The sequence below is a fragment of the Pseudomonas sp. CH235 genome (genome assembly GCF_004368175.1).
GTDB classification, from domain to species: domain Bacteria; phylum Pseudomonadota; class Gammaproteobacteria; order Pseudomonadales; family Pseudomonadaceae; genus Aquipseudomonas; species Aquipseudomonas paraglycinae.
Genome location: NZ_RRZJ01000011.1, coordinates 1 through 57,332 on the forward strand (window position 1 = coordinate 1; position 57,332 = coordinate 57,332).

The 57,332-nt window shown below is 60.4% G+C and carries 53 protein-coding genes (1 of these 53 running past the window's edge); 28 read left to right on the plus strand and 25 right to left on the minus strand.

All coding sequences use genetic code 11. The features are described 5' to 3' along the window. Window positions 1-248 (plus strand): hypothetical protein (locus tag EIY71_RS28680; RefSeq protein WP_134022019.1); only part of this gene is annotated, 248 nt, incomplete at its 5' end. 122 nt (window positions 249-370) lie between these two features. Here EIY71_RS28680 and tyrS read toward each other — a convergent pair. Then, the gene (tyrS, locus tag EIY71_RS13785) at window positions 371-1,570 is read right to left on the minus strand and encodes a tyrosine--tRNA ligase (RefSeq protein ID WP_011336180.1); all 1,200 of its coding nucleotides are present in this window, start codon (window positions 1,568-1,570) and stop codon (window positions 371-373) included. A gap of 210 nt (window positions 1,571-1,780) precedes the next feature. Between tyrS and EIY71_RS13795 the strand changes: the two genes are divergently transcribed. Together EIY71_RS13795 and EIY71_RS13800 are read left to right on the plus strand one after the other, a co-directional pair. Then, entirely contained in the window at window positions 1,781-3,205 is a 1,425-nt protein-coding gene (locus tag EIY71_RS13795; protein WP_085688419.1) for a peptidoglycan DD-metalloendopeptidase family protein, read from the plus strand. Window positions 3,206-3,208: 3 nt separating this feature from the next. Further along, complete coding sequence (locus tag EIY71_RS13800; protein ID WP_134022021.1) at window positions 3,209-4,300, plus strand: anhydro-N-acetylmuramic acid kinase; 1,092 nt, start codon at window positions 3,209-3,211, stop codon at window positions 4,298-4,300. A gap of 72 nt (window positions 4,301-4,372) precedes the next feature. Here the strand turns inward: EIY71_RS13800 and erpA are convergent, their stop codons facing one another. Together erpA and argC are read right to left on the minus strand one after the other, a co-directional pair. Beyond that, a complete protein-coding gene (gene erpA / locus EIY71_RS13805; protein ID WP_003228776.1) occupies window positions 4,373-4,723 on the minus strand; it encodes an iron-sulfur cluster insertion protein ErpA in 351 nt (116 codons plus the stop codon). A 168-nt stretch (window positions 4,724-4,891) separates the two neighbouring features. After that, a complete protein-coding gene (argC, locus tag EIY71_RS13810) occupies window positions 4,892-5,926 on the minus strand; it encodes an N-acetyl-gamma-glutamyl-phosphate reductase (protein WP_085609104.1) in 1,035 nt (344 codons plus the stop codon). Between the two features lie 135 nt (window positions 5,927-6,061). On the opposite strand from argC, the gene hemJ reads away from it, so the two are divergent. The 6 genes from hemJ to coq7 all read left to right on the plus strand — a co-directional run bounded on the left by hemJ (window position 6,062) and on the right by coq7 (window position 10,537). Continuing rightward, the gene (hemJ, locus tag EIY71_RS13815) at window positions 6,062-6,490 is read left to right on the plus strand and encodes a protoporphyrinogen oxidase HemJ (RefSeq protein ID WP_007956328.1); all 429 of its coding nucleotides are present in this window, start codon (window positions 6,062-6,064) and stop codon (window positions 6,488-6,490) included. Window positions 6,491-6,523: 33 nt separating this feature from the next. Then, a complete protein-coding gene (locus EIY71_RS13820; protein ID WP_085646872.1) occupies window positions 6,524-7,492 on the plus strand; it encodes a nitronate monooxygenase family protein in 969 nt (322 codons plus the stop codon). Window positions 7,493-7,562: 70 nt separating this feature from the next. Continuing rightward, window positions 7,563-8,513 (plus strand): DUF805 domain-containing protein, encoded by a 951-nt coding sequence (locus EIY71_RS13825; protein WP_085746575.1) that lies wholly within the window; start codon window positions 7,563-7,565, stop codon window positions 8,511-8,513. Window positions 8,514-8,574: 61 nt separating this feature from the next. Further along, the gene (locus EIY71_RS13830; RefSeq protein ID WP_007956321.1) at window positions 8,575-9,363 is read left to right on the plus strand and encodes an SDR family oxidoreductase; all 789 of its coding nucleotides are present in this window, start codon (window positions 8,575-8,577) and stop codon (window positions 9,361-9,363) included. 80 nt (window positions 9,364-9,443) lie between these two features. Further along, entirely contained in the window at window positions 9,444-9,782 is a 339-nt protein-coding gene (locus tag EIY71_RS13835; RefSeq protein WP_007956318.1) for a histidine triad nucleotide-binding protein, read from the plus strand. Between the two features lie 107 nt (window positions 9,783-9,889). Then, a complete protein-coding gene (coq7, locus tag EIY71_RS13840) occupies window positions 9,890-10,537 on the plus strand; it encodes a 2-polyprenyl-3-methyl-6-methoxy-1,4-benzoquinone monooxygenase (RefSeq protein WP_007956317.1) in 648 nt (215 codons plus the stop codon). Between the two features lie 62 nt (window positions 10,538-10,599). Here coq7 and speD read toward each other — a convergent pair whose 3' ends face one another. Beyond that, window positions 10,600-11,394, minus strand: a complete 795-nt coding sequence (gene speD, locus EIY71_RS13845; RefSeq protein WP_007956315.1) for an adenosylmethionine decarboxylase — start codon at window positions 11,392-11,394, stop codon at window positions 10,600-10,602. A gap of 237 nt (window positions 11,395-11,631) precedes the next feature. Next, a complete protein-coding gene (locus EIY71_RS13850; protein ID WP_003228794.1) occupies window positions 11,632-12,054 on the minus strand; it encodes an OsmC family protein in 423 nt (140 codons plus the stop codon). Between the two features lie 236 nt (window positions 12,055-12,290). On the opposite strand from EIY71_RS13850, the gene crp reads away from it, so the two are divergent. Further along, window positions 12,291-12,935 (plus strand): cAMP-activated global transcriptional regulator CRP, encoded by a 645-nt coding sequence (crp, locus tag EIY71_RS13855; RefSeq protein WP_007956313.1) that lies wholly within the window; start codon window positions 12,291-12,293, stop codon window positions 12,933-12,935. A 10-nt stretch (window positions 12,936-12,945) separates the two neighbouring features. Here the strand turns inward: crp and EIY71_RS13860 are convergent, their stop codons facing one another. The 4 genes from EIY71_RS13860 to EIY71_RS13875 all read right to left on the minus strand — a co-directional run bounded on the left by EIY71_RS13860 (window position 12,946) and on the right by EIY71_RS13875 (window position 16,226). After that, window positions 12,946-13,644 (minus strand): lipoate--protein ligase family protein, encoded by a 699-nt coding sequence (locus EIY71_RS13860; RefSeq protein ID WP_085746576.1) that lies wholly within the window; start codon window positions 13,642-13,644, stop codon window positions 12,946-12,948. A 96-nt stretch (window positions 13,645-13,740) separates the two neighbouring features. Then, window positions 13,741-14,577 carry an indole-3-glycerol phosphate synthase TrpC gene (gene trpC, locus EIY71_RS13865; protein ID WP_007956311.1) on the minus strand — a complete coding sequence of 279 codons (837 nt, stop codon included), beginning with the start codon at window positions 14,575-14,577 and terminating at the stop codon, window positions 13,741-13,743. Continuing rightward, window positions 14,574-15,623: an anthranilate phosphoribosyltransferase gene (gene trpD / locus EIY71_RS13870; RefSeq protein WP_039768098.1), complete on the minus strand. Its 1,050-nt coding sequence runs from the start codon at window positions 15,621-15,623 to the stop codon at window positions 14,574-14,576. The genes trpC and trpD overlap by 4 nt, the downstream gene beginning before the upstream one ends. 9 nt (window positions 15,624-15,632) lie before the next feature. Next, complete coding sequence (locus EIY71_RS13875) at window positions 15,633-16,226, minus strand: aminodeoxychorismate/anthranilate synthase component II (protein WP_007956309.1); 594 nt, start codon at window positions 16,224-16,226, stop codon at window positions 15,633-15,635. 403 nt (window positions 16,227-16,629) lie between these two features. Between EIY71_RS13875 and estP the strand changes: the two genes are divergently transcribed. After that, window positions 16,630-18,540, plus strand: a complete 1,911-nt coding sequence (gene estP, locus EIY71_RS13880; protein ID WP_129972170.1) for an esterase EstP — start codon at window positions 16,630-16,632, stop codon at window positions 18,538-18,540. Window positions 18,541-18,610: 70 nt separating this feature from the next. On the opposite strand, the gene trpE is transcribed toward estP, so the two are convergent. From trpE to EIY71_RS13930, 10 genes are all read right to left on the minus strand, one after another. Beyond that, a complete protein-coding gene (trpE, locus tag EIY71_RS13885) occupies window positions 18,611-20,089 on the minus strand; it encodes an anthranilate synthase component I (protein ID WP_039768096.1) in 1,479 nt (492 codons plus the stop codon). A 71-nt stretch (window positions 20,090-20,160) separates the two neighbouring features. Beyond that, the gene (locus EIY71_RS13890; RefSeq protein WP_129972171.1) at window positions 20,161-20,979 is read right to left on the minus strand and encodes a phosphoglycolate phosphatase; all 819 of its coding nucleotides are present in this window, start codon (window positions 20,977-20,979) and stop codon (window positions 20,161-20,163) included. Beyond that, entirely contained in the window at window positions 20,976-21,650 is a 675-nt protein-coding gene (gene rpe / locus EIY71_RS13895) for a ribulose-phosphate 3-epimerase (protein ID WP_007918813.1), read from the minus strand. Before rpe ends, EIY71_RS13890 begins: the two co-directional genes overlap by 4 nt. Window positions 21,651-21,764: 114 nt before the next feature. Next, a complete protein-coding gene (locus tag EIY71_RS13900; RefSeq protein ID WP_085746580.1) occupies window positions 21,765-22,913 on the minus strand; it encodes an iron-containing alcohol dehydrogenase in 1,149 nt (382 codons plus the stop codon). A gap of 281 nt (window positions 22,914-23,194) precedes the next feature. After that, window positions 23,195-24,019 (minus strand): ABC transporter permease, encoded by an 825-nt coding sequence (locus EIY71_RS13905; protein ID WP_085746581.1) that lies wholly within the window; start codon window positions 24,017-24,019, stop codon window positions 23,195-23,197. A 12-nt stretch (window positions 24,020-24,031) separates the two neighbouring features. Next, window positions 24,032-25,279, minus strand: coding sequence for an ABC transporter permease (locus tag EIY71_RS13910; protein WP_007959935.1), 1,248 nt, complete (start codon window positions 25,277-25,279; stop codon window positions 24,032-24,034). 141 nt (window positions 25,280-25,420) lie between these two features. Next, the gene (locus tag EIY71_RS13915) at window positions 25,421-26,464 is read right to left on the minus strand and encodes an ABC transporter substrate-binding protein (protein WP_007959933.1); all 1,044 of its coding nucleotides are present in this window, start codon (window positions 26,462-26,464) and stop codon (window positions 25,421-25,423) included. Window positions 26,465-26,512: 48 nt separating this feature from the next. Beyond that, the gene (locus tag EIY71_RS13920) at window positions 26,513-27,637 is read right to left on the minus strand and encodes an ABC transporter ATP-binding protein (protein WP_007959931.1); all 1,125 of its coding nucleotides are present in this window, start codon (window positions 27,635-27,637) and stop codon (window positions 26,513-26,515) included. A gap of 350 nt (window positions 27,638-27,987) precedes the next feature. Beyond that, window positions 27,988-28,617: a response regulator transcription factor gene (locus tag EIY71_RS13925; RefSeq protein WP_007959929.1), complete on the minus strand. Its 630-nt coding sequence runs from the start codon at window positions 28,615-28,617 to the stop codon at window positions 27,988-27,990. Then, on the minus strand, window positions 28,618-31,017 hold the full coding sequence (locus EIY71_RS13930; protein WP_134022023.1) for a PAS domain S-box protein: 2,400 nt from the start codon (window positions 31,015-31,017) through the stop codon (window positions 28,618-28,620). It lies immediately after the preceding gene. Window positions 31,018-31,090: 73 nt separating this feature from the next. Here EIY71_RS13930 and EIY71_RS13935 point away from each other — a divergent pair, with 73 nt between their 5' ends. Next, a complete protein-coding gene (locus tag EIY71_RS13935) occupies window positions 31,091-32,080 on the plus strand; it encodes an alpha/beta hydrolase family protein (RefSeq protein WP_085746583.1) in 990 nt (329 codons plus the stop codon). Window positions 32,081-32,142: 62 nt separating this feature from the next. Here EIY71_RS13935 and EIY71_RS13940 read toward each other — a convergent pair whose 3' ends face one another. From EIY71_RS13940 to EIY71_RS13950, 3 genes are read right to left on the minus strand one after another with little or no spacing between them, the layout of a single operon-like run. Beyond that, on the minus strand, window positions 32,143-32,910 hold the full coding sequence (locus EIY71_RS13940) for a TerB family tellurite resistance protein (RefSeq protein WP_134022025.1): 768 nt from the start codon (window positions 32,908-32,910) through the stop codon (window positions 32,143-32,145). 1 nt (window position 32,911) lies between these two features. After that, the gene (murU, locus tag EIY71_RS13945) at window positions 32,912-33,583 is read right to left on the minus strand and encodes an N-acetylmuramate alpha-1-phosphate uridylyltransferase MurU (protein WP_085746585.1); all 672 of its coding nucleotides are present in this window, start codon (window positions 33,581-33,583) and stop codon (window positions 32,912-32,914) included. Next, window positions 33,580-34,599, minus strand: coding sequence for an aminoglycoside phosphotransferase family protein (locus EIY71_RS13950; RefSeq protein WP_085746586.1), 1,020 nt, complete (start codon window positions 34,597-34,599; stop codon window positions 33,580-33,582). Before EIY71_RS13950 ends, murU begins: the two co-directional genes overlap by 4 nt. A 130-nt stretch (window positions 34,600-34,729) precedes the next feature. Here EIY71_RS13950 and EIY71_RS13955 point away from each other — a divergent pair, with 130 nt between their 5' ends. From EIY71_RS13955 to EIY71_RS14005, 11 genes are all read left to right on the plus strand, one after another. Beyond that, the gene (locus EIY71_RS13955) at window positions 34,730-37,528 is read left to right on the plus strand and encodes an LPS-assembly protein LptD (protein WP_085746587.1); all 2,799 of its coding nucleotides are present in this window, start codon (window positions 34,730-34,732) and stop codon (window positions 37,526-37,528) included. Further along, the gene (gene surA, locus EIY71_RS13960; RefSeq protein WP_139832903.1) at window positions 37,509-38,825 is read left to right on the plus strand and encodes a peptidylprolyl isomerase SurA; all 1,317 of its coding nucleotides are present in this window, start codon (window positions 37,509-37,511) and stop codon (window positions 38,823-38,825) included. The genes EIY71_RS13955 and surA overlap by 20 nt, the downstream gene beginning before the upstream one ends. Then, complete coding sequence (gene pdxA, locus EIY71_RS13965) at window positions 38,822-39,811, plus strand: 4-hydroxythreonine-4-phosphate dehydrogenase PdxA (RefSeq protein ID WP_102718000.1); 990 nt, start codon at window positions 38,822-38,824, stop codon at window positions 39,809-39,811. Before surA ends, pdxA begins: the two co-directional genes overlap by 4 nt. Beyond that, window positions 39,808-40,626: a 16S rRNA (adenine(1518)-N(6)/adenine(1519)-N(6))-dimethyltransferase RsmA gene (rsmA, locus tag EIY71_RS13970; protein ID WP_085746589.1), complete on the plus strand. Its 819-nt coding sequence runs from the start codon at window positions 39,808-39,810 to the stop codon at window positions 40,624-40,626. The genes pdxA and rsmA overlap by 4 nt, the downstream gene beginning before the upstream one ends. Window positions 40,627-40,742: 116 nt before the next feature. Continuing rightward, window positions 40,743-41,123, plus strand: coding sequence for a Co2+/Mg2+ efflux protein ApaG (apaG, locus tag EIY71_RS13975; protein WP_064380341.1), 381 nt, complete (start codon window positions 40,743-40,745; stop codon window positions 41,121-41,123). Then, window positions 41,123-42,004: a symmetrical bis(5'-nucleosyl)-tetraphosphatase gene (locus tag EIY71_RS13980; protein WP_102718001.1), complete on the plus strand. Its 882-nt coding sequence runs from the start codon at window positions 41,123-41,125 to the stop codon at window positions 42,002-42,004. The genes apaG and EIY71_RS13980 overlap by 1 nt, the downstream gene beginning before the upstream one ends. A gap of 33 nt (window positions 42,005-42,037) precedes the next feature. Next, the gene (gene glpE / locus EIY71_RS13985; RefSeq protein WP_085746591.1) at window positions 42,038-42,367 is read left to right on the plus strand and encodes a thiosulfate sulfurtransferase GlpE; all 330 of its coding nucleotides are present in this window, start codon (window positions 42,038-42,040) and stop codon (window positions 42,365-42,367) included. Between the two features lie 297 nt (window positions 42,368-42,664). Further along, window positions 42,665-44,587, plus strand: coding sequence for a PrkA family serine protein kinase (locus tag EIY71_RS13990; protein ID WP_007959909.1), 1,923 nt, complete (start codon window positions 42,665-42,667; stop codon window positions 44,585-44,587). A gap of 205 nt (window positions 44,588-44,792) precedes the next feature. Next, window positions 44,793-46,064 (plus strand): YeaH/YhbH family protein, encoded by a 1,272-nt coding sequence (locus EIY71_RS13995; RefSeq protein ID WP_007959907.1) that lies wholly within the window; start codon window positions 44,793-44,795, stop codon window positions 46,062-46,064. After that, window positions 46,061-47,632 carry a SpoVR family protein gene (locus EIY71_RS14000; RefSeq protein ID WP_011336213.1) on the plus strand — a complete coding sequence of 524 codons (1,572 nt, stop codon included), beginning with the start codon at window positions 46,061-46,063 and terminating at the stop codon, window positions 47,630-47,632. The genes EIY71_RS13995 and EIY71_RS14000 overlap by 4 nt, the downstream gene beginning before the upstream one ends. Before the next feature lie 63 nt (window positions 47,633-47,695). Beyond that, window positions 47,696-48,925 carry a multifunctional CCA addition/repair protein gene (locus EIY71_RS14005; protein WP_085746592.1) on the plus strand — a complete coding sequence of 410 codons (1,230 nt, stop codon included), beginning with the start codon at window positions 47,696-47,698 and terminating at the stop codon, window positions 48,923-48,925. 39 nt (window positions 48,926-48,964) lie between these two features. Here EIY71_RS14005 and folK read toward each other — a convergent pair whose 3' ends face one another. Both folK and folB read right to left on the minus strand, forming a co-directional pair. After that, window positions 48,965-49,483, minus strand: a complete 519-nt coding sequence (folK, locus tag EIY71_RS14010) for a 2-amino-4-hydroxy-6-hydroxymethyldihydropteridine diphosphokinase (RefSeq protein ID WP_134022027.1) — start codon at window positions 49,481-49,483, stop codon at window positions 48,965-48,967. Beyond that, entirely contained in the window at window positions 49,474-49,830 is a 357-nt protein-coding gene (folB, locus tag EIY71_RS14015; protein ID WP_085697719.1) for a dihydroneopterin aldolase, read from the minus strand. Before folB ends, folK begins: the two co-directional genes overlap by 10 nt. Before the next feature lie 74 nt (window positions 49,831-49,904). Here folB and plsY point away from each other — a divergent pair, with 74 nt between their 5' ends. Continuing rightward, the gene (plsY, locus tag EIY71_RS14020) at window positions 49,905-50,474 is read left to right on the plus strand and encodes a glycerol-3-phosphate 1-O-acyltransferase PlsY (RefSeq protein WP_007959895.1); all 570 of its coding nucleotides are present in this window, start codon (window positions 49,905-49,907) and stop codon (window positions 50,472-50,474) included. Between the two features lie 23 nt (window positions 50,475-50,497). Here the strand turns inward: plsY and tsaD are convergent, their stop codons facing one another. Further along, complete coding sequence (gene tsaD, locus EIY71_RS14025; protein ID WP_085746594.1) at window positions 50,498-51,523, minus strand: tRNA (adenosine(37)-N6)-threonylcarbamoyltransferase complex transferase subunit TsaD; 1,026 nt, start codon at window positions 51,521-51,523, stop codon at window positions 50,498-50,500. Window positions 51,524-51,722: 199 nt separating this feature from the next. Here tsaD and rpsU point away from each other — a divergent pair, with 199 nt between their 5' ends. The 4 genes from rpsU to EIY71_RS14045 all read left to right on the plus strand — a co-directional run. Continuing rightward, window positions 51,723-51,938: a 30S ribosomal protein S21 gene (gene rpsU / locus EIY71_RS14030; RefSeq protein WP_002551877.1), complete on the plus strand. Its 216-nt coding sequence runs from the start codon at window positions 51,723-51,725 to the stop codon at window positions 51,936-51,938. 480 nt (window positions 51,939-52,418) lie between these two features. Beyond that, window positions 52,419-54,386, plus strand: a complete 1,968-nt coding sequence (gene dnaG / locus EIY71_RS14035) for a DNA primase (protein WP_085746595.1) — start codon at window positions 52,419-52,421, stop codon at window positions 54,384-54,386. A 67-nt stretch (window positions 54,387-54,453) separates the two neighbouring features. Further along, window positions 54,454-56,301, plus strand: a complete 1,848-nt coding sequence (gene rpoD, locus EIY71_RS14040; RefSeq protein WP_102685691.1) for an RNA polymerase sigma factor RpoD — start codon at window positions 54,454-54,456, stop codon at window positions 56,299-56,301. Between the two features lie 126 nt (window positions 56,302-56,427). Further along, a protein-coding gene (locus EIY71_RS14045; RefSeq protein ID WP_129972180.1) for a bifunctional diguanylate cyclase/phosphodiesterase crosses the window boundary here: on the plus strand, window positions 56,428-57,332 show its 5' end (the start). The gene runs 2,842 nt beyond the window's last position; only the first 905 of its 3,747 coding nucleotides appear in the window; the start codon lies at window positions 56,428-56,430; its stop codon lies beyond the right edge, outside the window.

The window sequence follows — 57,332 nt, forward strand, 5'->3', positions numbered from 1 at the left end:
CAACCGAGGCGCGCATTCTACAGCAGCCTCATTTGCTGTCAAGTGATTATTTTCAGAAGCTTTCGAAGATTTCTTCAACAACTTCAACCACTTGCGCTTCCGATCTCTCGTTAGCGGGAGGCGAATTCTACAGCGTTACACGCTGCTGTCAACACCTCTTTTTCTCCGCTTTCGACCGAGAAGATCGAACCGTTGAAAGCGCCGAACAAGTCGACATTTCCAACTGCTTCCAGGCTTCGATGAACTGAAGCGACCCGCTTTCGAAACCTACTTAACTCATTGAATCTAAAGGAGTTTTCCGTTTCGACTGCGCCGGAAGTGGGGCGAATTATAGACCTCTGGAATTCGCCGTCAACCCCTTATTTCAACTTTACTCAGATTTCAGCGTAATCCGTGCAAAAGCCTTCTTGCCGGCCTGGCAAACGTGAGTCGCGCCCAGTACGTATATAAAGGAGCGATCAACCACCTCACCATCTACGCGTACACCACCGGAAGCCAGCAGATCACGAGCAGCTGCCGAGTTCTTCACCAGACCTGCCTTATTAAGGACAGCAGCAATCGGCATATCCTCGGCAGCAGTCAGCTCGACCTCTGGCAGATCATCCGGCAACTCACCGTCCTTCATACGGTTACCCGCGCCACGGTGAGCATTGGCCGCAGCCTCTTCACCATGGAAGCGCGCGACAATCTCTTCGGCCAGCTTGATCTTGATATCGCGAGGATTAGCGCCCGCCTCTACATCAGCACGGAACGCATTGATCTCATCCATCGAACGGAAGCTGAGCAACTCGAAGTAGCGCCACATCAACGCATCGGGAATCGAAACCAGTTTGCTATACATGACACCTGGCGCTTCCTGAATACCGACGTAGTTGCCCAACGACTTGGACATTTTCTTCACGCCATCCAGACCTTCAAGCAGCGGCATCGTCAGGATGCACTGCGCCTCCTGACCATAACCACGCTGCAGCTCACGCCCCATCAGCAGGTTGAACTTCTGATCGGTACCACCCAGCTCCACATCAGCGCGCAAAGCAACCGAGTCATAACCCTGCACCAGCGGATAGAGGAACTCGTGAATGGCGATCGGCTGATTGGTGGTGTAGCGCTTGTCGAAGTCGTCACGCTCGAGCATACGGGCAACGGTGTATTGCGAAGTCAGACGAATAAAGTCCGCAGGCCCCATCTGATCCATCCAGGTGGAGTTGAACGCGACTTCGGTTTTCGCCGGATCAAGAATCTTGAACACCTGAGTCTTGTAGGTCTCTGCGTTTTCCAGAACCTGCTCACGGGTCAACGGAGGACGTGTGGCGCTCTTGCCGCTCGGATCACCGATCATTCCGGTGAAATCACCAATAAGGAAGATCACCTGATGCCCCAGTTCCTGGAACTGGCGCAGCTTATTAATAAGCACAGTGTGACCAAGGTGCAGATCCGGCGCAGTTGGATCGAAGCCGGCCTTGATTCGCAGCGGCTGGCCACGTTTGAGCTTTTCGATCAGCTCGGACTCGACCAACAGTTCTTCCGCACCACGTTTAATCAGCGCTAGCTGCTCTTCAACCGACTTCATAACAGACCCGCAAGGCTCAGATTCAAAGGGAACCAACCATACAAGATCGCGCACCAAATACAAGTTTTGCCCGGCGCACGGACGCCAATCCACAGACAGGGCGTCCGCAGACTTGCTTCAGGGATGATTTGGTTATATTTTATACAGTTATTTCATCTTCATCATGTCATTCATCTTTTCCAATTCATCTTTTTCAAAGCCAAATTACTTATGACCACTGAACCGTCTAAAGCGCCACCGCTTTACCCGAAGACCCACCTGCTCGCCGCAAGTGGGATCGCCGCCCTTCTCAGCCTGGCGCTCCTGGTGTTTCCATCCAGTGATGTTGAAGCCAAAAAGACAACGCTGAGCCTTGAACTGGAAAGTCCTGCTGAACAACTGACACAAGATCAAGACGCTGCCGACGCAGCTCAAGCCACAAATGAGTCCGTAGCTTCCCCTTTCGCACAGATCGAAAATAGCGCCGAAGAAACGCAGGAAACCGCTCAGGCCGCACCAGCGCCGACACCGGTAGCTGAAGAAAAGAAGGCCCCAAATCACAGGGAAGTGATCGTCTCCAAGGGCGATACGCTTTCTACACTGTTCGAGAAAGTCGGTCTCCCGGCCGCGGCCGTGCATGAAGTGCTGGCCAGCGACAAACAAGCCAAGCAGTTCAGCCAGCTCAAACATGGCCAGAAACTCGAATTCGAATTGAACCCACAAGGCCAGCTGACCAACCTGCACAGCAAGGTCAGCGACGTTGAAACCATCACCCTGACCAAGAACGACAAGGGTTATGTGTTCAACCGCGTTACCGCCAAACCGACTGTTCGCACCGCCTACGTGCACGGTGTGATCAACAGCTCGCTGTCGCAGTCCGCCGCCCGCGCAGGCCTGTCCCACAGCCTGACCATGGATATGGCCAGCGTGTTTGGCTACGACGTCGACTTCGCTCAGGATATCCGTCAGGGCGACGAGTTCGATGTCATCTATGAGCAGAAAGTGGTCAATGGCAAAGCCGTTGGCAACGGTCCGATCCTGTCCGCCCGCTTCACCAACCGCGGCAAGACTTACACCGCCGTGCGTTACACCAACAAGCAGGGCAACAGCAGCTACTACACCGCCGATGGCAACAGCATGCGCAAGGCATTCATCCGTACACCGGTGGACTTCGCCCGCATCAGCTCGAAATTCTCCATGGGCCGCAAACACCCGATCCTCAACAAGATCCGCGCCCACAAAGGCGTCGACTACGCCGCCCCACGCGGTACGCCGATCAAGGCTGCCGGCGACGGCAAAGTGCTGCTGGCCGGCCGTCGCGGCGGTTACGGCAACACCGTGATCATCCAGCACGGCAACACTTACCGTACGCTGTATGGCCACATGCAGGGCTTCGCCAAGGGCGTGAAGACCGGCGGCACCGTCAAACAGGGCCAAGTGATCGGTTACATCGGCACCACCGGCCTGTCCACCGGCCCGCACCTGCACTATGAGTTCCAGGTCAACGGTGTCCACGTCGATCCACTGGGCCAGAAGCTGCCGATGGCCGACCCGATCGCCAAATCCGAACGCGCCCGCTTCCTGGCACAGAGCCAGCCGTTGATGGCTCGCATGGACCAGGAAAAAGCCACCATGCTGGCTTCGAGCAAGCGTTAAGCCATGGCTCTTTATATCGGAGTGATGTCCGGCACCAGTCTCGACGGGCTGGACATCGCCCTGATCGAGCAATCCTCGGCGATCAACCTGATCGCCACGCACTACATCCCCATGCCTGAAACCCTGCGCGCCGAGCTGCTTGGCTTGTGCGCCAGCGGCCCTGACGAGATCGCCCGTTCGGCGATTGCCCAGCAGAACTGGGTGAAGCTCGCCGCGCAAGGGATCCATACCCTCCTCGAACGGCAACAGCTCAAGCCTGAAGCCATTCGCGCGATCGGCAGCCACGGCCAGACTATTCGCCACGAGCCGGCGCGTGGTTTCACCGTACAGATCGGCAACCCCGCCCTGCTCACTGAACTGACCGGTATCACCGTCGTCAGCGATTTCCGCAGTCGCGATGTGGCCGCTGGCGGCCAGGGCGCCCCTTTGGTTCCGGCCTTCCATGAAGCGTTATTCGAAGAGCGTACCGGCAACCGCGCGGTCTTGAATGTCGGCGGTTTCAGCAATCTCAGTCTGATTGAGCCGAACAAGCCTGTAGCCGGTTTCGACTGCGGGCCGGGGAATGTGCTGATGGACGCCTGGATTCATCAGCAACGGGGCGAGAACTTCGACCGAAACGGGCAGTGGGCAGCCAGCGGGAAGGTTGAGCCTACCCTGCTGAAAGCCCTGCTCAGCGATCCGTTTTTCGTGACCCAAGGCCCGAAGAGCACCGGCCGCGAAGTCTTCAACCTGCCCTGGCTGGAGCAGCAACTGTCGCGTCTGCCAGGTTTCGCACCCGAAAACGTACAGGCGACACTGCTCGAACTGACGGCGCTGACCATCGTCGAATCGCTGCAAGGCGCTCAATCGAATACCGAAGAGCTTCTGGTCTGCGGGGGCGGCGCCCACAACGCCACACTAATGAAACGCCTGGCCGGGCTGCTGCCGAATGCCAAAGTCGCCAGTACCGCGACCCACGGCGTCGATCCGGACTGGGTCGAGGCCATGGCCTTCGCCTGGCTGGCCCACTGCTGTCTGGAAGGCATCGCCGCCAATCGCCCGAGCGTCACCGGCGCCAAAGGCTTGCGCGTACTCGGCGCCATCTACCCCAACTGACAAATCGCAGATAACAAAACGCCGCAGAACCGTGAGGTTCTGCGGCGTTTTATTGTGTTCGGTGAAGCGCGTTCAGATCGAAAACGAGGAGCCGCAACCACAAGTGGTGGTGGCATTCGGGTTCTTGATCACGAAACGCGAACCTTCCAGACCTTCCTGATAATCCACCTCGGCACCTGCCAGGTACTGGAAGCTCATCGGATCGACCACCAGACTGACGCCTTCGCGCTCGACGATGGTGTCGTCCTCGGCCACATCTTCATCGAAGGTGAAGCCGTACTGAAACCCTGAACAACCGCCGCCCGTAACGAATACGCGCAGCTTCAAGCGATCATTCCCCTCTTCATCGACCAGGCTCTTCACCTTGTGCGCGGCACCTTGAGTGAATTGCAAAGCCGTGGGGGTGAAGGATTCGACGCTCATGCTGACTTTCTCCCGGCGTTACGCCGCCATAATGCGTGATGACGCGCATTATCCGCTTGTCCTAGAAAATCGGTCAACTATTGTTACGGTATATCAATAAAGCTGATCAGCCGACCAGAATGCAAAAAGGCCCGTCAAACGGGCCTTTTTGCCAAGCAAGATCAGTCGTTACGGCAGCATGCCCGCGTGGGACAGACCAAAACGCTCATCCAGACCGAACAGGATGTTCATGTTCTGCACCGCCTGACCCGACGCGCCCTTGACCAGGTTGTCGATCACCGAGAGCACTACCACCAGATCACCATCCTGCGGGCGGTGAACCGCGATGCGGCAGACGTTGGCGCCACGCACACTGCGGGTTTCTGGATGGCTACCAGCCGGCATCACGTCGACGAACGGCTCATTGGCATAACGCTTCTCGAACAACGCCTGCAGATCCACCGAGCGATCCACCACGGTCGCGTAGAGCGTGGAGTGAATGCCACGGATCATCGGCGTCAGGTGCGGCACAAAAGTCAGACCGACATCCTTGCCTGCGGCACGACGCAGTCCCTGGCGAATTTCCGGCAGATGACGGTGACCTTTCACCGCATAAGCCTTCATGCTTTCCGACGTCTCGGAGTACAGCGAGCCTACGGCAGCGCCACGACCGGCACCGCTGACACCGGACTTGCAGTCGGCGATCAGGTGCGAAGCGTCGGCAATACCCGCTTCAAGCAACGGCAGGAAACCCAGCTGCGTCGCGGTCGGGTAGCAACCCGGCACCGCGATCAGACGTGCTTTCCTGATCTGCTCACGATTGACTTCCGGCAGACCGTAAACCGCCTCGTCCAGCAACTCCGGCGCGCCGTGCGGCTGGCCGTACCACTTGGCCCACTCATCGGCGTCCTGCAGACGGAAGTCTGCCGACAGGTCGATGACCTTGGTGCCGGCCGCCAGCAATTCGCCTGCCAGTGCGTGGGCAACGCCGTGCGGAGTGGCGAAGAACACCACGTCGCAAGCGCCCAGCGTCTTGATGTCCGGCACGCTGAATGCCAGACCGTCGTAGTGACCGCGCAGGTTCGGGTACATATCAGCCACGGCCAGACCGGCCTCGGATCGGGAAGTGATCACTACCACTTCTGCCTGCGGATGCTGTGCCAACAGACGCAGCAGTTCGACACCGGTGTAACCCGTGCCGCCGACGATACCGACCTTGACCATAAACCTGCCCTCAACGAACCCACTGGAAAGCCGTCGATAATAGGGGCCGCGCGCGCCTGCGACAACCGCCAAGGTGACGTGCGGACGCTCAAGCCTCTACTATCGGGCCTACCGTGAATCAGGGAATAACCCAAAATGCTCTATCTGTGGATCAAAGCGCTGCATATCGTCAGCATCGTGTGCTGGTTTGCCGGCCTCTTCTATCTTCCGCGACTGTTCGTTTATCACGCGCAAAGTGAAGACACGATCAGCAAGGAACGCTTCAGCATCATGGAGCGCAAGCTCTATCGCGGCATCATGGGCCCGGCGATGATCGCCGCGCTGATCTTCGGCGGCTGGCTGATCTACCTGAACCCGAGCATCTTCAGCAGCGGTGGCTGGATCCACGCCAAATTGACCCTGGTCGTGCTGTTGATCGGTTACCACCACATGTGCGGCGCGCAGGTAAAACGTTTCGCCCGTGGCGAGAACACCCGCAGCCATGTCTTTTATCGCTGGTTCAATGAAGTGCCGGTTCTGATATTGCTGGCTATCGTAATTCTGGTCGTGGTCAAGCCGTTCTAACTTCAACAAATACAACTTTCCGGGGTACTTCCGATGTCGCTGCCCGCTCTGCTCGAACAACGTCTGCGCCTGCCCGTAGTGGCGGCGCCGATGTTCCTTATCTCCAATCCTGAACTGGTGCTGGCGTGCTGTCGCAACGGCGTGGTTGGCAGCTTCCCGGCGCTGAACCAACGCGAAAGCAGCGGGTTCAAGGCCTGGCTGGAGCAGATCGAAGCGGGGCTGGCGACATTGGAGAACCCGGCGCCGTACGCGGTGAACCTGATCGTCCACCACAGCAACCCGCGCCTGCAGGCTGACCTGGACATCTGCGTCGAGCACAAAGTCCCCATCGTCATCACCAGTCTCGGTGCCGTGAAGGAACTGGTAGACGCCGTGCACAGTTACGGCGGCCTGGTCTTCCATGACGTAACGACCCGTCGCCATGCCGAGAAAGCCGCCGAGGCTGGTGTCGATGGCTTGATCGCCGTCGCAGCCGGTGCCGGTGGACACGCCGGCACCTGGAGTCCGTTTTCGCTGATCGCCGAAATCCGCGAGTTCTTCGACAAGACCCTGTTGCTTGCAGGATGTTTGAACCATGGGCATGAGATTCTCGCCGCACAACTGCTCGGCGCGGATCTGGCCTACTTCGGCACGCGATTTATCGGCACCACTGAAAGTCATGCGCCTGACGCTTACAAGGAGATGCTGCTGACTGCCAAAGCCGCCGACATCATTCATACTCCTGCCGTGTCCGGTGTACCGGCCAGTTTCATGCGCCAAAGCCTGGAGGCCGCCGGTTTCGACATGGCCGCCCTGCAAGGCAAGGGCGAAGTGAATTTCGGCGACAAGCTCAAGCCGATCAACGACGAAGCCAAGGCCTGGAAAACCGTGTGGTCGGCGGGTCAGGGCGTAGGCCAGATCGACGATCTGCCAAGCGTGGATCAACTGGTGGCGCGTCTCGATGCCGAATACCGCCAGGCCCTGGAGCACGCAGCACAATTGCCGAAACGCTGGCCACGTTGAATGAAACCCGTCCAGTCGCTGTCTGACTGGCCTTAGACTCAATTTATCTCGCGACAAGGATGCCTCGGCCATGAGCGAACCCCGTTACAAGATCGTTTTCGACGGCGCGCTCCAGCCCGGCGTCGATATCACCACGGCCAAGCTCAACCTGGCCGACCTGTTCAAAAGCGATGTCGCCGCCATCGAGCGCCTGTTCAATGGCCGCACCGTCGCGCTCAAGCGTGATCTGTCCCACAGCGATGCGCAGACCTACCTGCAAGCGCTGGGCAAGACCGGGATCGATGCCCGGATCGAAACGGAAACACCCATCGAACTGAACCTGTCGGATGTCCACGAACAAAGCGCCGCCGTTGCGGAGCCTGACTCGCCTTATGCGCCGCCTCGCGCCGTCGTCGGTGAAAACCTGCCGGCATTCGCACCTCTCAAACCGTTCAGCGTTGAAGGCCGGATCGGCCGCTTGCGTTACTTGGCATGGTCGATGGTGTTGAGCCTGGTAGCCCTGCCAATCGTCAGCGTGTTCGCGCTGATCGGTCTGGGCCTGGTGAGCGCCGACTCGACGACCGGCCTGATCATCGGCGGTCTCCTCGCCTTCTTCCTGTTTCTGGCCTTCGCGATCGTCGGGATCCTGTTCAGCATTCAGCGCCTGCACGATATCGGCTGGTCGGGTTGGCTCTGGCTGCTGACGCTGGTGCCGTTCGTGGGGAGCTTCTTCCCGCTGGTGATCATGGTCGTGCCGGGCAATACCGGCGCCAATCGCTATGGCCCACCGCCTCCGCCGAACAGCACGGCAGTCAAAGTGCTGTGCTCTTTGTGGATCGTGTTTATCGGGCTGTTTTTCATGGGCGGCATGCTGGGCGGGATTACCGCCATCCAGCAGGAATACGAAAGCAGTCTTGAAAGCAGCTACGAGAGCGGCTCGGTGACCACCGATGAAATCGATGTGGAAGTCGAGCCCACCGCGAATTCGGCAGACGATGCAGCCGAAGCCACCCTCGCCCCTGTAGACTCTGCGAAAGAATGAACAACGCTCCCCGCCGTGACACCTGCGTCCACGGCGCGGCGCTGTTGCGATGGAGATTTGCATGACCCGTTACGCTCTGATCACCGGCGCCTCCAGCGGCATTGGCCTGGCCATGGCCGAAGCCCTGGCGCGCCGTGGCCGCAGCCTGATTCTGGTGGCTCGCCAGCGTGATCAGCTGGAAAGCATTGCGATTGAACTGACCCAGCGCTTCGGCGTGGAAGTGCTGTTCCGCGCCTGTGATCTTGGCGAGCCGCTGCGCCTGTCCGGTTTTCTGCTGGAGCTTGAAGAAGGCGATCGCCAAATCGATCTGCTGGTCAATTGCGCCGGCATCGGTACTTGCGGCCCGTTCCTGGCCCAGGACTGGATGACCGAACAGGACCTGATCGAAGTGAACATCCTCGCCCTTACCCGCCTTTGCCATGCCATCGGCAACAGCATGGCGTTGCAGGGCGGCGGGCAGATTCTCAACGTCGCGTCGGTGGCAGCCTTCAACCCCGGGCCGTGGATGAGCACCTACTACGCCAGCAAGGCGTATGTACTGCATTTCTCGGAAGCACTGCGGGTGGAACTGAAGAAGTGTGCGGTCAAGGTGTCGGTGCTCTGCCCCGGCCCGACCCGCACCGCGTTCTTCAGAACCGCACAACTGAACAACGACAAACTCAACGCCAGCAAACTGCTGATGAGTCCCGAGGAGGTCGCGCTGTATACCGTGCGCGCCCTGGAGAAAAACCGCGCGATCATCATTCCCGGACGCCGAAACCGCTGGTTCGCCTTTCTGCCTCGGCTCGGTTCGCGCTGGCTCAACCGCACCATCGTCGGCATGGTCAACAAAGCTTACTGCCCTCGCTGAAGGGCCGACAGGCAAATGGCTGGGCGTGGTGATCCTCCGTGGGTACACTCAGCCCAGCTCACACAACGGAGAAAACAGCTGTGGATACTCTGTTCACCAAGATCATCAACCGGGAAATTCCGGCGAAGATCATCTACGAGGACGACCAGGTTCTGGCGTTCCACGACATCGCCCCACAGGCACCGGTGCATTTTCTGGTGATCCCGAAGAAACCGGTGCGTACCCTCAACGACCTGACCGAAGACGACAAGGCACTGGCCGGGCATATCCTGTTCACCGCCCAGCGTCTGGCGCTGGAACTGGGTTGCGAGGAAGGCTTCCGGGTGGTGATGAACTGCAATGAAATGGGCGGGCAGACGGTCTACCACATTCACATGCACGTACTCGGTCAACGCCAGATGAACTGGCCGCCGGGCTGATTGAACCCGCAGATCGGTGGGAGCGCCCTGCTCCCACATGACCCAGCGCAAACCTTCCCCGGCCGATTCGGTTAAACTGGCCGCCGAGATTCTTCCCGGAGGTCAGCATGACTACCCAACGTCACTACTCGCCCATTGATCGTCTTCTGCTGCAAGCCGATGCCGCGATGCGTACCTTGCTGCCCTTCAGCGGCCAGCCGTACCGTCCGTCGCCGGCAATCGTGCAGCCCGATGTGCAGATGAGCGATGAAGACACCCGCCATGTCGCCGGCCTGATGCGCATCAACCACACCGGTGAAGTCTGCGCGCAGGCGCTGTATCAGGGCCAGGCGCTGACCGCCAAGCTGCCGCAGGTGCGCGAGGCCATGGAGCATGCGGCCGAAGAAGAGATCGATCATCTGGTCTGGTGCGAACAGCGCATTCACCAGCTGGGCAGCCACACCAGCGTGCTCAACCCACTGTTCTACGGTATGTCGTTCGGCATCGGCGCAGTCGCCGGGCTGATCAGCGACAAGGTCAGCCTCGGATTTGTTGCCGCCACCGAGCATCAGGTGTGCAAGCATCTGAACGAGCATCTGGAGCAACTGCCGGCCGAGGACGAAAAATCCCGGGCGATTCTGGAGCAGATGCGTATCGATGAAGAACATCACGCGGAAAGCGCACTGGAGGCCGGCGGCTTCCGCTTCCCGGCGCCGGTGAAGTTCGGCATGAGCCTGTTGGCCAAAGTGATGACCAAGAGCACTTACCGGATCTGAAAAACGCCCACAAAAAAGGCGACTGCCGCAAAGCAGTCGCCTTTTTTTTGTGCCCGGATTTCTTAGCTCGGCATATTGCGCGCGTAGAAGATTTCCAGCATTTCGTGTTTCACACGCTCGGTCACCTGAGCACGTTGCTCGGAAGACAGATTGCTGGTGGCATCGCCGAACAGGTAGTTGTCCAGTTCGAAGTTCTTCAGCAGCATTTTGGTGTGGAACAGGTTTTCCTGATACACGTTCACGTCGGTCATCTGGTACGCGTCGCGGGTGTCTTCGGAGAGGTAGTTCTGGATCGAGTTGATCTCGTGATCGATGAAATGCTTGTTGCCTTCAACGTCACGGGTGAAGCCGCGCACACGGTAATCCACGGTCACGATGTCCGAATCGAACTGGTGAATGAGGAAGTTGAGCGCTTTGAGCGGTGAAATGACACCACAGGTCGACACATCGATGTCCACACGGAAAGTCGCAATACCGGCGTCCGGATGGATTTCCGGGTAGGTGTGCACCGTGATGTGGCTCTTGTCGAGGTGGGCCAGGATGATTTCGGGCAACGGGCCCGGGGATTCTTCGATCTGGCTTTCGGTCGGGGTCACCGGCTCTTCCGAGATCAGAATCGTGACGCTGGCACCCTGAGGCTCATAGTTCTGACTCGCAATGTTCAGAATGTTGGCACCAATGATTTCGACAACTTCCGTGAGGATCTGCGTCAGGCGTTCGGCGTTGTACTCTTGATTGATGTACTCGACGTAAGCCTGCTGGTCTTGCGGGGTTTCCGCGTAGCAGATGTCATAGATGTTGAAGCTCAAGGTCTTTGTCAGGTTATTGAACCCGTGGAGCTTGAGTTTGCTTTTCACCGTTAAAAACTCTCTATGTATGCGGCACGGCCGCGTGATCAAGCATGCCCGTCAAGTGCGAACAACGCACCTGCGTAGGACGGTTAACACCTCTTCGCGATGGCGATTTTGGTTATCTGTTCAGGCGGATGACCCGTCGGTTGACTGATCACGGCCCTGAAAAAAGTGGCGCATTATGCAGACGTCAGCGGGGGATCGCCAGAGTCTGCACTGCTTTTATGATAGTTGAATGTCGGCTCAGCCGAGTTCAACGATTTCGTAGTCGTGGGTGATCGCTACGCCAGCTGCGCCGAGCATGATCGAGGCCGAGCAATACTTCTCGGCAGACAGTTCGATGGCGCGTTTGACCTGGGCTTCTTTCAGACCACGACCCTTGACCACGAAGTGCATGTGGATCTTGGTGAACACTTTCGGATCTTCGGTCGCGCGCTCGGCTTCCAGAAAGGCTTCGCAGCTTTCAACGGCCTGACGGGACTTCTTCAAAATGCTGACCACGTCGAAGTTGCTGCAACCACCAACACCCAGCAGGAGCATTTCCATCGGGCGGACACCCAGGTTACGACCACCGGCGTCCGGCGGACCGTCCATGACCACGACATGACCGCTGCCGGATTCGCCGAGGAACATGGCTTCGCCAGCCCATTGGATGCGTGCCTTCATCGTCAAGACTCCACTGTAGAAAAAAGGGTCGCCAGCTTAGCACAGGGCCCTGCCCGGACAGCGAGCACGTTCCTGGGACGAATGCACCTTTGACGTAGGCGATTTCTCGAAATTTCGACGAAGTGTCTGGTAAGCTGGCGCCAATTCACTGGCGCCTTCGCCAGACTGTGTAGCGACCGCCTCAGCGCCTCATATAAAAACCAAATATAACCGTGCAGTCTTTTCGGGATACAACCATGGTTGGTATTACCCCCACACCCAAAATCAAGAACCTCGACAAGCTGCTGATGCATTGCCAGCGCCGCCGTCACGCGGCCAAGAGCAACATCATCTGCGCCGGGGATCGCTCCGACACGCTGTACTTCATCATCCGCGGCTCGGTCACGATCCTGATCGAGGACGACGACGGCCGCGAGATGATCATCGCCTACCTGAATGCCGGGGACTTCTTCGGCGAGTTGGGTCTTTTCGAAGAAGCCGGCCAGGAGCAACAGCGCAGCGCCTGGGTGCGGGCCAAGGTTGAATGCGAAGTCGCGGAAATCAGCTACACCAAGTTCCGCGAACTGTCGCAGCAGGATCCAGACATTCTTTACGTCCTCAGCGGACAAATCGCACAACGTCTGCGCAACACCACACGCAAGGTCGGCGACCTGGCGTTCTTCGACGTCACCGGCCGTGTCGCTCGCTGTTTGCTGGAGCTGTGCAAACAACCGGACGCGATGACTCACCCGGACGGCATGCAGATCAAGGTGACCCGTCAGGAAATCGGCCGGATTGTCGGTTGTTCACGAGAGATGGTCGGTCGCGTGCTCAAGGATCTTGAGGAACGCAACCTGGTGGATGTGAAAGGCAAGACCATGGTGGTCTTCGGCACCCGCTGAGTTCCAAAGCTCAACCGGCGTAGATCTGCGCCAGCATCAAACGAAAGAGTTCATCGAGACGCGCCAGTGCATGGGGCGCCGGGAATTTCTCATGCAGAGCGATGTGGCTGGCGGCACGTACCCGTTGCTCCAGGCCACACGCTTCATTAAATCGATTGACCGCCGCAACCATCGACTCACGTTCGTCTTCCACCAGCATCGCACCGTGCACCAACCCCACCGGTCGCTGACCACCCTGACTCTGGCGCCAGCGTTGGGCGGTGCCGACCATCTTGCGACCGTCGAGATTGACGTTGAAGCGACCGTCGCAGAACGCACCGTCGATTTCACCCAGCGACGAAGTGCCACCCAACTCATCCAGCAACTCACAGATCGGATCGCACAGCCGCCGGTAACCGGTTTCGATGCGGTTCAGATCGCCTTCGCTGCGAGGCGGTGCGTAGACAAGCGCAATATTGATGGTCGACGCCGATTGCGGAACAGGTTCGCCGCCGGTCTCACGCAGCAACACCGGCCAGCCGGCAGCAGCGGAGGTTTCGCAGGCGTGATCGAATCCGGGCAAGCGGTTCAAACGACGTGGCATGACCAAAGCGCGGTCGCTGGGCTGCCAGAACAGCAAGCCAAATTCGGCATCACCAGCGCAGACCGAGGCCAGCAGATGCTGTTCGGCTTGCAGGCCGGCTTCGATGGTCAGGGATGTGGGGATCATAAGGTTTCCATAGGACGTTGAGTCTGAGGTGAATCTTATGCCGCCTTCGCGGGCAAGCCCGCTCCCACAGGGGAACGGGCGCCTGCGAAGACTCGATCAGTCGAGGGTCGAACCGCTCACCGGAACGCCGCGCTCCGGGAAAAACAGACGCTGCAGTTCGATGCCCGGGCTTTCGGCGCGCATGAATGCTTCGCCGACCAGGAACGCGTAAACGTCGCTGATTTCCATCAGTTCGACATCGGCACGGTTGAGGATCCCGCTCTCGGTGATCACCAGACGATCGCGCGGAATGCGCGGCAGCAGGTCGAGGGTGGTTTCCAGGCTGACGTCAAAAGTGTGCAGATTGCGGTTGTTGACCCCGACCAGCGGCGTGTCGAGGGTTTTCAGCGCGCGCTCCAGCTCATCGCCGTCGTGCACTTCCACCAGCACATCGAGGCCGACGTCTTTGGCGACCGACGCCAGTTCGGCCATTTTCACGTCATCCAGTGCGGAGACGATCAACAACACACAATCGGCGCCCAGCGCACGGGCTTCGACGATCTGGTACGGATCGATCATGAAGTCCTTGCGGATCACCGGCAGCGAGCAGGCCGCGCGGGCCTGTTGCAGGTAGGCATCGGCGCCCTGGAAGTAGTCGATGTCGGTCAGCACCGACAGGCAGGTCGCCCCGCCCTTCTCGTAGCTTTTGGCGATGTCGGCAGGAACGAAGTTCTCGCGGATCACGCCCTTGCTCGGCGACGCTTTCTTGATTTCGGCGATCACTGCCGGTTGTTTCTTCTTGGCCTGCGCCAGCAATGCCTGGGCAAAACCACGGGGTGCATCGGCCGCCTTGGCCAGACTTTCCAGCTCGCTCAGGCTCACACGAGCGCTACGCTCGGCGACTTCCTGAACCTTGCGGGCCAGAATGTTTTCCAGAACCGTCGGTACACTCATCCCTCATTCTCCACTTTGAATACCGCGGTAAAGGCACCCAACTCCTCGAGTTTCTCCCGAGCAAGACCGGTGTGCAGAGCGTCGTGGGCCAGTGCCACGCCCTCTTTCAAACTTGTCGCTAGGTCGGCGGCGTACAGCGCCGCACCGGCATTGAGCACGATCATTTCGGCAGCCTTCTGACCGTTCTCGGTCTTGCGCTTGCCCAGTGCATCGCGGATCAGCGCCAGCGACGCTTCCGGGCCTTCGACCGACAGGCCGTGCAGGCTCTGGCTCTTCATGCCCAGATCTTCCGGCTCGACCCAATATTCGGTGATCTGATCGTCCTTCAGCTCGGCGACAAACGTCGGCGCCGCCAGACTGAATTCGTCCAGACCGTCCTTCGAATGCACCACCAGCACGTGCTTGCTGCCCAGACGCTGCAAGACTTCAGCCAACGGCCGGCACAGCGCCGGGGTGAACACGCCCACCACCTGATGTTTCACACCGGCCGGATTCGTAAGCGGGCCGAGCATGTTGAACAAGGTACGCAGGCCGAGATCGCGACGCGGGCCGGCGGCGTATTTCATGGCTTTGTGGTGAGTCTGGGCGAACATGAAGCCGATGCCGACGTTGTCGATGCAGCGCGCCACCTGAACCGGAGTCAGGTTGAGGTAGATGCCGGCGGCTTCCAGCAAATCGGCGCTGCCGCTCTTACCCGACACCGCGCGGTTACCGTGCTTGGCCACGGTGCAGCCAGCCGCGGCGACCACGAAGGAAGACGCGGTCGACACGTTGAAAATATTCGCCCCGTCACCGCCGGTGCCGACCACATCGACCACGCCGTCGAGGGTCTTGAGTTCGACCTTGTCCGCCAGCTCGCGCATCACCGACACGGCGCCGACGATCTCGTCGATGCTCTCGCTCTTCATGCGCATGGCCATCATGAACGCGCCAATCTGCGCGTCAGTGCATTGGCCGGTCATGATTTCGCGCATCACGTCGCGCATTTCATCGGTGCTGAGGTCGAGGTGATCGACGATACGGCTCAGGGCTGTCTTGATATTCATGGAAAGTCCTTAGCGCGTGCCGCCGGTTTGTTTGAGGAAGTTGGCAAACAGTTCATGGCCCTGTTCGGTGAGGATCGATTCCGGGTGGAACTGTACGCCCTCGATGTTCAGGGTCTTGTGACGCAGGCCCATGATTTCGTCGACCGAACCGTCATCGTGCTGGGTCCACGCCGTCAGCTCCAGGCAATCGGGCAACGTTTCGTGCTTGACGATCAGGGAATGATAGCGGGTGACGGTCAGCGGACGGTTCAGACCGGCAAACACGCCCTTGTCCTCGTGGAATACCGGGCTAGTCTTACCGTGCATCACTTGCCGGGCGCGGACGACATCGCCGCCAAAAGCCTGGCCGATGGACTGGTGACCGAGGCAGACCCCGAGAATCGGCAGTTTGCCGGCGAAGTGCTTGATGGCTTCGATGGAGATGCCGGCTTCGGTCGGTGTGCACGGGCCAGGGGATACGACGATCCGCTCAGGGTTGAGCGCTTCGATTTCGGCAATGGTCAGTTCGTCGTTGCGCACCACCTTGACCTCGGCACCCAGCTCGCCGAGGTATTGCACAACGTTGTAAGTAAAGGAGTCGTAGTTGTCGATCATCAGCAACATGGCGTTTCGAACCTCTTGAATTCTGACTTGAAGACAGCCTTCGGATGACTTGCCAGGGCGCTGCACACGGTCGGACGCGCAGGTCGCATCGGCACAGCGGCATTTCATACGGGCAAGGAAGGCAAAGCGATACAGATCCGGCGGGGCCGGCAGAAAAGATTCAGGCGCGCCAACGCCAGCGGGCGTGTGCCTTGATGACTTGATCCAGAAGTTTGCTGGTGATCAACACGGGGAAGGTCTCGTTCATACGTTTCGGCACAGTAACTTAGCTGGGCGGAGCGTGCAATATGGCCGGGGCCGTGGGGGATAAAACAATGGGAGGGTTGACGACCGATGGCAAAACGCCGGAAGTTTTTGGTACTGTCGTTTCGTTCACTACAACAATAAATAAACGGACTTGCTCATGATCAAACAGACGTTGTTTGTACCGCTCGCCGGATGCCTGCTCGCGATGGCCTGCGCCCAGGCGAACGCCGCACCCAATCCTTATTCGAATTTCGTGGTTTTCGGCGACAGCCTGAGCGATGCCGGGACTTTCACTGACAGCGGCGGCCCGGCCGGCGCCACGCAGCGCTACACCAACCGCACCGGCCCGGTGTATCTGGACGGCAGCGGTGAACTCCGCTCGCTGAACTCGACGCAACTGCTCGGTGGCCGACTCGGTTTCACACCGGATCAAACCGCCTCCTCGTCCTCGGCAGTTCGTGCCGGCCAAGGCCAGCCGGACGGTAACAACTGGGCTGTCGGCGGCTACCGCACCGACCAGATTCTCGACTCGATCACCAGCCAGTCCGCCACCGGCGAACGCACCCGCGCCGGTTACCTGCCATCGAACGGCTTCCGCGCGGACCCGAATGCCCTGTATTACCTGACCGGGGGCGGTAACGATTTCCTACAGGGCCGCGTCACCAGTCTTCCGCAGGCTAATGCCGCCGCCGATCGACTGGTCGACAGCGTCCGCACGCTGCAAGGCGCCGGCGCCCGCTACATTATGGTCTGGCTGTTGCCGGACATCGGCCTGACTCCGGCCATCAACGGCTCGCCGCTACAAGCCTTCACCTCGCAACTCAGCGCCCAGTTCAACACCGAACTGGTCAGCCAGTTGCAGAGCGTCAATGCCAACGTCATCCCACTGAACGTCCCGGTTCTGCTCAAAGAGGCATTCGCCAATCCGGCGCAGTTCGGCCTGGCGACCGACCAGAATCTGGTCGGCACCTGCTTCAGCGGCAACAGCTGCACGGAAAACGCCCGGTATGGCATCAACAGCGCCACCCCGGATCCGACCAAGCTGATCTACAACGACGCCGTCCACCCGACCGAAGCCGGGCAGCGCCTGATTGCCGATTACGCCTACTCGCTGCTGGCCGCACCATGGGAAGCGACCCTGTTGCCGCAAATGGCTCAAGGCACCCTGCGCTCGCATCAGGATGAACTGCGCAACCAGTGGCTGGCGGATTGGGAAAACTGGCAGGCCGTTGGCCAATGGCGGGCGATTGTCGCCGGCGGCGGCCAGCAACAGGACTTCGACAGCCAGCGCAGCGGCGCCAGCGCCGACGGCAACGGTTACAACCTGAACATCGGCGGCAGCTATCGCCTCAACGATGCCTGGCGCGTGGGTGTGGCGGCCGGTTTCTACAATCAGAAACTCGAGGCCGGCGACAACGATTCGGACTACAAGCTGAACACTTATCTGGGCACCGCATTCGCCCAGTACCAGCAGAACCGCTGGTGGGGTGACGCCGCCGTAACCGCCGGGCATCTGGATTACGACAGCCTCAAACGCAAATTCCAGCTGGGAGTCAACGAACGCGGCGAGAAAGGCGATACCGACGGCTATGTTCTGGCCTTCAGCGGACGCGTGGGTTACGACATTGCGCCAGAAGCGAGCAGCCCATGGCACCTGTCGCCATTCGTCAGTGCTGACTTTGCCAAGGTTGAAGTCGATGGTTACTCGGAAAACGGCGCCGACTCCACCGCGCTGACGTTCGATGACCAGTCGCGCATCTCCCGCCGTCTCGGTCTCGGGATCCAGGGCAAGTACCAGATCACCTCGCAGACCCAGGTGTTCGGCGAACTGGCTCATGAGCGCGAGTACAATGACGACACCCAGAATGTGACGATGAACCTCAACAGCCTGCCGAACAACCGCTATACCCTGGCCGGCTACGCCCCTCAAACCAACCTGAACCGCCTGAACCTCGGCGTGAGCCACAACCTCACCAAGGATCTGGCATTGCGCGCGAGCTACGACATCCGCAAGGATGACGACTTCACCCAGCAAGGGATCAACGTCGGCGTAGCGCTCGACTTCTGATTCGCAGGCCATAAAAAACGCGGCGCCCTCACAGGCGCCGCGTTTTTTTTATAGCTGAAGCATCAATCACTCAGTCCGGGGTTTGCTCGGCGAGCGCAACAGCGCGGAACATCGCCCGGCGTTTGTTGATGGTTTCTTCCCATTCCAGCGCCGGCACCGAGTCGGCGACGATGCCGCCACCGGCCTGCACGTGCAGCTCGCCGTTCTTGATCACGGCGGTACGGATCGCAATCGCGGTGTCCATGTTGCCGTTCCAGGCGAAGTAACCGACCGCCCCGCCATACACGCCACGTTTGACCGGCTCCAGCTCGTCGATGATTTCCATCGCACGGATCTTCGGCGCGCCCGACAAAGTGCCCGCCGGCAGGATCGCCCGCAGTGCGTCCATCGCCGTCAGCCCGGCTTTCAACTGACCGGTGACGTTGGACACGATGTGCATCACGTTGGAATAACGCTCGATGACCATCTTCTCGGTAAGTTTCACCGAGCCGATTTCCGAAACGCGCCCGGTGTCGTTGCGACCGAGGTCGATCAGCATCAGGTGCTCGGCGATCTCCTTGTCGTCGGACAGCAGGTCCTCTTCCAGCGCCACGTCCGCCTCTTCGGTGGCCCCGCGAGGGCGGGTGCCGGCAATCGGGCGCACGGTGATCAGGTTGTCTTCGACCCGCACCAGCACTTCCGGCGAACTGCCGACAACATGGAAGTCGCCGAAGTTGAAAAAGTACATGTACGGCGTCGGGTTGAAGCAACGCAGTGCGCGGTACAGATCGATCGGCGCCGCCTTGAAGTCGATCGACATGCGCTGGGACGGCACGACCTGCATGCAGTCACCGGCGAGGATGTATTCCTTGATGGTGTCGACGGCTTTTTCGTAGTCATCCTGGGTGAAACTGGAGCGGAACACCGGCTCGGCCGCCTGCTGCTTGCTGAAATCCAGGCCACGGCGCGGGGTGATCGGCTGACGCAGTTTTTCCAGCAACTCCTGCAATTGCGCCTGGCCCTGCTCGTAGGCATCGGCCTGCGCCGGGTCGGCCAGCACGATTGCGTGCATCTTGCCGGCGAGGTTGTCGAACACCACCACCGCATCGGAAACCATCAGCAGAATGTCCGGCACGCCCAGCGGATCCGGGTTCGGGCATTTGCCGAGGCGCTTCTCTACATAGCGCACACAGTCGTAACCGAAGTAACCCACCAGACCGCCGTTGAAGCGCGGCAGACCGGCAATGGTCGGCACGTTGTAGCGGGCCTTGAAGGTTTCGACGAAGGCCAGCGGGTCTTCAACGTCATGGCTTTCAGTTTCGACACCATCGACGGTGATGCTCACGTGATGATCGTGAACTCGCAGCACGGTGCGGCACGGCAGGCCGATGATCGAGTAACGGCCCCATTTCTCGCCGCCCTGCACCGATTCGAGCAGGTAGGAGTTGGGCTGGTCGGCCAGTTTCAGGTAGATCGACAGCGGAGTGTCGAAGTCGGCCAGGGTTTCGCAGGCCAGCGGGATGCGGTTATAGCCGTCAGCGGCCAGACGCAGGAATTCTTCGCGGATCATAGGGTGCCTCGTGGTGTGAGGGGCAAATCAGTCAGGTGTGCAAACGCGCCGGCAGGCCGGCCAGGAACAAGTCAGGCGCGCCAACGCCAGCGGGCCAGGGCCTTGATGACTTTCATCCAGAGTTTGCGGGTGACCACCACGATGGCGTTTCCAGAAGGGGATTGAGAAGCGTCGGGCAACGTTATCTCAGCGGCCGTATCCAGGCAACCGGGAATTAGCTTGCGCAGATCGTCGATCACCAGCGCCGGGGATTCCTCGGCAATCGGTCGGCCATGGTTGTAGCCATAACTGAGCCCAACGCATTTGACGCCCGCCGCTTTCGCCGCCAGCACGTCGCTGCGCGAATCGCCGACGAACAGCGATTGCGAGGCCGGGATACCGGACATCTTCATGACGAAGAACAGCGCCGCCGGATCGGGCTTCTTCTGCGGCAGGGTGTCGCCGCCGATGATCCACTTGAAGTAGCGGCCGATCTTCATCTGATCCAGCAGCGGCGCAACGAAGCGCTCCGGCTTGTTGGTGATCAGCGCCATGGCCACGCCCTGCTTGTGCAGCCATTTGAGGGTGTCGCGCACGCCGGGATAGACCACGGTCAGCTCATGGCTGGCGCCGTAGGCCTCCATGAAAACTTCCAGCGCGTGCTCGGCTTCGACGTCATCCACGGAAGAATGATCGATGCCGCCGGCCAAGGCGCGGCGCACCAGCACCGGCGCACCGTTGCCGACCCACTCGCGAACCGACTCGATACCGGCAGGCTTGCGCCCGAGGGTGAGCAGCATGTTATCCACCGCCGCCGCCAGGTCGGGTACCGAATCGATCAGCGTGCCATCCAGATCGAACATCACCAACCGCGGCAGTTGCCCCGGGAACAGCTGCTCAAAACCGCTCATGGGCGAGCCAGCGCCAGTTCGGAACGCATCTTGTCGATGACTTCCTGATAGTTCGGCGCGTTGAAGATCGCCGAGCCGGCCACAAAGGTGTCGGCGCCGGCGGCAGCGATTTCACGGATGTTGTTGACGTTGACGCCGCCGTCGATTTCCAGGCGGATGTCACGGCCCGAAGCATCGATGATCGCCCGCGCTTCGCGCAGCTTGTCGAGGGTGCCGGGGATGAACTTCTGCCCGCCGAAGCCCGGGTTGACGCTCATCAGCAAGACCATGTCGACTTTGTCGATCACGTACTTGAGCACGTCCAGCGGGGTCGCCGGGTTGAACACCAGGCCGGATTTGCAGCCGCCTTCACGGATCAGTTGCAGCGAACGATCGACGTGCAGCGTGGCTTCCGGGTGGAAGGTGATGTAGGTGGCACCGGCCTCGATGAAGTCGCCGACAATGCGATCCACCGGGCTGACCATCAGGTGCGCGTCGATCGGCGCGGTCACGCCGTACTTGCGCAGTGCGGCGCAGACCATCGGGCCGATGGTCAGGTTCGGTACGTAGTGGTTGTCCATGACATCGAAGTGGACGAAGTCGGCACCGGCGGCCAGAACGTTGTCCACTTCCTCGCCCAGGCGGGCGAAGTCGGCGGAGAGAATCGACGGAGCAATAACGAAGGGCTGCATGACGCACCTTTTCTGAGCTAAATCACGATGGCGCGCATTGTATACCTCAAGTTTCCGCGCGCGCACCGTGACCGCGATGATTGGGTTGTGCCATGACCGGCGGCCGGCAGTTTCTCAGTAGGCCGCCCGGTAGATCTTCTCGATGTCGGCGGCGCTGAGCTTGCGCGGGTTGTTGCGCATCAGGCGCTCGATGCCTGCGGCCTCTACGGCCATGGCCGGGATCGCCTCTTCGGGCACCCCGAAACTGCGCAAGCCCAGCGGAATTTCCACCACTGCGCACAGTTCGGTCATCGCCGCGACGGCGCTATCGGCCGCTTCATTGAGACTCAGATGAGCGGTCTTCACCCCCATGGCTTCGGCAATATCCTGCATCCGTTCGACGCAGGCCATCTTGTTCCAGGTCATGACATACGGCAGCAGCAACGCATTACTGACGCCGTGAGCAATGTTGAAGCGCCCGCCCAGCGGATACGCCAGCGCATGCACCGCGCCGACCCCGGCATTGCCGAACGCCATGCCGGCCATCAGGCTGGCGGTGGCCATATCCTCCCGGGCTTGCAGGTTGGACGGATTGGCGTAGGCCTTGGGCAAGGATCGGGCGATCAACTTGATCGCGCCGATGGCCAGCGAATCGGTGATCGGCGAGGCATTCAGTGACAGGTAGGATTCGATGGCATGCACCAGCGCATCGACGCCACTGGCGGCGGTGACACTGCGCGGGCAGGTCAGGGTCATCTGCGGACTGACCAGCGCCACGTCCGGCAACAGGTAATCGCTGACGATGCCTTTCTTCAGTTGGGCGACCTTGTCCGAGAGGATGGCGACGTTGGTCACTTCGGAACCGGTGCCGGCCGTGGTCGGGATGGCGATCAGCGGCGGACCTTTGCGCGGCACCTGATCGACGCCGAACAGATCCTCCAGCGCACCGTGATAACCAGCATAGGCGGCAACACTCTTGGCGATGTCGATGGCACTGCCGCCCCCGAGGCCGATCAGACCGTCATGCCCGCCTTCGCGATAGACGCGCATGCAGTCTTCGACGATGGCGATTTCCGGGTCGGGTAGCACCCGGTCGAAGATTTCGTACTCGCGCTCACCGATCTGCGCCAGCGCCAGCTCCACCGTGCCGGACTTGACCAGTGCGGCATCGGTGACGATCAGCGGGTTGTCGATGTCCAGCCGCGTGAGCTCGGCCGCCAGTTGCTCGATGGCCCCGGCGCCGGTGATCAGTTTGTGAGCAATCTTGAACGAGGAAAGACTCATCGTGCGCAGCCTCTTATAGATGTGGGAGCTGAGCACAAGCGTAGCTGGGGAATTCGGGTTGTCTGGTATTCAGGGTGTGAATGACTGAAGCAGGAACAAGAGCGCCCTCACCCTAACCCTCTCCCGGAGGGAGAGGGGACTGACCGTGGTGAACTTTCGCCATCCATTGACCTGAATTACCGAGTTGAACTCAAATTTTGATAAGCATAGAGATCGGCTCCCTTTCCCCCTCTCCCCATTGGGGAGAGGGTTGGGGTGAGGGGTGGCTCTTGAGCCGAACACTAAATCTGAGCAGTACGCAGTTTCTCACTCCGCCCACGCAACCACTCCAGCGTCAGCAGCAGAATCACCGAGAAGGCAATCAGTAGCGTTGCAGCCGCCGCAATCGTCGGGCTCAGATTCTCGCGAATCCCGCTGAACATCTGCCGAGGCAACGTCGCCTGCTCGGGACCTGCGAGGAACAGTGTCACCACCACTTCATCGAACGAGGTCGCAAAGGCAAACAGCGCCCCGGAAATCACCCCCGGCGCAATCAGCGGCAAGGTCACCCGACGGAACGTAGTCAGTGGCGAGGCGCCCAGGCTGGCCGCCGCCCGCACCAAGTTATGGTTGAATCCCTGCAACGTCGCCGACACCGTGATGATCACGAACGGTACACCCAACACCGCGTGCACCACGATCAGCGAAAAGAAACTGTTGCCCAGCCCCAGCGGCGCGAAGAACAGGTAACTGGCCACGCCGATGATCACCACCGGCACCACCATCGGTGAAATCACCAGCGCCATCACCAGCGGCTTGCCGGGGAAGTCGCCACGGGTCAGGCCGATGGCCGCCAGCGTGCCGAACACCATCGCCAGCACGGTCGCGGCCGGGGCGACGATGATGCTGTTCTTCAACGCGCGCATCCATTCCGCCGAGGCGAAGAAGTCCTGGTACCAGTGCAGCGAAAAGCCTTGCAGCGGGTACACCAGAAAACTGCCCGAGTTGAACGACAGCGGCACGATCACCAGCACCGGCAGGATCAGAAACAACAGGATCAAGCCGCAGAGGATCCGCAAGCTGTAGAACCACACCCGCTCGACGGGCGACATATAAGGACTCAGCATTTCAAATTCCCCTTAGCTCAGGCGCAGGCGACTGGCGCCCACCAGCCAGCTGTAGATCAGATAAAGCACCACGGTCGCCAGCAGCAACAAGCCGCCGAGTGCAGTGGCCATGCCCCAGTTGATGCTGGTGTTGGTGTAGAACGCGACGAAGTAGCTGACCATCTGATCGTTCGGGCTGCCCAGCAGTGCCGGGGTGATGTAGTAGCCGATGGCGAGGATGAACACCAACAGGCAACCGGCGCCGACACCGGCGTAGGTCTGCGGGAAGTACACCCGCCAGAAACTGGCGAACGGATGGCAGCCGAGGGAAATCGCAGCGCGCATGTAGGTCGGCGAGATGCCTTTCATCACGCTGTAGATCGGCAGGATCATGAACGGCAGCAGGATGTGCACCATCGAGATGTAGACCCCTGTGCGGTTGAACACCAGCTCCAGCGGTTTATCGATGATGCCCATCGCCATCAGCGCGCTGTTGATCAAACCACCGGATTGCAGCAACACGATCCACGCGGCGACACGCACCAGAATCGACGTCCAGAACGGCAGCAGCACCAGAATCATCAGCAGGTTGCTCTGACGCGACGGCAGGTTGGCCAGCAGGTACGCCAGCGGATAGGCCAGCACCAGGCAGATCACGGTGATGATCAGGCCCATCCAGAAAGTCCGGGCGAAGATGTCGAGGTAGATCGCCTGATCCGGGGTGGCCGGGGCAATTTCGCCGAGGTCGTCGATGCGGTGATCCACCGCCGCCAACAGATAGAACGGGGTGATGCTGCTGGTGTTGCGCTTCACCGCTTGCCAGTAGGCCGGATCGCCCCAACGCTCGTCGAGGCCCTCCAGCGCTTCTTTATAAGAGGCCGGTTCGCTGGCGAATGGCAGCGAGCGGGCGGTTTTGGTCAGCAGGCTGCGATAGCCGGCCAACTCCATGTTCAGGCGTTTGGACAGATCGCCCAGGGTCTGGTTTTTGCGCGCTTCGGCGAGGTCTTCGCTGGCGGCTTTGTAGACCGGTTCTGCGGGCAGTCCTCGGCCGTCCCACGCAGCAATCGCGGTCACGGTGCGCGGCATGCCGCCGACCACTTCCGGGTTGCCGACACTTTTATAGAGCAGCGCCACGATCGGCACCAGGAACACCAGCAACAGAAACAGCACCAGCGGCGCGATCAGCGCCTGGGCCTTCCAGCGGTTGACCCGCTCGGCGTGCTTGAGCCGCTGCTTCAAGGTGGGGCTGTTGCCCTCGTTCAGGGGAACGGCGATGGCCATGACGTACTCCGCAAATCTTTGATCAATCGAGAATGTGGGAGCGAGCCTGCTCGCGATAGCGCCTTCGGATTCAACATTGATGCCGACTGACACACCGCAATCGCGGGCAGGCTCGCTCCCACAGGAGGGCGAGCCCTCTGGTTACTTCGCAGCCCAGGAATTGAAGCGCTGCTCCAGTTGCTCGCCGTTGTCAGCCCAGAAGCTGACGTCGATCTGCACCTGGTTGGCGATGTTTTCCGGGGTGGTCGGCATGTCTTTCAGGATTGCCTTGTCCAGCAATGGCACTGCCTGGGAGTTGGCCGGGCCGTAGGCGATGTTTTCCGAGTAGGTCTTCTGCTGTTGCGGCTGCACCGAGAACGCGATGAACTTCTTCGCCGCTTCCGCACGCTTGGCGTCCAGGCCTTTCGGGATGGCCCATGCGTCGAAGTCGTAGATGCCGCCGTTCCACACCACTTTCAGGTTGGATTCTTTCTGCACGGCGGCGATACGACCGTTGTAGGCCGAGCTCATGACCACGTCACCGGAAGCGAGGTATTGCGGCGGCTGGGCGCCGGCTTCCCACCATTGAATGTTCGGTTTCAGCTCGTCGAGTTTCTTGAACGCACGATCCTGACCGCCCTTGCTGGCCAGTTCCTTGTAGACGTCTTTCGGCGCAACGCCGTCGGCCATCAGTGCGAATTCGAGGGTGTACTTGGCGCCTTTGCGCAGGCCGCGCTTGCCCGGGAATTTCTTGGTGTCCCAGAAATCCGCCCAGCTGGTCGGTGCGGTTTTCAGCTTGTCGGCGTTGTAGGCCAGCACGGTCGACCACACGAAGAAGCCCACGCCGCACGGCTGGATCGCGCCTTTGACGTAGTCTTCGGACTTGCCGAACAGCGCAGGATCCAGTTGCTCGAACATGTCTTCGTCGCAGCCACGGGACAGCTCCGGCGATTCAACCTCTACCAGATCCCAGGACACGCTCTTGGTGTCGACCATGGCTTTGACCTTGGCCATCTCACCGTTGTACTCGCCGGCGACGATCTTGCCGTTGCCCGCCGCTTCCCACGGTGCGTAGAAGGCTTTGACTTGCGCCGCCTTGTTCGCCCCGCCAAACGACACCACGGTCAGATCCGGCCCAGCGGCCATTGCGCTTGCCGCACCCATCAGGCCCAGGGTCAGGGCTGTGAACTTCAGGGATCTCAACATTTATTGTTCTCTCCACGTGCAGGGTTGGTGTTGGTATTGCGGGGCGTTTCAGTGCGCCTCTAGAAGAGGATCGAGCGCGCGAACGTGCTCGACCTGCCAGCCAAGCGGAACCACGTCGCCGACCGCGAGCGCTGGATCGAGCTCGGCAATCGGTTGTTTCACGAAGAAGTCGGTCTTGCCGCAGACTTCCAGGCGCACCCGGACGTGGTCGCCCAGATAGATGAATTCGGCCACCCGCCCGGAGAAGCGGTTGACGCATTGGTCACTCGAACCGTTGAGGCTGACGCGCTCCGGACGGATCGACAGAGTGACCGGCTCGCCGGTCTGGCCGATGTTGACCGCCAGCGCCTCGACCTTTTCCCCGCGCCCCAGCTCGACCACGCAGCGCTCGCCGTTCTGGCTGAGCAGGCGACCGTTGAGGCGGTTGTTTTCGCCGATGAAGTTGGCGACGAAGGTGTTTTTCGGTTCTTCGTAGAGGGTGCGTGGCGGGGCGATCTGCTGGATCTCGCCCTGGTGGAATACGGCAACGCGGTCGGACATGGTCAGGGCTTCGCCCTGGTCGTGGGTCACGTAGACCACGGTTACGCCAAGGCGCTGGTGCAGGTGTTTGATTTCCATCTGCATGTGTTCGCGCAATTGTTTGTCGAGAGCGCCGAGGGGTTCGTCCATCAGCACCAGTTGTGGTTCGAACACCAGCGCGCGAGCCAGTGCCACACGCTGTTGCTGACCGCCGGACAGTTGCGCCGGGTAACGCGATGCGAACGCGTCGAGCTGGACCATGCTCAGGACTTTCTTGACCTTGTCGCTGACGTCGCTCTTGTTCAGGCCGCGCACGGTCAGCGGGAACGCGAGGTTTTCGGCGACGGTCATGTGCGGGAACAACGCGTAGTTCTGGAACACCATGCCGATGTCACGCTTGTGCGGCGGCACGTTGTTGATCGCCCGCCCGGCCAGGAGGATTTCACCGGCGGTCGGCGTCTCGAAACCGGCGAGCATCATCAGGCTGGTGGTCTTGCCGGAGCCGGACGGCCCGAGCAAGGTGAGGAATTCGCCCTTGCGGATGTCCAGGTTGAGGTCTTTGACGATCAGGTTCTCGCCGTCGTAGCTCTTCTGCACTCCACGAAAGCTGACCAGCACATCACTGGCCCCTGCGTTTGATTCGACCTGGCTCATACCCACACCTTTGTTATTGATGACTGCTGTGGGATTAAGCCTAGTGGCTGCTTGCAGTCCCGCAAATCGGGGCGCAGGAGAGAATCGCCTCAGCCGGATGGAAGGCCGGGGGTAGGGATTGCCCTACAAGGATGGCGCTAATAGACAGAGCAGTGGCGAGTGTTGAGCTGCAAGCCGCAAGAACAAGCAAAAGCGCGTGTCGCTGACAGATATGCCCAATATCGCAGGATCGATGAAGAAACCTGTGGGAGCGAGCTTGCTCGCGAAAGCGATGTGTCAGTCGCCATCTTTTCTGTCTGACACGGCCTCTTCGCGAGCAAGCTCGCTCCCACAGTGGATAGAGGTGTGGTTCAGAGGAGCTTGTGTTCCATCGCGTACTTCACCAGCTCGGCGAGCGAGGTGATGTTGAGTTTCTGCATCAGCCGCGCCTTGTGGGTGCTGATGGTCTTGCTGCTCAGGGCCAGTTGCTGGGCGATATCGTTGACGTTGGCGCCCTGGGCCAGGCGTTCGAACACCGAGAACTCGCGCTCCGACAGCAGCGAGTGCAGTGGCCGCGCATCGGTCAGGCCGACTTCGAAGACCATGCGGTCGGCCAGCTCCGGATCGATGTAGCGCCCGCCGGCCGCGACCTTGCGGATCGCCGTCAGCAGCAGCGCCGGATCACTGTCCTTGGTCGCATACCCGGCGGCGCCGACTTTTAGCGCCCGAGCGGCCATCTGCGCCTCGTCGTGCATCGACAGCACCAGAATCGCCGGCGGATGGTTCAGCGCGCGGATCCGCGGAATCGCTTCGAGCCCGTTGACGCCAGGCATCGAGATATCCAGCAACACCACTTCGCAGGGCACGTTGCGCAGGGTTTCCAGCAATTGCTCGCCGTTGCTCGCCTCCCCCACCACTTGCAGATCCTTGGCCAGGCCGATCAATTGCTTGATGCCTTCGCGAACGATGGTGTGGTCTTCGGCTACCAGTACACGGATCACTTACTTCTCCTCATCCAGTGGCACCCGCACGCTCAGCGTGGTGCCCTCGCCCGGCTCGCTGTCGAGTGACAGCTGCCCGCCCATGATCAACACCCGCTCGCGCATGCCCACCAGTCCAAAGGATGTCGGCCTGCCGGCAGCGGCGACAAATCCTACGCCATCATCGCTGACCGTCAGACACAATTCGTCGCCTTCCTGCGCCAGCGTCAGTTCCACAGTATGCGCCTGGGCATGGCGCATGACGTTGGTCAGCGCCTCCTGAAGAATGCGGAACAGGCCGATGGCCTTGGCGTCGCTGAGCGGCGCAAGGTTGTCCGGCACCTGCACCAGACACGGAATCTGCGTGCGCGCCTCAAACCGCCGCGCCTGCCACTCGATCGCCGAGGCGATCCCGGCATCGAGAATCGGCGGGCGCAACGCCGTCGCCACATCGCGCACCAGCTGGAACAACTGGGCGATCAGACGTTTCATGCTGTTGAGCCGTTCGTTCAGACCGGGGTCGAGTTGCGCGTAGGCCAGTTCGCACATCGATGTCTCCAGTTTCAGCACCGTCAGCATCTGCCCCAGCTCATCGTGAACCTCGCGGGCGATGCGCGCCTTTTCCTCTTCCCGCACGCTTTCCAGGTGCGCCGACAATTCGCGCAGTTGCTCGCGGGAGGCCGCCAGCTCCAGTTCGATGCGTTTGCTTTCGGTGATGTCCCAGACAATGCCGTCCCAGACGTAAGAACCGCCTTCCAGCTGACGGGTGATCGCCTTGATTTCGGCCCAGCGTCGCTCGCCCTGGCGCGTGAGGATCCGGCCCTGCCACGACCAGTCGCTGTCGGTGTCCAGCGCTTGATCCTGGGTCTGGTGATAAGCGGCCCGGTCATCCGGATGCACCAGGCTGCGCAGGCCCATGTCGCGGTGGGCGATGGCGGCCGGCGCGTAGCCGACCAGACTTTCGCTGCCCTCGCTGATGTAGGCGAAGTCGATCTGCCCGGTGACCGGTGCGCGCTCGAGACGGAACACCAGCCCCGGCACATTGGCCGCGATGCCTTGCAGCCGCGCCTCGCTTTCCTGCAACGCAGCCAGGGCACGACGGCGCTCGGTGACATCGGTGAGATAAACCACCAGGTATTCGCCATCACGAAAACGCAGGAAACTCAGCGACACGTCCGCCGGCAGCACACTGCCATCGGCCCGCACACAGTTGGTTTCAAAACTAAGCGGCCCTTCTTCGCTGGCCCGGGCGCGTTTCCACAGGTTGAGCCAGCGGTCCATGTGCAGGCCCGGTTCGAAGTCGATCAACGGCCGATCAATGATGGCGCCCTGTGGATAACCGAGCATGTTTTCTGCCGCACGGTTGGCGTAGCGCACATGGCTGTCCCAGTTGACCCAGAGAATGCCGACGGTGCTCTGATCGATGGAAAACTGGGTCAGACGCAGGGCTTCTTCGCTGGCGGCACGCAAAGCGATGTCTTCGCGCGCATCGAACAGGCGTTGTTCAAGACTGCGTTGCTGGCGGCGTTGCCAGAACACGATGGCCACGCAACTGAGCAGCAACACCGCGAACAACAGACTCAGGTTCTGCCAGAAGCCCGGCGACTCGGAAAGCCGCGGATACTTGGGTTGCAGCCATTGCGCATGCAGGCGTTCCAGATCCTTGGCCGGGATTGCGCGCAGGGCGCTTTCAACGATGCCAGCAAGCTCCGGCCAGTCGCGACGGGTGCCGATGCGCAGCAGTTGCGGCAAACCGATGTCACCGACCACCACGAGTCCGGCGAACTCCGGTTCTGCCGACAGTCGACCGAGCTGCGCCTCATCGACCACCGCGTAGGACGCCTGCTGACTCAGCAACAGTTGCAGCGCCTGACGCTCCATCGGTACGCCTTGCAGATTCAGGTGGGGATAGTTGCCGCGCAGGTAATCGGCGGTGACGCCGGGCATGCGCACGGCGACGCGGGTCTGGCTGTCGAGTTTTTCCAGTTCCACGGTCGCGCTGCTTTTCTGGTCGCTGACCACCAGTTGCGGCACGCGCATGTACGGGTCGGAAAACTGCCACAGCCGCAGCCCGCCCGGGGTCTGGGTCAGGCCCGGGGCGATGTCGATTTCGCCGTCCCGGGCAGCGGCCTCGAGTTGGGCCAGATCCTGAAAATTGCGCCAGCTCAGCTCGACATTCAGCGCCCTGGCCAATGCCTTCATCACTTCGACGTTGGCCCCTGACAGCCGCTGCAAGCGCCGGTCGTATTGCGCGTACGGCGCCTGCAACACCAGGCCCACGCGCAATTCATTGTGCTGTGCGAGCCACTGCTGTTCGCTCGCCGACAACCGCGCGAGGTGGCTCGGTGGCGCAGGCGCCGCCCAGCCCATCAAGGGAAACGCCAGACAGCCGATAACCCACAGGCAGCAAAAACGCATCATTGAAGTCTCATACACTGACAAATTCTGACCAACCCATTAGGCTGCCGGGATAACTTCTGGCCTGGAATAACCGATGCCCCCTGTCTATCGCCTGGCAATGCCAGCATTGTGCCTGTCGCTGATCCTGCCTTGTGCGTTTTCCGTCGAAGCTGCGGATCCGGCACCCGCCCCCGCCGCAGAAAAAGCCGCCGAAGAAAAACCGGTCGAACGCCAGCCACTGCTTGAGCGTAGTCAGGAAGAAGCCGCGGCACTCGAACGCAAGGTTCCGGCCCAGGAACAACAGCAACTGCAAGCGGGCAGCGACACCTTCCTCGCCCTGTGGAAACCGGCCAACACCGCCGAACCCAAAGGCGCGGTGATCCTCGTTCCCGGTGCCGGCGAAACCGCTGACTGGCCCCAGGCGATCGGCCCGTTGCGCCGCAAGTTGCCGGACGTCGAGTGGAGCAGCCTGAGTATCACCCTGCCCGATCTGCAAAGCGATGCCATCGCACCGCGCGTGGCTGAAGCCCCCGCCGCACCGAAAACCGCCGACCCGGGCAGCAAGGATTCGACCACCGCCGAGCCGATCGAACAAGCCGCCGGCGGCGAAGCCGATGTGGCCGACAAAGTCGTGGCTGAATCCACCGAAGAACAGTCCAAGGCCGACGCCGAGCGAATCTTCGCCCGCATCGACGCGGCACTGGCCTACGCCGAACAACAAAGCGCGCGCAGCATCGTCGTGCTCGGTCATGGTACCGGCGCCTACTGGGCGGCGCGTTACGTGAGCGAGCGACAGAGCTCGCAGGTCGAGAAGCTGCTGCTGGTGGCCGCGCAGACCCCGGCCAAGGCCAAACCGGAACTGGTGGAACTGACGCCGACCCTGAAACTGCCGACAGCCGACATTTTCTACATGGATAAGGCGCCGGACCGCAACTCGGCACTGGAGCGCATGCAGGCGAGCAAGCGGCTGAAGACGTCCTCTTTCAGTCAGGTCGCACTCAAGGCCCTGCCGGACAACAAGGCCGAGCAGGAGCAATTGTTCCGCCGGGTGCGGGGCTGGTTGAATCCGCAGAGCCCGGACTAAAAATCCGGACTGTAAAAACGCAGACAAAAAAATCGCAGCTCAACGCTGCGATTTTTTTATGCCTAGCGAAAATCCCGCCGTTCGCGAATCAACGTGTAGGCATTGTGCAATTCGCGGGTCCTCTCGGTGGCCTCGCGCACCTGCGCCGGCGTGGCACCTGTCCCGGCCACCTTGTCCGGGTGATGCCGGCTGAGCAGGCGTCGATAGGCACGCTTGATCTGCGCCGGTTCACTGGTGGCCGATACGCCGAGCAGGCGCATCGCCTCCTGATAGCTCACCGCCGCGCTGACGATCGGACGCTTGTGCGGCTCGTAGTCCGCCGCCAACGCCTGGATCTGGTGCGTCGTCCAGCCTAGCCACTTGCCCCACTGCGCCAGCAATTCCCGCTCGCTGACACCGGCCCGGCCATCGGCCCAGACCATTCGCCAACAGGCCCGCAACACACCTTCGGCCGCATGAGGCTGAGTACTCAACCGACGCAGATAACCGCGCAGATTGTCGTTGCCTGACTTGCCGCGATTGAACGCGGCAATCGCCCGGCGCTGCGCCGGCTCGCTCATTTCCAGCGCGCGCATCTCGTGACGCGCCTGCTGGATGTGACCGTCCGTGACCCGCCCGTCGCTCTTGGCCAGACGCCCGAGCAACACGAACAACAGCTCGTCGTTGCGCAGCATCGGCCGACCGCCGAGTTTTTCCCGCAAATGCCCCCAGCTCTGCAAATGCAGGCGCCGATCCAGCGCCTGCCCCAACAAAGCACCAAGCATGGCCCCCGGAATGCTGGCGATAGCAAAACCCGCTCCGGCTCCAATCAGAGTCCCTGGCCACAACATATCAGCGACTCGCTTCTATCAAGGCTTCGGCTTCGGCCAGACGCTCGTGCGTGCCGACATCGACCCAGTGACCTTTCAGTCGCTCGCCGGTCACCTGCCCGTCCGCCATGGCTTTACGCAACAGCGGCGCCAGTTTGAAAGCGCCGTCGCTGCAGCCGTCGAACAACTGCGGATGCAGTACGGCGATGCCACTGTAGGTCAGGGTCGCCGCATCGGCCTGGCCATCACGCACCTGGCCGTCGGTCAGGGTGAAATCGCCGGTCGGGTGATGGGCCGGATTGTCCGCCAGCACCAGATGTGCCAGGCCGCTGATCGGCTGATGCAGCACGCTGAAGTCGTAATCGGTCCAGATGTCACCGTTGACTACCAGAAACGCGTCGTCGCCCAACAGCGGCAAGGCGCGGAAAATTCCGCCGCCGGTTTCCAGTGGCTCGCCCTCCGGCGAATACTGGATCGACACGCCGAATTGCGAACCATTGCCCAGATGATCTTCGATCTGCTGTCCGAGCCAGGCGTGATTGATCACGATCTCATTGAAGCCGGCCGCGGCCAGGGCACGCAGGTGGTATTCAATCAGCGGCACACCGCCGGCTCGCACCAGCGGTTTGGGGGTGGTCAGGGTCAGCGGGCGCATGCGCTCGCCTTTGCCGGCCGCCAGAATCATTGCCTTCATGCCGTCACTCCACCACGCAGGCTGGCGAGCAGTGCCTGCAGATCCGCCAGCTCGGGACGGCGCGCGATGACCGCTTCTATATAAGAGAAGAAACGCGGCACATCGCCGAGGTAACGCGGCTTGCCATCGCGATGGCAGATGCGGGCGAAGATGCCGATAACTTTCAGGTGGCGCTGCACGCCCATCAGGTCGCTGGCGCGCAGGAACTCCTCGAAGTCCGGCTGCACCGGAATGTTCAGCGCCGACGCCTGCTGCCAGTAGCTTTCCAGCCAGCCGCGCACACGCTCTTCAGGCCAGCTGAGGAAGGCGTCCTTGAACAGGCAGGTCACGTCGTAGGTCACCGGGCCGTACACGGCGTCCTGGAAATCCAGCACGCCGGGATTTGGCTCGCTGAGCATCAGGTTGCGTGGCATGTAGTCGCGGTGCACCAAGACCTTCGGTTGGGCCAGGGCGCTGTCGATCAGCAGATCGCTGACCTTTTGCCACTGCTGCTGTTGGGTTGCATCGAACTCGACGCCCAACTCGCGTTTCACGTACCACTCGGGAAACAGTTCCAGCTCGCGGCGCAACAACGCGACGTCATAGCTCGGCAGCGGCGCCACCATCGGCAGCTGCTGAAAAGCCAGCAGTGCTTGCAGGGCATCGCTGAATAACGCGTCGGCATTTTCGCTGTCGATCACGTCCAGATAGGTCTTGTTGCCCAGGTCATTGAGCAAAAGAAACCCGCGTTCGAGGTCTTCTGCATAAATTTTCGGCACGTTGATGCCGGATTTCGCGAGCAAAAAGGCGATATCCACGAACGGTTTGCAGTTTTCCTGAGGTGGCGGCGCGTCCATCACGACGAAGCTGCGACCCGCGCCTTCCCAACGGAAATACCGACGGAAACTCGCGTCGCTGCTGGCCGCGGTCAACGTGGCCGGGGGTACGGCTCCCCAGCCCTGATCTGCAAAAAGGGTTGCCAACTGTTCATCGAGCCAAACTTTCAGGTGTTGCAAGCGTACATCTTGATCAGGCATTGCAAGGGTCTCCGACGGCGCTAGCCGTCAAGCGGGTCATGCTTTATTATCCAGCATCTTTTTCAGACCATCGAGAGGCGTGCGGCCCACACCGCGGGCAGATGGCACGCAGGAAGCCCGGACTAATAAGATGGCATTGAAATCCCCCGCGTTTCGTAAAAAATTTCCGTTGTTGGTAACCGGCAGTCTGCTGGCTATGCAACCTCTGGCCAGTTCATTCGTTGTTGCCGCCGAGCAGTATGACTGCGCCGTCTCGGCAACGGGAGGCTGGGCCTGCTCGCCGAAGACGCCGGCAGCTACCTTGCCGCCGCGTCCCGTGCATGACGGCAGTGCCGTCAGTGCCGCTGGCGAAGCCCCGGCCGAGAGCGGCTCCACTGCGGAGTCCGGGCCCAAGCCGGTACTGGTTACCGAGTCCAAGGGCCGTGGCCTGAAATCCCGTAGCGAAGACTACAGTCACCTCGACTGGGTTCCGCGCGAGAAGCTCACCGCCGCCCAGCTGGCCGAGACCGGTCCTTACTGCTCTGGTTCCTATATCGAACCGATTCGTCCTGGCATGAATGACAAGACGAATAAAAGTGACGCCCCGACCTTCATCGGCGCCAAAGCGTCGCGTTACCAGCAGGATTCGCAGGTCGCGAGTCTCGCCGGTGACGTGGTCATGCGTCAGGGCAGCATGCAGGTCGAAGCCGACGAGGCCAACCTGTATCAGGCCGAAAGCCGTGGCGAACTGGCGGGCAACGTGCGCATTCGCGACAACGGTGCACTGATCGTCGGCGACCACGCCGATGTGCAGCTGGACACCGGTGAAGCCAAGGTCGACAACGCCGAATACGTCATGCACAAGTCGCGCATCCGCGGTAACGCGCTGTACGCCAAGCGTGCCGAAAACGCGATCATCCGTCTGAAGGACGGCACGTACACCACGTGCGAACCGAACAGCAACGCCTGGCAGCTCAAGGGCAACAACATCACCCTGAACCCTGCCACCGGCTTCGGTACCGCGACCAACGTGACGCTGCGGGTCAAGGACATTCCTGTCCTGTACACGCCGTACATCTACTTCCCGATCGACGATCGTCGTCAGTCGGGTTTCCTGCCGCCGACCATCGGCACCGGCAGCGACACCGGCTTCATGCTGGTGACCCCGTACTACTTCAACCTGGCACCGAACTACGATGCCACGTTGTATCCGCGCTACATGAGCAAGCGCGGCATGTTGATGGAAGGCGAATTCCGTTACCTGACCAAGTCGAGCGAAGGTCAGTTCGGCGCAGCGTATCTCAACGACGAGGACGACGAGCGCAAGGGCCAGACCGACTACGACAAGACTCGCTACATGTACAACTGGCAGCACAAGGGTGGTCTCGACTCCCGCGTGCTCACCCAGGTGGACTACACCAAGATCAGCGATCCTTATTACTTCCAGGATCTGCAGACCGACCAGATCGGCGTGAAAAGTGCCGACTACGTGAACCAGCAGGGCTCGGTCACCTATCGTGGCGACAGCTACACCGCCCGTTTGAATGCCCAGGCGTATCAGCTGGCAACCGTATCGAACATCACACCGTATGACCGCCTGCCGCAAATCACCTTCAATGGCCAGCTGCCGTATCATCCGGAAGGACTGGATTTCGATTACGAGACCGAGATCGTTCGTTTCGATCGCGATCTGAAAAATGGCGATTTCACGAACGAAGACGGCACAACCGAGCCTCGCCTCGACAACAACGTGTTCGGCCTCGCTCGCGCCAATGGCGACCGTCTGAATCTGAAACCAGGCGTCAACCTGCCAATGAACTGGACCTATGGTTTCCTGAAACCATCGTTGAAGTACCAGTACACGCAGTATCAACTGGATCTGGACAGCAAAGGCAAGTCGGATATCGCCGCGTTGTCGCCGGAGAACCAGAAACTGTTCGGCAAGTTCGACAGCAACCAGAACCGCGGCGTACCTATCGCCAGCATTGACGGTGGCCTGTACTTCGACCGCAACACATCCTTCTTTGGCAAGAACTATCGTCAGACCCTGGAACCGCGCTTGTTCTACCTCTATGTACCCGAGGTGGACCAGGAAGACATTCCGGTATTCGACACCAGCGAGTACACCTTCAACTACGCGTCGCTGTTCCGTGACAACCGCTTCTCCGGCTCCGACCGTGTCGGCGACGAAAACAAGCTGTCGCTGGGCGTGACCAGTCGCTGGATCGAAGACGACGGCTTCGAACGTCAACGCATCAGTGTCGGCCAGGCGCTGTACTTCAAGGATCGCAAGGTTCAACTTCCGGGTATCGCGTTCAACGATCGCGACGACGCCAAGTCCAGTGTTTCGCCTTATGCACTGGAATACGAATACCGCTGGAACCGCGACTGGCGCACCACTGCCGACTACAACTGGGATCCGGACAGCCACAGCCCGCGTTCCGGCAGCGCGATGTTCCACTACCAGCCTGAAGACAACCCGAACAAGGTGGTCAACGTCGGCTACCGCTATCGCAACGACCAGGTTCGTTACGACCAGAACACCGGCAAGTGGTCGGTGGGCGGCGGTGACTACGGCACACCGGGTCAACCTGGCTACGTGAAGGACTACTACAAGATCCAGCAGCATGACTTCTCGGTCATCTGGCCAATCGTTCCACAATGGAGCGCCATCAGCCGCTGGCAGTACGACTACAACCGCAACCGTACACTGGAAGCCTTCGGTGGTTTCGAGTACGACAACTGCTGCTGGAAACTGCGCCTGATCAACCGTTACTGGGTTTCCTACGACGAATTCAGTCAGGAAGCTCCGCAAAACGAAAAAGGCGACCACGGCGTCTTCCTCCAAATTGTTCTGAAGGGACTCGGCGGCCTCACCGGCGCCAAGGTAGAGAGCTTCCTCGACAAAGGCATCCAAGGTTATCGTCAACGTGAAGACCAAGCTTTCTGATTGTCTGCGCCCGCTGATGCTGGGCGCGCTGTTCCTGGGTACCGCGGCCAACGCCGCGGTGCAGTCCATCGATAAAGTGGTGGCCATCGTCGACAACGACGTAGTCATGCAGAGCCAGCTGGATCAACGCGTCCACGAAGTTCAGCAAACCATCGCCAAGCGTGGCGGCGGTTTACCACCTCCGGGCGTGCTGGACCAACAGGTGCTCGAGCGCCTGATCGTCGAAAACCTGCAACTGCAGATCGGCGAGCGTTCCGGTATCCGCATCACCGATGAGGAACTGAACCAGGCTGTGGGCACCATTGCCCAGCGCAACAACATGACCCCGGAGCAGTTCCGCATTGCCCTGTCCCGTGACGGCCTCTCCTATGAAGACGCTCGCGAGCAGATCCGCCGCGAAATGATCATCAGCCGTGTACGCCAGCGCCGCGTGGCCGAACGCATCCAGGTCTCGGAACAGGAGGTGAAGAACTTCCTTGCCTCCGACCTGGGCAAGATGCAACTGTCCGAAGAGCTGCATCTGGCCAACATCCTGATCCCGACCCCGGAAAGCGCCAACTCCGAAGCGATTCAGAGTGCCGCTCGCAAGGCGATGGAGGTTTACCAGCAGCTCAAGCAAGGCGCCGACTTCGGCCAGATGGCCGTAGCCAACTCTGCCAGTGACAACGCGCTGGAAGGCGGCGATATGGGCTGGCGTAAAGCCGCTCAACTGCCACCGCCGTTCGACCGTGAACTGAGCCGCATGGCGACTGGCGAAATCACTCAACCGGCACGCACTCCGGGTGGTTTCATCATCCTGAAGCTGCTGGAAAAACGTGGTGGCGAGAGCCAGATGCGCGACGAAGTGCATGTGCGCCACATCCTGGTCAAGCCAAGTCCGGTTCGCGACGAAGCCAAGACCAAGGAACTGGCTCAGTCGCTCTACAACCGCATCGAAGCCGGTGAAGATTTCGCCGAACTGGCCAAGAAGTATTCGGAAGACCCGGGCTCTGCGCTCAACGGCGGCGACCTGAACTGGATCGACCCGAACGCACTGGTACCGGAATTCCGCGCCGTGATGGCCAAGTCCCCGCAGGGTCAGCTGTCCAAGCCGTTCCAGACCCAGTACGGCTGGCACGTTCTGGAAGTCCTTGGCCGTCGCGCCACCGATAGCACCGAACAGGCCCGTGAGCAGCAAGCGATGACCGTACTGCGTAACCGCAAATACGACGAAGAGCTGCAAACCTGGCTGCGTCAGATCCGTGACGAAGCGTACGTAGAGATCAAACTCCCTGGTGCAGACCAGGCAGCGCAGTGAAACCCAAGCGTTTCGCGCTGACACCCGGCGAACCGGCCGGCATCGGTCCCGACCTGTGCCTGCTGCTCGCCTCGCAAGCCCAGCCACATCCCCTGATTGCCATCACCAGCCGCGACCTGCTCCAAGAGCGGGCCGCGCAGCTGGGGCTGGCCGTCAGCTTGCTGGAAGTGGCGCCTGACCACTGGCCGGACGCACCGGCGCCCGCCAACAGCCTGTACGTCTGGGACACCCCGCTCAGCGCCCCCGTGGTCGCCGGGCAACTGGACAAGGCCAACGCCGCATTCGTCCTCGAAACCCTGACCCGCGCCGGCAACGGCTGCCTGAACGGCGACTTCGCCGGAATGATCACCGCCCCGGTGCACAAAGGCGTGATCAACGAATCGGGCATCGCGTTTTCCGGCCACACCGAATTTCTCGCCGACCTGACCCACACCGCCCAAGTGGTAATGATGCTCGCCACCCGCGGTTTGCGCGTGGCGCTGGTCACCACTCACTTGCCCTTGCGCGACATCGCCGATGCGATCACGCCCGAGCGGCTGGAGCGGGTCACGCGGATTCTGCACACCGATCTGCAACAAAAATTCGGCATCGCCCAACCGCGTATCCTGGTCTGCGGGCTCAACCCGCACGCCGGTGAAGGCGGACACCTGGGCCATGAAGAAATCGACATCATCGAACCCACATTGGAGCGCCTGCGCGGCGAGGGCATGGACCTTCGTGGCCCGCTGCCTGCCGACACTCTGTTTACCCCCAAATATCTGGAGCACTGCGATGCAGTGCTGGCGATGTACCACGACCAGGGCCTGCCCGTACTGAAATACAAAGGCTTCGGCGCCGCGGTCAACGTGACCCTGGGCCTGCCGATCATCCGCACGTCGGTCGACCATGGCACCGCCCTGGATCTGGCCGGCAGCGGCAAGATCGACACCGGCAGCCTGAAAGTCGCCCTGGAAACCGCCTACCAGATGGCCGAGACCCGTTTATGACCGAGCAATACCAACACAAGGCGCGCAAACGCTTTGGCCAGAACTTCCTGCACGATGCCGGCGTCATCGACCGCATCCTGCGCTCCATCAGCGCCAAGGCCGGCGACCGCATGCTGGAAATCGGCCCGGGCCAGGGCGCATTGACTGCCGGCATCCTCAACTCCGGCGCACAGCTGGACGTGGTGGAGCTGGACAAGGATCTGATCCCGATCCTCAACCAGCAGTTTGCCAACAAGAGCAATTTCAACCTGCATCAGGGCGATGCGCTGAAGTTCGATTTCAACAGCCTGAACGCTGCGCCGAACAGCCTGCGCGTGGTCGGCAACCTGCCATACAACATCTCCACGCCGCTGATTTTCCACCTGCTGAACAACGCCGGCATCATCCGCGACATGCACTTCATGCTGCAGAAGGAAGTGGTCGAGCGTCTGGCCGCAGGTCCGGGTGGCGGTGACTGGGGTCGATTGTCGATCATGGTTCAGTACCACTGCCGGGTCGAACACCTGTTCAACGTCGGCCCGGGCGCATTCAATCCGCCACCGAAAGTCGACTCGGCAATTGTCCGCTTGGTACCGCACGCGGTGCTGCCGCATCCGGCCAAGGATCATCGCCTGCTCGAGCGTGTGGTGCGTGAAGCCTTCAACCAGCGCCGCAAGACCCTGCGCAACACCCTCAAGCAGTTGCTGAGCAATGCCGAAATCGAAGCCGCCGGAGTCGATGGCAGCCTGCGCCCCGAGCAACTCGATCTGGCCGCGTTCGTACGTCTGGCCGACAAGCTCGCCGAACAGCCGGCGAAAGCACCTGAAGCCGACTGACCGGCAATGATCGCTATCGGGCAGGATGCCAACTCTGGTCTACTGCCCGATACTTGCCTAGACTGAATCCCAATCAGCTACGCCCCGCGTCCCGCTTCGTTTTTAAGGCCTTTTGCATGTCCGATCCTCGCTACCAGGTCGATGTCAGTGTCGTTACCCACTATCTGGCAGACCAATCGCAACCCGAGCACGAGCGCTTTGCCTTCGCCTACACCATCACCGTGCAGAACAATGGCGAGCAACCGGCCCGCCTGATGTCGCGCCACTGGGTGATCACCGATGGCGACGGGCATGTCGAAGAAGTGCGCGGCGCCGGCGTGGTCGGCCAGCAACCGTTGATCGGCGCCGGTAAAAGCCACACCTACAGCAGTGGCACGGTGATGACCACCAAGGTCGGTACCATGCAGGGCACTTACGAAATGGTCGCCGACGACGGCAAGCATTTCGATGCGATCATCAAGCCCTTCCGCCTCGCCGTTCCCGGAGCCCTGCACTGATGGCGACCTATGCCGTCGGCGACCTGCAAGGCTGCCTCGAACCGCTCAAATGCCTGCTCAAGCAGGTGGCGTTCGACCCGGCTCTGGATCGCCTGTGGCTGGTGGGTGATCTGGTCAACCGAGGCCCCCAATCGCTGGAAACCCTGCGCTTCCTTTATGGCATGCGCGACTCGCTGGTCTGCGTACTCGGTAATCACGACCTGCACTTGCTGGCAGCGGCGAAGAACATCGAGCGCATGAAGAAGTCCGACACGCTGCGTGAAATCCTTGAAGCGCCGGACTGCGCCGAACTGATGGAATGGTTGCGCCAGCAGAAACTCATGCACTACGACGAACAACGCGAAGTGGCCATGGTGCACGCGGGTATCCCGCCGCAATGGTCGCTGCGCAAGGCGCTCAAGTACGCTGAAGAAGTCGAGACCGCGCTGCGTGACGACAACCTGCTTCCACCCTTTCTCGACGGCATGTACGGTAACGAGCCGGCGAAATGGGACAGCGACCTCAAAGGCGTGACACGCCTGCGAGTCATCACCAATTACTTCACCCGCATGCGTTTCTGCACCGCCGAAGGCAAGCTCGACCTCAAGAGCAAGGAAGGCCTCGACACCGCGCCGCCGGGCTACAAGCCCTGGTTCCAGCACAAGGAACGCAAGACCCGTGGTCTGCGGATCATTTTCGGTCACTGGGCGGCACTGGAAGGCAACGTTCACGAGCCCGGCATCTCGGCCCTCGACACCGGTTGCGTATGGGGCGGCAGCCTGACCCTGATGAACGTCGACAGCGGCGAACGCCTGTCATGCAAATGCGACGAGCATGGGGCCGTACTGCCCAGCGTCGCGCCACTGATCACCGAATCTTCTCCCGTCAGCGCCCCGCGCTAGACTGCGTTTTCAGCCGAGCCACAGGAGCCCGCCATGAGCGAATTCAAACGTATCCCCCCGGAACAGGCCCAGGCCCTGCGCGAGCAAGGTGCTGTGGTCGTCGACGTCCGTGACCCGGCAACATTTGCCGCACTGCACATCAGCGGCTCGAAGCATCTGGATAATCATTCCCTCCATGCTTTCATCCAGGGCGCCGACCTCGATGCACCCACCGTCGTGGTCTGCTACCACGGCAACTCGAGCCAGGGTGCTGCGGCGTACCTCGTGAGCCAAGGCTTCTCCGACGTCTACAGCATGGACGGCGGCTTCGAACTGTGGCGTACGACTTTTCCTGCGGAAACCGCGCAAGGCACCTCCGAATAATTTTTTTGTAACGTGCAGGCCCCGGCTCCCGCGGGCTTGCGCGGTGGCAGACGAACGGTCTGCCACAACTAATTACGTATCTCGCCTTTACCTCCCGAATTCCCAACTATCCTTAAGCCCAGGCCATCCAAAACAGGGGAGAGCCGGTACACCGGCGCACGGGTCATCGGGAGTGACTTTCGCGATTGTCGATCGCGAAAGTGTTCTGGGGGGTAAACAACAGCTGCCATCGCAGCTGCTTGCCAGCATCGACTGAGTGATCCGGCGTCGGCTCCACGTATCGAGCGAGGTGACGTCATGAGTATCTTTAGCCACTTCCAACAACGCTTCGAGTCCACACGCCAGGAAGAATTCTCCCTGCAGGAGTACCTGGAACTGTGCAAAAAGGATCGCAGTGCCTACGTTTCCGCCGCCGAGCGTCTATTGCTGGCCATCGGCGAACCGGAACTGCTCGACACCTCGACCAACTCGAGACTGTCGCGCATCTTTTCCAACAAGGTGATCCGTCGCTATCCGGCCTTTGAAGACTTCCACGGGATGGAAGAATGCATCGACCAGATCGTGTCGTATTTCCGTCATGCCGCTCAGGGCCTGGAAGAGAAGAAACAGATCCTCTATCTGCTCGGCCCTGTCGGCGGCGGCAAGTCGTCCCTGGCCGAGAAGCTGAAACAGCTCATCGAAAAAGTGCCCTTCTATGCGATCAAGGGCTCGCCGGTATTCGAATCGCCACTGGGTCTGTTCAACGCCACCGAAGATGGCGCGATCCTCGAAGAAGACTTCGGCATTCCACGGCGCTACCTGAACACCATCATGTCGCCATGGGCCACCAAGCGCCTGGCCGAATTCGGCGGCGACATCAGCCAGTTCCGTGTGGTCAAACTGTACCCGTCGATCCTCAACCAGATCGCCGTGGCCAAGACCGAACCGGGTGACGAAAACAACCAGGACATCTCCGCGCTGGTGGGCAAGGTCGATATCCGCAAACTCGAAGAATTCCCGCAGAACGACGCCGACGCCTACAGCTACTCCGGTGCGCTGTGCCGGGCCAACCAGGGCCTGATGGAATTCGTCGAGATGTTCAAGGCACCGATCAAGGTGCTCCACCCATTGCTGACCGCCACCCAGGAAGGCAACTACAACAGTACCGAAGGCCTTGGCGCGATTCCGTTCACCGGGATCCTGCTGGCCCACTCCAACGAATCGGAGTGGCACACCTTCCGCAACAACAAGAACAACGAAGCCTTCATCGACCGGATCTACATCGTCAAGGTGCCGTACTGCCTGCGTGTGAGTGACGAGGTGAAGATCTACGACAAGTTGCTGTTCAACAGCTCCCTGGCCAAGGCGCATTGCGCGCCGGACACCCTGAAGATGCTGGCGCAGTTCACCGTGCTGTCCCGCCTGAAGGAGCCTGAAAACTCCAACATCTACTCCAAGATGCGGGTGTATGACGGCGAAAACCTCAAGGACACCGATCCGAAGGCCAAGTCGATCCAGGAATACCGCGATGCAGCGGGCGTCGACGAAGGCATGAACGGTCTGTCGACCCGGTTCGCGTTCAAGATCCTGTCCAAGGTCTTCAACTTCGATCCCCATGAAATCGCCGCCAACCCGGTACACCTGCTCTACGTGCTGGAACAGCAGATCGAACAGGAACAGTTCCAGGCCGAGACCCGGGAACGCTATCTGCGCTACCTGAAAGAGTACCTGGCACCGCGTTATATCGAATTCATCGGCAAGGAGATCCAGACCGCCTACCTCGAGTCTTACAGCGAGTACGGCCAGAACATCTTCGACCGCTACGTGCTGTATGCGGACTTCTGGATTCAGGATCAGGAATACCGCGATCCGGAAACCGGCGAGATCCTCAACCGCGTCGCCCTCAACGAGGAGCTGGAAAAAATCGAGAAACCGGCCGGCATCAGCAATCCGAAGGATTTCCGCAACGAAATCGTCAACTTCGTGCTGCGCGCCCGGGCCAACAACAACGGCAAGAACCCGACCTGGCTCAGCTACGAAAAACTGCGGGTGGTCATCGAGAAGAAAATGTTCTCGAACACCGAAGACCTGCTGCCAGTCATCAGCTTCAACGCCAAGGCCAGCAAAGAGGATCAACAGAAGCACAACGACTTCGTTACACGAATGGTCGAACGCGGCTACACCGACAAACAGGTACGACTGCTCTCCGAGTGGTATCTGCGGGTCAGAAAATCACAGTAAACCGCGGCCGGTCAGACCGGTTGTCGTCAGCCCGAGGCTTGTGCGCGCATTTTCTGCTACACAGGCCTCTGGAAGGTGTTCGAAAGGCGGTAGCGAGGTTCAGGCAGCACCCAAAGCGCTTGGGGGAGCGTGTACGTCCCTTGGCATTCGGTTCAATGCTGCATGACCGCTCGCCCCTTTGCAGGACAGCTTCTAAGGAGCAGTCATGAGCTATGTGATCGACCGACGTCTCAATGGCAAGAACAAGAGCACGGTGAACCGTCAGCGCTTCCTGCGGCGTTACCGTGACCACATCAAGAAGGCTGTCGAAGAGGCGGTCAGCCGGCGTTCCATCACCGATATGGAACACGGCGAGCAGATCAGCATTCCCGGTCGCGATATCGACGAACCGGTGCTTCACCATGGTCGCGGCGGCAAGCAGACCGTGGTTCACCCCGGCAACAAGGAATTCACCGCTGGCGAACACATCGCCCGTCCGCCGGGAGGCGGCGGAGGCCGAGGGCCGGGCAAGGCCGGCAACTCCGGCGAAGGCATGGACGAGTTCGTCTTCCAGATCACCCAGGAAGAATTCCTCGAATTCATGTTCGAGGACCTCGAACTGCCCAACCTGGTCAAGCGCAACCTGACCGGCACCGACACCTTCAAGACCGTACGTGCGGGGATCAGCAACGAGGGCAACCCGTCGCGGATCAACATCATCCGCACTCTGCGTTCGGCCCACGCCCGGCGCATTGCGCTCTCGGGCAGCAGCCGCGCCAAACTGCGCGAGGTCAAAGAGGAACTGGCGCGACTCAAACGCGAAGAACCCGACAACTTCGGCGACATTCAGGATCTCGAGGCGGAAATCGAGAAACTCAGTGCGCGCATCCATCGGGTGCCGTTCCTCGACACCTTCGACCTCAAGTACAACCTGCTGATCAAGCAGCCAAACCCCAGCTCGAAAGCCGTGATGTTCTGCCTGATGGACGTTTCCGGCTCCATGACCCAGGCGACCAAGGACATCGCCAAACGGTTTTTCATCCTGTTGTACCTGTTCCTCAAGCGGAACTACGACAAGATCGACGTGGTGTTCATCCGCCACCACACCAGCGCCCGCGAAGTGGACGAAGAGGAGTTTTTCTATTCCCGCGAGACCGGCGGCACCATCGTTTCCAGCGCCCTGAAACTGATGCAGGAGATCATGGCCGAGCGCTATCCGAGCAATGAATGGAACATCTACGCCGCGCAGGCTTCCGACGGCGACAACTGGAACGACGATTCGCCGATCTGCCGCGACATCCTGATCAACCAGATCATGCCGTTCGTGCAGTACTACACTTACGTGGAGATCACCCCGCGCGAACATCAGGCCTTGTGGTACGAGTACGAACGCATCGCCGAAGCCTTTTCCGACACTTTTGCCCAGCAGCAACTGGTCTCGGCCGGGGATATCTATCCGGTCTTCCGTGAACTCTTCCAGCGCAGGTTAGTGACATGACCGCCAAGACCGCCAAAGAGCAGAAGCGCCAACCCATTTCCACAGGCTCGGAATGGACTTTCGAGCTGATCCAGACGTACGACCGTGAAATCGCCCGTATCGCGGCCCGTTATGCTTTGGATACCTACCCCAACCAGATCGAAGTGATTACCGCCGAGCAGATGATGGACGCCTACGCTTCGGTTGGCATGCCGCTGGGCTATCACCATTGGTCCTACGGCAAGCACTTCCTCAGCACTGAGAAATCCTACAGCCGCGGGCAGATGGGGCTGGCGTACGAGATCGTGATCAACTCGGACCCGTGCATCGCGTACCTGATGGAAGAAAACACCATCTGCATGCAGGCACTGGTGGTTGCGCATGCCTGCTACGGCCACAACAGTTTCTTCAAGGGCAACTATCTGTTCCGCACCTGGACCGACGCCAGTTCGATCATCGATTACCTGGTGTTCGCCAAGCAGTACATCATGCAGTGCGAGGAGCGCCACGGGATTGATGCCGTAGAGGATCTGCTCGATTCCTGCCACGCCCTGATGAACTACGGTGTCGACCGCTACAAACGTCCGTACCCGATTTCCGCCGAGGAAGAGCGGCGTCGGCAGAAGGATCGCGAAGAACACCTGCAGAAGCAGATCAACGACCTGTGGCGCACCATTCCCAAAGGCGCAGACAAGTACAGCGACAAGGACAACGCACGCTTTCCGGCCGAGCCACAGGAAAACATCCTGTATTTCATCGAGAAGCACGCGCCATTGCTGGAGCCTTGGCAGCGCGAGATCGTGCGGATCGTGCGCAAGATCGCCCAGTATTTCTATCCACAGCGCCAGACCCAGGTGATGAACGAAGGCTGGGCGACGTTCTGGCACTACACGCTGATGAACGACCTGTACGACGAAGGCCTGGTGACCGACGGCTTCATGATGGAGTTCCTGACGTCCCACACCAGCGTGGTGTTCCAGCCGGGGTTCGACAGCCCTTATTACAACGGCATCAACCCATACGCACTGGGCTTTGCGATGTATCGCGACATCCGTCGCATGTGCGAAGAGCCTACGGAAGAAGACCGCCGCTGGTTCCCGGAAATCGCCGGCAGCGACTGGCTGTCGACCATCAAGTTCGCCATGAGCAGCTTCAAGGATGAGAGCTTCATCCTGCAGTACCTGTCACCCAAGGTGATCCGCGACCTGAAACTGTTCAGCATTCTCGATGACGACCAGAAGGACGATCTGCTGGTGCCTGCGATCCATGACGAGGGCGGCTACAGGATCATTCGCGAAACGCTCGCAGCGCAATACAACCTCGGCAATCGCGAACCGAACGTGCAGATCTACAGCATCGACCGCCGCGGCGACCGCTCGCTGACTCTTCGCCACCAGCAACACGACCGCAAACCGCTGGGCGATTCCACCGAGGAGGTCCTGAAACACCTGCACCGGTTGTGGGGCTTCGACATTCATTTGGAAACCCTGCAAGGCGACCAGATCATGAAGACCCATCACGTTCCGCCTCGTAGCGAACACAGCGAGGGGGATTACGGTCGACTCGACCTGGCCGTCATTCATCTTTGATCCCGTTCAGGCCTCCGAAAGTCCGGCGCAAGAGTTATCCTGTCGGGCCAACGGAGGTTTTTTATGCAGATTTACAAGGTCGGCGGTGCGGTACGTGATCGCCTGCTGGGCAACCCGGTCACCGATATCGATTGGGTGGTGGTCGGCGCGACCACAGAAGAAATGCTCGCCAAGGGGTTTCGCCCGGTCGGCGCGGACTTCCCGGTTTTTCTTCACCCGAAAAGCGGCGAGGAGTACGCCCTCGCCCGCACCGAGCGCAAGAGCGGTCGCGGTTATGGTGGTTTCACCTTTCACGCCAGCCCCGAGGTCACACTTGAAGAAGACCTGATCCGCCGTGACCTTACGATCAACGCCATGGCTGAGGATGATCAGCAAAATCTGACCGACCCCTACCACGGCCAGCGCGATCTCGAAGAACGGATTCTGCGCCACGTTTCCCCCGCGTTTGCCGAAGATCCGCTCAGGGTTCTGCGCGTTGCGCGCTTTGCTGCCCGCTACGCGGAGCTTGGTTTCAAGGTGGCGCCCGAGACATTGGAGCTGATGCGTCAGCTCAGCGAATCGGGTGAGCTGGAAGCCCTTACGGCCGAACGCAGTTGGAAAGAGATTTCCCGCGCACTGATGGAAGATCAGCCCCAGGTTTTCATTCAGGTGCTGCGCGATTGCGGCGCCTTGAAGGTGCTGATGCCAGAGGTCGATGCCTTGTTCGGCGTGCCGCAACCGGAAGCCCATCACCCGGAAATCGACAGCGGCATCCACACCCTGAGCGTGCTTGAGCAGTCAGCCCTGCACAAGCAGCCGTTGACCGTGCGCTGGGCCTGCCTGCTGCACGACCTCGGCAAAGGCCTTACTCCAGAGGAGGAATGGCCACGACACATCGCCCATGAGCACAAAGGCCTGAAGTTGATCAAAGCGGTCAACGAGCGCTTCAAGGCACCGAAGGACTGTCAGGAACTGGCCTTGCTGGTCGGCCAATATCACACCCACGGGCATCGCGCCCTGGAGCTGAAGGCTTCGACCTTGCTCGAGTTGCTGCAAAGCTTTGACGTTTACCGTCGGCCACAGCGTTTCGAAGAGTTCATCGTCGCGTGCGAGATGGATGCCCGAGGCCGCAAAGGGCTTGAGCAGCGCAGTTATCCACAGGCGGATTACCTGCGCGGCGCGGCCAATGTGGCGCGCGGCGTGGCAGTGCAGCCGTTGCTGGAGAAGGGATTCAAAGGCCCGGAACTGGGCGAGGCACTCAAGCGCGAACGGCTCAAGGCGCTGAAGGTTTACAAGGAATCGGCGGCGTCCTGAAAACATTTGATCCGCCCTCGCCAGGGCGGATCAAACCGTTCAAGCCAGACCTGAAGGCGTGAGCTGAGTACCGCGCCATTCAAATCCGACCGGTGCCAGCACCTGATCGATCTGCGCTTCGGCCCACAATGTGGCAAAGCTTTTTCCTACACCGGGATGTACCCGATCCGGCGCAATCAAAGACAGCGGCCACAGCACAAAGGCATTTTTCAGGATTTCCGCCCGGGGCAGGATCAGCCCGTCGAAGTTGCCGGCCAGATCGCCGTACAGCAACACGTCGATATCCAGCGGCAAGCCCTTGCGATTCGGCGCATAGCGACCGTTGTCCGCTTCAATGAACTTCAAGCGGCGATCCAACTCGATCAACGGCAGATCGGTGAACGCCGACACCACGAAGTTGAAGAACGGCCCGCTCTTGATTCCCACCGGCTGGCTTTCGAACACAGGCGAACAGCGGATATCCACCAGAAACGTGGACAAGGCATCCAGACCGGCCTGCAAATGGGTTTCGCGCTCGATATTGCTACCGAGCCCGAGATAGATCTGGGTCAGCGGCATCCGCGCTCGATCTCCACACCCACACCACCCTTGGCGGCCGGCACGGCACCTGGCTTGGTCAGCTTCAGGCGCACCCAGGTGATCTTGAATTCATTCATCAGCACTTCAACCAGACGCTCGGCGAAGGTCTCGACCAGTTGATACCGGGATTGCTCGGCAAAGGCCTGGATCCGTGTGGACACACTGGCGTAATCGAGCGCCAGGGTCAGGTCGTCACCGGCGGCGGCCGGGCGATTGTCCCAGGCGAAGCTCAAATCAAGACGCAGGCACTGTCGGATGCCGCGCTCCCAGTCGTAGGCACCGATCACGGTGTCGACTTCCAGGCCCTCGATAAACACTCTGTCCAAGCACTTTTCTCCGCTGCACGACAAGGGCGCAATGCGCCGTTAGAATCAGGGCGTCCTCGCCCGGAATAGTTAGCATGTTTTGGTTACTGGCGATCCTCGCCTACCTGCTCGGCTCTCTGTCCTTCGCCATTTTGCTCAGCCGCCTGACCGGAAATCCGGATCCGCGAATGAGTGGCTCGGGTAATGCCGGCGCCACCAACATGCTGCGCCTGGCCGGACGCAAACTCGCGATCCTGACCCTGCTGGGTGATCTGTGCAAAGGCCTGCTGCCGGTGCTGATCGCTTCGGCAATGGGCCTTTCGCTGCAGGATCAGGCGTGGATCGGCGTCTGCGCCGTGATCGGTCACCTGTTCCCGTTGTACTTCCGCTTTCGCGGTGGCAAGGGTGTTGCCACGGCGGCCGGCATGCTGCTGGGCCTGTATCCACCCGCCGCGCTGCTGGCCGTGTGCGCCTGGTTGCTGACGTTCTACCTGACCCGCACCAGCTCGCTGGCGGCGTTGATCGCTACACCCCTGACACTGCCGTTGCTGGCCTGGCAGGAACCGGCGGCGCTGTTGCCGATGAGCACGCTGACACTGCTGATCGTCTGGCGCCACCGGGGCAATCTACGCGACCTGTTCGCCGGGCGCGAACGGCATTTTTAAATACCGCATGTGAGCGCTGCTTATCACAGCGCTGACAATTGCTCCATCGGCCAGCGCGCCTGCACGCTGATCGCCAGGCTTTCCTGCTGGCCGGCCTGCAAACGCTGGCAGCCGGCAAACGCAATCATTGCGCCGTTATCGGTGCAAAACTCGGGACGGGCATAGAACACATCGCCCTTCATGTCGCCGAGCATCTTCTCCAGCGAAACACGCAGCGCCCTGTTGGCACTGACGCCTCCGGCGATCACCAGACGCTTCATGCCGGCCTGCTTCAGGGCACGCTTGCACTTGATGGTCAAAGTCTCCACCACGGCCTGCTGGAACGCCAGCGCGATGTCGCAACGGGCTTGCTCGCTGTCGTCCCCGGCGCTGACGCATTGCTGCCAGGTGTTGAGGGCGAAGGTCTTCAGGCCGCTGAAGCTGAAATCCAGACCCGGGCGATCACACATCGGACGCGGGAAGGTGAAACGTCCTGCGACACCCTTCTCTGCCAGCTTGGCGATTTCCGGTCCGCCCGGATAATTCAGGCCCATCATTTTTGCAGTCTTGTCGAAAGCTTCGCCCGCGGCATCGTCCAGCGTTTCACCGAGCAGGCTGTATTGGCCGATGCCATCGACCTGAACCAGCTGCGTATGACCACCAGAGACCAACAAAGCGACGAACGGGAATTCCGGCGGTTTTGGCTCCAGCATCGGCGCCAGCAAGTGGCCTTCCATGTGATGCACGCCGAGCGCCGGGATGCCCCAGGCAAACGCCAGCGCCTGGGCGCATGAGGCACCCACCAGCAGCGCCCCGACCAGGCCGGGACCCGCGGTGTAGGCGATGGCGTCGATCTCGGTCGGCACGCAGCCGGCTTCGGCCAGCACCTGACGGATCAAAGGCAGCATGCGCTTGACGTGATCGCGCGAGGCCAGCTCCGGTACCACGCCGCCATAGACGCGGTGCAGGTCGATCTGACTGAACAACGCGTCGGCCAGCAGGCCGCGCTCACTGTCGTATAAAGCGACGCCGGTTTCGTCGCAGGAAGTTTCTAATCCCAGTACTAGCATGGGTTTGCGCCTTGTTTAGGCTGAATTCGAAGGCGCGCATAATAGTCGCCGCGTGATGCCCCGACCAGCGGTTTTCGATCAGAGGCTTTGCATTCCGAGCGATGAGGGGTTAACATCCGCAACCCTTAAAAACCGACGTCTTCAAGTGCTCTTTTGCCGCGAGGATGTTGACCCCGGTAATGAATGAAGGTAGCTCTGGATGCCAGCCGTCAAAGTTAAAGAGAACGAACCCTTCGACGTAGCTCTGCGTCGTTTCAAGCGCTCCTGCGAAAAAGCCGGTGTACTGGCTGAAGTTCGTAGCCGCGAATTTTACGAGAAGCCAACTTCTGAGCGTAAGCGCAAGGCAGCTGCTGCTGTTAAGCGTCACGCCAAGAAAGTTCAGCGCGAACAGCGCCGCGCCGTTCGTCTGTACTAATACACAGACGATCGTAGCAAGCTTCTGCCAAGCCCGGCCCTCAGCCGGGCTAATGGCATTTGCGTAAAACGCTTGATGCTTCACCGTCGAAGCCGCAGATGCGACCGAGACAAACCCGCTTCACCGCGTCAGGCCTGGCTCTTTTGCCAGCGGTGCACGTCTTTTCTGACGAGCCTTTCAAGGCTACTGACGAGCACACCCACTGATTCCTCTTACGACGATCAGCCCAAGGCACCTGCTTGCGTGCCCGCTTCATGAGCTATCCGAGGCCGATTGCCGGCCGTCAGCGGATTCAGCGCAACATTTTCGAATAGTCGAAGACTGATGAGTACTAACGTCAGTGGATTTTCGGCAGATACACTTCCCGACAGCGATTACGCAAACGACACCGGTCGAGCCGCACCACGTGCGCGCATCACTCAATGACCCGCGTCCGGCAGACTTTCGCATCGGATCCATTACAGCGCAGACGAGAACGCCATGGCCGGGCTGATTCCCCAGAGCTTCATTGACGACCTTCTGAACCGCACCGACATCGTCGACGTGGTCAGCTCGCGCGTGCAATTGAAGAAGGCCGGTAAAAACTACACCGCCTGCTGCCCGTTCCATAAAGAGAAGACCCCGTCATTCAGCGTCAGCCCCGACAAGCAGTTCTATTACTGCTTCGGCTGCGGCGCCGGCGGCAACGCCCTCGGCTTTCTCATGGATCACGACAATCTGGACTTCCCCCAGGCCGTCGAAGATCTGGCCAAGGCCGCCGGCATGGAAGTGCCGCGAGAAGAAGGCGGCCGCTCGAACAAGCCGCGCCAGCCGACCGATTCACCGCTGTACCCGCTGCTCACTGCCGCTGCCGACTTTTACCGGCAGGCGCTCAAGAGCCACCCGGCACGCAAGGCAGCAGTGGATTACCTCAAGGGTCGTGGCCTGACCGGCGAAATCGCCCGGGACTTCGGTCTCGGATTCGCACCGCCGGGCTGGGACAACCTGTTCAAACACTTGAGCAGCGACACCTTGCAGCAGAAAGCCATGATCGACGCCGGCCTGCTGATCGAGAACGCCGAAACCGGTAAACGCTATGACCGCTTCCGCGATCGCGTGATGTTCCCGATCCGCGACACCCGTGGACGGATCATTGCTTTCGGCGGTCGAGTGCTCGGCGACGACAAGCCAAAGTACCTGAACTCGCCGGAAACCCCGGTCTTCCATAAAGGCCAGGAACTCTACGGCCTGTACGAAGCCCGCAAGAACAATCGCAACCTCGACGAAATCATCGTCGTCGAAGGCTATATGGATGTCATCGCTCTAGCCCAGCAAGGCCTGCGCAATGCCGTCGCGACACTCGGCACCGCCACCAGCGAAGAACACCTCAAGCGTCTGTTTCGCGTAGTGCCGAACGTACTGTTTTGCTTTGACGGCGACCAGGCTGGCCGCAATGCCGCCTGGCGCGCACTCGAAGCCACACTGCCCTGCCTGCAGGACGGGCGCCGTGCACGCTTTCTGTTTCTGCCTGAAGGCGAAGACCCGGATACGTTGATTCGCGCCGAAGGCACAGACGCCTTCCGCGCCCGGATCAATCAGCACGCACAGCCGCTGGCGGACTACTTCTTCCAGCAACTGACCGAAGAAGCCGACCCGCGTTCGCTGGAGGGCAAGGCCCACATGGCCACCCTCGCAGCACCATTGATCGACAAGGTCCCAGGCGCCAATCTGCGCATCCTGATGCGCCAGCGCCTGACCGAGATCACCGGTCTGAGCAGCGAAAGCGTCAGCCAGCTGGCCCAGAGCGCTCCTCAGGAAGCACCGCCGGCCTATGACCCGGGCATCGATTACGACGCCATGCCGGACTACAGCGACTACCATCAGCCGCAGGCACAGGACATGTATGTGCCGCAGCAGGAATGGACGCCGAAAAAAACCGGCGCCGGCGGCAAGAAATGGGACAAGAAACCGTGGGACAAAAATGGCAAGCGTGGCGGTGATCGCGATCAGCCGCGTGCCCCACGCGTGCCGGCCGCCGTCGAACCTCCGACCCTGGCCGCTCTGAGAACCTTGCTGCATCACCCGCAACTGGCGGAAAAGGTCGAGGACGCCGGGCACTTCGCGGACGAGAACCAGACCAACGCACAGCTGCTGGTGGCACTGCTCGAAGCCGTGCAGAAGAATCCCAAGCTAAACTCATTTCAGTTGATCGCGCGATGGCACGGAACCGAACAGGGTCGCCTGCTCAAGGCGCTGGCGGAAAAGGAATGGCTGATTGACGGAGACAACCTTGAACAACAGTTTTTCGACACCATTACTAGCTTGTCAGCCCGCCAACGCGAGCGAAACCTGGAACAACTGCTCAGGAAAGCGCGTCAAAGCGAACTGAGCGCCGAAGAGAAAAATCAACTGCGCGACCTTTTAAGTCGCAATGTTTCCGCATCAAACCCGACCTCAACTGGCGCGTGAGGTCATAGCTCAGGTATAATCCTCGGCTTGTTTTTTGCCCGCCAAGACCTTCAGTGGATAGGGTGTTATGTCCGGAAAAGCGCAACAGCAGTCTCGTATTATTGAGTTGATCAAACTGGGTCGTGAGCAGAAGTATCTGACTTACGCCGAGGTCAACGACCACCTGCCCGAGGATATTTCAGATCCGGAGCAGGTGGAAGACATCATCCGCATGATTAACGACATGGGGATCCCCGTACACGAGAGTGCTCCGGATGCGGACGCCCTTATGCTGGCCGACGCCGATACCGACGAGGCCGCTGCGGAAGAAGCAGCCGCTGCGTTGGCGGCGGTGGAGACCGATATCGGTCGCACCACTGACCCGGTGCGCATGTACATGCGTGAAATGGGTACGGTCGAGCTTCTGACTCGTGAAGGCGAAATCGAAATCGCCAAGCGTATCGAAGAAGGCATCCGTGAAGTGATGAGCGCCATCGCGCACTTCCCTGGCACGGTTGACCATATTCTCTCCGAGTACACTCGCGTCACCACCGAAGGTGGTCGCCTGTCCGACGTTCTGAGCGGTTACATCGACCCGGATGACGGCATTGCGCCGCCTGCCGCCGAAGTACCACCGCCGATCGACGCGAAAGCGGCGAAAGCGGATGACGACTCCGAGGACGATGACGCCGAAGCTTCCGATGACGAAGAAGAAGCCGAAAGCGGTCCGGATCCGGTCATTGCCGCACAGCGCTTCGGTGCTGTCGCCGACCAGATGGAAATCACCCGCAAGGCTCTGAAAAAGCACGGTCGTCACAACAAGGCGGCAATTGCCGAACTGTTGGCTCTGGCTGAGCTGTTCATGCCGATCAAACTGGTGCCGAAGCAATTCGAAGCACTGGTCGAGCGTGTTCGCAGTGCCCTGGATCGTCTGCGTCAGCAAGAGCGCGCGATCATGCAACTGTGCGTACGTGATGCACGTATGCCACGCGCCGATTTCCTGCGTCAGTTCCCGGGCAACGAAGTCGACGAAAGCTGGTCCGACGCCTTGGCCAAAGGCAAGAGCAAGTACGCCGAAGCCATTGCCCGCGTGCAACCGGACATCATCCGTTGCCAGCAGAAGCTGACCGCGCTGGAAACCGAGACCGGCCTGACCATCGCCGAGATCAAGGACATCAACCGTCGCATGTCGATCGGTGAGGCGAAAGCCCGCCGCGCGAAGAAAGAGATGGTTGAAGCGAACTTGCGTCTGGTGATCTCCATCGCCAAGAAGTACACCAACCGTGGCCTGCAATTCCTCGATCTGATCCAGGAAGGCAACATCGGTCTGATGAAAGCGGTGGACAAGTTCGAATACCGTCGTGGTTACAAGTTCTCGACTTATGCCACCTGGTGGATCCGTCAGGCGATCACTCGCTCGATCGCCGACCAGGCCCGCACCATCCGTATTCCGGTGCACATGATCGAGACGATCAACAAGCTCAACCGCATTTCCCGCCAGATGTTGCAGGAAATGGGTCGCGAACCGACCCCGGAAGAGCTGGGTGAACGCATGGAAATGCCTGAGGACAAGATCCGCAAGGTATTGAAGATCGCCAAAGAGCCGATCTCCATGGAAACCCCGATCGGTGATGACGAAGACTCCCATCTGGGTGACTTCATCGAAGACTCGACCATGCAGTCGCCAATCGATGTCGCCACTGTTGAGAGCCTGAAAGAAGCGACCCGCGAAGTGCTGTCCGGCCTTACTGCCCGTGAAGCCAAGGTACTGCGCATGCGTTTCGGTATCGACATGAACACCGACCATACGCTCGAAGAAGTCGGCAAACAGTTTGACGTGACCCGTGAGCGGATCCGTCAGATCGAAGCCAAGGCGCTGCGCAAGCTGCGCCACCCGACGCGAAGCGAGCATCTGCGCTCCTTCCTCGACGAGTGATACCAGAACCCCCGGCCCAGGCCGGGGGTTTTGTTTTTAGCGCAGATTAAATACCTCGCACCGCCCTCCCCCCGCGCACAGCCCGTCTACACTCGAAACATTCCCCCGAGCCATAACGAGACCGTTATGCCCAGACTGGCGTCCGTGCTTTTTTTGCTGTCACTGATGATCTGGACCGCAACGGCTGACGCGCTGACTCTGACCGATGAAGAACGTCGCTGGCTGGCGGCTCACCCGGACTTGCGCCTGGGTGTGGATGCGTCGTGGCCGCCCTTCGAGTTCCGCGACGACCAGAACCGCTATCAGGGTCTGGCAGCGGACTATATCGATGTGATTCGCCAGCGCCTGGCGATCAAACTCACCCCCATCGAGCCGGTGAGCTGGACCGTGGTGCTCGAACAGGCGAAAAACGGCACGATCGACCTGCTGCCGGGCATCATGTCCACCCCGGAACGCCAGAGTTACCTGTCATTCACCCGCCCTTATCTCGACTTTCCGATCGTCATCCTCGCCCACGTCGGCGGCCCGCAACCGCGCAAGCTCGAGGATCTTTACGGCCTCAAGATCGCCGTAGTCGAAAACTACGCACCCCACGAACTGTTGCGCACACATCACCCCGACCTGAACCTGGTGGCGATGCCCAACGTCAGCTCCGCATTGCAGGCCCTGGCTACCGATGAAGTCGACGCGGTGGTCGGCGATCTGGCCTCCAGTGTCTGGAGCCTGCGCCAGCTCAAACTGGATGGTTTGTATGTCAGCGGCGAAACCCCTTATCGCTACCAGCTGGCGATGGGCGTCCCCCGGGACAACAAAATGCTGGTGGGGATTCTCGACAAGGTGCTGGCCGACATGTCCCCGGAGGAAATCAGCAGCATTCAGGAGCACTGGGTCGGCAACGTCCTCGATCACCGGACATTCTGGTCGGATCTGCTGGTTTACGGTTTACCGGGGCTATCGCTTCTGGTCATCGTCCTGGCAGTGGTGATCCGCATCAACCGGCGCCTGAGCTCGGAAATCGCCCGACGCATCGA

What these genes read in the sequence shown, in the direction of transcription:
- tyrS (WP_011336180.1), bottom strand. Translation starts at nt 1,570, where the DNA reads ATGAAGTCGGTTGAAGAGCAGCTAGCGCTGATTAAACGTGGTGCGGAA.
- EIY71_RS13795 (WP_085688419.1), top strand. Translation starts at nt 1,781, where the DNA reads ATGACCACTGAACCGTCTAAAGCGCCACCGCTTTACCCGAAGACCCAC.
- EIY71_RS13800 (WP_134022021.1), top strand. Translation starts at nt 3,209, where the DNA reads ATGGCTCTTTATATCGGAGTGATGTCCGGCACCAGTCTCGACGGGCTG.
- erpA (WP_003228776.1), bottom strand. Translation starts at nt 4,723, where the DNA reads ATGAGCGTCGAATCCTTCACCCCCACGGCTTTGCAATTCACTCAAGGT.
- argC (WP_085609104.1), bottom strand. Translation starts at nt 5,926, where the DNA reads ATGGTCAAGGTCGGTATCGTCGGCGGCACGGGTTACACCGGTGTCGAA.
- hemJ (WP_007956328.1), top strand. Translation starts at nt 6,062, where the DNA reads ATGCTCTATCTGTGGATCAAAGCGCTGCATATCGTCAGCATCGTGTGC.
- EIY71_RS13820 (WP_085646872.1), top strand. Translation starts at nt 6,524, where the DNA reads ATGTCGCTGCCCGCTCTGCTCGAACAACGTCTGCGCCTGCCCGTAGTG.
- EIY71_RS13825 (WP_085746575.1), top strand. Translation starts at nt 7,563, where the DNA reads ATGAGCGAACCCCGTTACAAGATCGTTTTCGACGGCGCGCTCCAGCCC.
- EIY71_RS13830 (WP_007956321.1), top strand. Translation starts at nt 8,575, where the DNA reads ATGACCCGTTACGCTCTGATCACCGGCGCCTCCAGCGGCATTGGCCTG.
- coq7 (WP_007956317.1), top strand. Translation starts at nt 9,890, where the DNA reads ATGACTACCCAACGTCACTACTCGCCCATTGATCGTCTTCTGCTGCAA.
- EIY71_RS13850 (WP_003228794.1), bottom strand. Translation starts at nt 12,054, where the DNA reads ATGAAGGCACGCATCCAATGGGCTGGCGAAGCCATGTTCCTCGGCGAA.
- crp (WP_007956313.1), top strand. Translation starts at nt 12,291, where the DNA reads ATGGTTGGTATTACCCCCACACCCAAAATCAAGAACCTCGACAAGCTG.
- EIY71_RS13860 (WP_085746576.1), bottom strand. Translation starts at nt 13,644, where the DNA reads ATGATCCCCACATCCCTGACCATCGAAGCCGGCCTGCAAGCCGAACAG.
- trpC (WP_007956311.1), bottom strand. Translation starts at nt 14,577, where the DNA reads ATGAGTGTACCGACGGTTCTGGAAAACATTCTGGCCCGCAAGGTTCAG.
- trpD (WP_039768098.1), bottom strand. Translation starts at nt 15,623, where the DNA reads ATGAATATCAAGACAGCCCTGAGCCGTATCGTCGATCACCTCGACCTC.
- EIY71_RS13875 (WP_007956309.1), bottom strand. Translation starts at nt 16,226, where the DNA reads ATGTTGCTGATGATCGACAACTACGACTCCTTTACTTACAACGTTGTG.
- estP (WP_129972170.1), top strand. Translation starts at nt 16,630, where the DNA reads ATGATCAAACAGACGTTGTTTGTACCGCTCGCCGGATGCCTGCTCGCG.
- trpE (WP_039768096.1), bottom strand. Translation starts at nt 20,089, where the DNA reads ATGATCCGCGAAGAATTCCTGCGTCTGGCCGCTGACGGCTATAACCGC.
- EIY71_RS13890 (WP_129972171.1), bottom strand. Translation starts at nt 20,979, where the DNA reads ATGAGCGGTTTTGAGCAGCTGTTCCCGGGGCAACTGCCGCGGTTGGTG.
- rpe (WP_007918813.1), bottom strand. Translation starts at nt 21,650, where the DNA reads ATGCAGCCCTTCGTTATTGCTCCGTCGATTCTCTCCGCCGACTTCGCC.
- EIY71_RS13900 (WP_085746580.1), bottom strand. Translation starts at nt 22,913, where the DNA reads ATGAGTCTTTCCTCGTTCAAGATTGCTCACAAACTGATCACCGGCGCC.
- EIY71_RS13905 (WP_085746581.1), bottom strand. Translation starts at nt 24,019, where the DNA reads ATGCTGAGTCCTTATATGTCGCCCGTCGAGCGGGTGTGGTTCTACAGC.
- EIY71_RS13910 (WP_007959935.1), bottom strand. Translation starts at nt 25,279, where the DNA reads ATGGCCATCGCCGTTCCCCTGAACGAGGGCAACAGCCCCACCTTGAAG.
- EIY71_RS13915 (WP_007959933.1), bottom strand. Translation starts at nt 26,464, where the DNA reads ATGTTGAGATCCCTGAAGTTCACAGCCCTGACCCTGGGCCTGATGGGT.
- EIY71_RS13920 (WP_007959931.1), bottom strand. Translation starts at nt 27,637, where the DNA reads ATGAGCCAGGTCGAATCAAACGCAGGGGCCAGTGATGTGCTGGTCAGC.
- EIY71_RS13930 (WP_134022023.1), bottom strand. Translation starts at nt 31,017, where the DNA reads ATGATGCGTTTTTGCTGCCTGTGGGTTATCGGCTGTCTGGCGTTTCCC.
- EIY71_RS13935 (WP_085746583.1), top strand. Translation starts at nt 31,091, where the DNA reads ATGCCCCCTGTCTATCGCCTGGCAATGCCAGCATTGTGCCTGTCGCTG.
- EIY71_RS13940 (WP_134022025.1), bottom strand. Translation starts at nt 32,910, where the DNA reads ATGTTGTGGCCAGGGACTCTGATTGGAGCCGGAGCGGGTTTTGCTATC.
- murU (WP_085746585.1), bottom strand. Translation starts at nt 33,583, where the DNA reads ATGAAGGCAATGATTCTGGCGGCCGGCAAAGGCGAGCGCATGCGCCCG.
- EIY71_RS13950 (WP_085746586.1), bottom strand. Translation starts at nt 34,599, where the DNA reads ATGCCTGATCAAGATGTACGCTTGCAACACCTGAAAGTTTGGCTCGAT.
- EIY71_RS13955 (WP_085746587.1), top strand. Translation starts at nt 34,730, where the DNA reads ATGGCATTGAAATCCCCCGCGTTTCGTAAAAAATTTCCGTTGTTGGTA.
- rsmA (WP_085746589.1), top strand. Translation starts at nt 39,808, where the DNA reads ATGACCGAGCAATACCAACACAAGGCGCGCAAACGCTTTGGCCAGAAC.
- apaG (WP_064380341.1), top strand. Translation starts at nt 40,743, where the DNA reads ATGTCCGATCCTCGCTACCAGGTCGATGTCAGTGTCGTTACCCACTAT.
- EIY71_RS13980 (WP_102718001.1), top strand. Translation starts at nt 41,123, where the DNA reads ATGGCGACCTATGCCGTCGGCGACCTGCAAGGCTGCCTCGAACCGCTC.
- glpE (WP_085746591.1), top strand. Translation starts at nt 42,038, where the DNA reads ATGAGCGAATTCAAACGTATCCCCCCGGAACAGGCCCAGGCCCTGCGC.
- EIY71_RS13990 (WP_007959909.1), top strand. Translation starts at nt 42,665, where the DNA reads ATGAGTATCTTTAGCCACTTCCAACAACGCTTCGAGTCCACACGCCAG.
- EIY71_RS13995 (WP_007959907.1), top strand. Translation starts at nt 44,793, where the DNA reads ATGAGCTATGTGATCGACCGACGTCTCAATGGCAAGAACAAGAGCACG.
- EIY71_RS14000 (WP_011336213.1), top strand. Translation starts at nt 46,061, where the DNA reads ATGACCGCCAAGACCGCCAAAGAGCAGAAGCGCCAACCCATTTCCACA.
- EIY71_RS14005 (WP_085746592.1), top strand. Translation starts at nt 47,696, where the DNA reads ATGCAGATTTACAAGGTCGGCGGTGCGGTACGTGATCGCCTGCTGGGC.
- folK (WP_134022027.1), bottom strand. Translation starts at nt 49,483, where the DNA reads ATGCCGCTGACCCAGATCTATCTCGGGCTCGGTAGCAATATCGAGCGC.
- plsY (WP_007959895.1), top strand. Translation starts at nt 49,905, where the DNA reads ATGTTTTGGTTACTGGCGATCCTCGCCTACCTGCTCGGCTCTCTGTCC.
- tsaD (WP_085746594.1), bottom strand. Translation starts at nt 51,523, where the DNA reads ATGCTAGTACTGGGATTAGAAACTTCCTGCGACGAAACCGGCGTCGCT.
- rpsU (WP_002551877.1), top strand. Translation starts at nt 51,723, where the DNA reads ATGCCAGCCGTCAAAGTTAAAGAGAACGAACCCTTCGACGTAGCTCTG.
- dnaG (WP_085746595.1), top strand. Translation starts at nt 52,419, where the DNA reads ATGGCCGGGCTGATTCCCCAGAGCTTCATTGACGACCTTCTGAACCGC.
- rpoD (WP_102685691.1), top strand. Translation starts at nt 54,454, where the DNA reads ATGTCCGGAAAAGCGCAACAGCAGTCTCGTATTATTGAGTTGATCAAA.